Here is a 57,671-nt window from a genome sequence, read left to right on the forward strand (position 1 = left end):
CATTTCTCGTGTGTATTGACGGCTGGCGTTGACCAGCATCTGCGTATACGCCGTTTGCGCCTCGCCGCTCACCAGCGCATCCACGGTCAGCGTTTCCAAAATTTTGCCGTACTGCATCACCGCCACCTTCTGGCAGAGATGGGCGATCACGCCCAGATCGTGGGTGACCATCAGATAGGTGAGATTCGACTCCACCTGTAGCTCAGCCAGCAGATTGAGGATTTCCGCCTGTACCGACACATCCAGCGCCGAGGTCGGTTCATCGAGCAGCAGCACCTGCGGCTCGAGGATCAGCGCACGGGCAATCGCCACGCGCTGCCGCTGGCCGCCGGAAAGCTGGTGCGGATAGCGGTTACGGAACGCCCGATTTAGCCCCACGCGGTCCAGCAGCGTGTTGATCCGCCGGTCACGGTCGTTAATACCGTGGATTTGCAGCGGCTCTTCCAGAATGTCGCCAATGGTATGACGCGGGTGCAGCGAACCGTAAGGATCCTGAAATACCATCTGCACCTGGCGGCAACGCTCGCGACTGAGGGTGTTCCCCAGCCGCTGGCCGCCGATTGCTAGCTCACCTTGCCAATGGTTAAATAGCCCAGCGAGGCATTTCAGCACCGTCGTTTTCCCGGAACCGGACTCCCCTACCAGGCCGTAAATCTCGCCCGGCTGAACGTGGAAATTCACGTCATACAACACCTGGTTACGCTTGTCGCCTTCGCCAAATACCAGGTTCAGGTTTTTCACTTCAATCATCGGGCGCTCCTTATTCCGTCAGCCAGCTAGCCTGACGCTGCAGCACCGGCAGAACCGGGCGGCGATGTTGCATATCCGGCAGAGCGCTAATCAGCCCCTGCGTATACGAGTGCTGCGCATGGTCAAGATCACCGGCAGCGATGGACTCCACCACCCGTCCGGCGTACATCACCAGCACGCGGTCACAGAAGCTGCGCACGAGGTTGATGTCGTGGCTGATAAAAATCAGCCCCAGACCGCGGGATTTGACCAAATCATCGAGCAGTCCCAGCACCTGCAAACGTACCGAAACGTCCAGCGCCGAGGTCGGCTCATCGGCAATCACCAATTCCGGGTCGGTAATCAGCATCATGGCAATCATGATGCGCTGTCCCTGCCCGCCGGAAATTTCATGCGGATAGAGCTGATAAACCCGCTCCGGGTCGCGAATACGCACCACGTCCAGCATCTCCAGCGCTTTGGCTTTCGCCTCCGATTTGTGCCCCGGATGATGCGTCAGCCAGGCTTCCGCAATTTGGTCCCCCACGCGCACTACCGGATTTAGCGAATATTTCGGGTCCTGCATAATCATCGAAATCCGCTTGCCGCGAATGGCGCGCATCTGCGCCTCGCTGGCGTTCAGCAGGTCGATATCGCCAAACTGCATCAGGCTGGCGCCGATACGCGCCTTTTTCGGGTGCAGGTGCAGCAGCGCCCGTCCGACGGTGGATTTCCCGGAGCCGGATTCGCCGACAATCGCCAGCTTTTCCCGCCCCAACTGGAAGGAGACGCCGCGGACCGCATGGGTCACCGCGTCCCCGTTGACGAAGTCGACGCTCAGATCGCGCACGTCGAGCAGCGGTGCAGCGTTATTCGCTGCGAGGATCGAGGATGTCACGTAGGCCATCTCCTAAAAAGTTGAACACTAAGCTGTTGATAAGAATCGCCAGCCCCGGAATGGTCACCACCCACCAGCACTCCATCATGTAGGTACGGCCGCTGGAGATCATCGCCCCCCACTCTGGTTCAGGTGGCTGAGCGCCGAGACCGAGGAAGCCCAGACCGGCAGCGGTCAGGATGATCCCCGCCATATTCATGGTGATACGGATGATCACCGAAGGCAGACACAGCGGCACAATATGCCGCCACAGTACGCGCGCCGGTGATGCTCCTTGCAGACGAACGGCAGAGATAAAGTCCGCCTGCCGTAGAGAGAGCGTTTCGGCACGCGCCAGACGGGCAATCGGCGGCCAGGCGGTCAGCGTTATGGCGATAACCACATGCTCAAGCCCTGGGCCTAAGGCAGCGACAAACGCCAGCGCCAACACCAGGCTTGGGAAGGAGATAAAGATATCGGTGACGCGCATCAGCACCATATCGACCTTGCCACCAAAGTAACCGGCACAGACGCCGAGCAGCAGCCCCAGCGGCCCCACGGTGACCGACACCAGCAGCACGATGTACAGCGTAATGCGCGAGCCGTAGACCAGGCGACTAAAGATATCGCGGCCAAACTCATCGGTGCCGAACCAATGCTGGGCATTCGGCGCGGTCAGCGCGTTATTTAAGTCCTGCACCAGCGGTTTGTACGGGGCAATCCACGGCGCGAAAATCGCCACAATCACCAGCAGGAAGATAATCCCGCCGCCGATTGCGGTCAGCGGATTCCGCGCCATCTTGCCGATAAAACCGCCGGCACGGGTGAAAGCACGCAGCAGGCGCTGGCGGCCTTCACCGCCCCCGCTGGCCAGCGATGTATCCAGAGAAACCGTCATGATTTTGTCCTCGGATCGAAGAATTGATACAGCATGTCGGACAGGAGATTAAGCATGACGAAGATCACCCCAACCAACAGCACGCAGCCCATCACCGCATTCATATCGCCCAGCAGCAGACTGCCGGTGAGATAGGAGCCAAAGCCCGGCCACGAGAAGACGGTTTCAATCAGTACCGCCCCTTCCAGCAGCGAGCCGTAGGCCAGCGCCACCACCGTCAGCAGCTGCACCAGAATGTTACGGAAGGCGTGATTCCAGATAACCTGGCGTTCGGTGAGCCCTTTCACTCGCGCCGTGATAATGAACTCCTGCGACAGCTGCGCCAGCATAAAGCTGCGGGTCATACGGCTGATGTAGGCCAGCGAGTGGAAGCCCAGCAGCGCGGCGGGCAAAATCAGGTGGTTAATAGCGTTCCAGAACACCTCACTGTTGCCGGCCAGCAGCGCATCCACGGTCATCAGCCCGGTACGGCGCGGCACAATACCGTCTAGCCCGAGATCCACCCGTCCTGCGCCGCCTACCCAGCCAAGCCAGGCATAGAACACCAGCAGCCCCATCATCCCGACCCAGAAAATCGGCGTCGAGTAACCGGCGAGGCTGATAATGCGTACCACGTAATCGGAGAGACTGTTGCGCCGCGCCGCCGCCAGCACGCCCAGCGGAATACCGAGGCCCGCACCGACGATAATTGCCATCGTCGCCAGCTCCATGGTGGCCGGGAAGACGCGGATAATATCGTCCGTCACCGGTTTGCCGGTCAGCAGCGCGTTGCCCAAATCTCCGTGCAGCAAATTGACAAAGTAGATGCCAAATTGCTGCATCAGCGACTGGTCAAAGCCCAACTGGTGATACACCTGCTGATAGGTACTTTGGTCAGCGTCCGGCCCAACAATCGCCAGCACCGGGTCAATGGGCATCACGCGGCCAATAAAGAAGGTCAGCAGCAGCAGGCCAAACAGCGTTATCGCTACCTGGATCAATCGTTTTGAGAAGCGCCGGGTACGAGAGCCGGGCGCGAGAATTGCCGTACTCATCCTTTCTCTCCTTCGCTAACTTTGTAGACTTCACGCAGGAACGTCGACGCCGATGGATGCGGTTTGTAATCCTTCACTTCATTACGCACCACCACCGAGTCCACCATCTGTGAAACGGGGATCATCGCCGGGATCAACAGATCGAATCGGGTCTGTACCGCCTGGTAGTCGGCAATCTGTTTTTGCGGATCGCGTTCCAGTAGCGCATGGTCGATCATCTCGTTGAGCTGTTTATCGTAGAAACCGGTGCGCCAGCCCTGGAAGTTGGTCAATCGCGCTTCATCGCTGTTGTCCGGGTTATAGACCAGCGCACGCAGGCTAGAATGAGGATGGGGTTCCATACCGCTACCGCCGCGCCGAACCAGCATGTCGAACTTACGTTCGCGCATCGCGCCGTAAATCTGGTTACCGGTGCCGGTAATGATTTTGGCGTTGATCCCGGCCTGCATCAGCGTGGACTGCACGGCGATGGCAATATTGAGGAACGGCTGATCGGACAGCACCCGCAGGGTGGTATCAAAGCCGTCAGGGTACCCGGCCTCTGCCAGCAGTTTTTTCGCCCGCGCCAGATCGAAGGTGTAGCCCGGATCCGCCAGCGTCGATGGCATCCCCGCTTTGATTGGCCGCTGATGCAGCACGCCGTAGCCCGGCATCAATGCTTTATTGATCCCCTGATAATCAATCAGATAGCGCACCGCTTCGCGCACTTTTGGATTGGCGAAGTGCGGCTCCTTCATGCTCATCGAGACGTAGTACATGGTGCCGCGCTGCACGGCATCGACGGTCAGCGCCGGGTCTTTGCGCAGGGCGTTGATATCGGAAACCGCCATATTATTGGCAATATCCAGGTCGCCCTTCTCAATCATCAACCGCAGAGTCTGCGATTCCTGGAAGTGACGCAGCACCACGCGGCTCATCTTCGGTTCGCCGCGCCAGTACTCCGGGTTGCGTTTCATGCGCAGCACATCTTTAGCCTGCCAGGTTTCCAGCATAAACGGCCCGGAACCGGCTTCATGAGTAGTCAGCCAGCGATTGCCCCAGTCGTTGTCTTGTTCGTGGCTCTGCACCGTTTTGCTGTCGAGCACCCCGAGATTGCCCAGCGCACCCAGCGAGTAAATCACCAGCTGCGGGTCATTATCTTTTGGCAGGACAATTTGTACGGTGTAGTCGTCCAGCGCAGTCACCTGCTTATCGACGTTCTTCTTGCTAAAACCGTAGGACTTCCACACCGACGCCTGCGCCAGGTTGAGGTGCAGAATGCGCCGCATCGACCACACCACGTCGGCGGCAGTCAGCGGATTGCCGGAGTGAAACTTCACGTTGTCCTGCAGATGGAAAGTCAGCGTTTTGCCATCCGGGCTGATATCCCAGGATTTAGCCAGCGCCGGTTTGACGTTGGTGAGCTGCTCGGGATCGAGCTCCACCAGCGAGTCGTAGAGGTTGACCACAATCCCTACCACTTCGTTACCGGTCATCGCGGCCGGATCGAGAGTGAGAAGGTTGTTCATGTTCATGCCGATAATGAGCTGATCGGGCGGCGTTTTGGCCATCGCCGCCCCGCTCCCCATCGTCATGGCGAGCGCGAGCAAACACGCTCCCAGTAAGGAGGATTTTTTCATCTATCTGTCGCCTGTAGGGTACGACAGGCGACGAATCCATTCGTGCCTATCTTTTATTTGTTATGTGTCAGTCGTGGCTGACGGTGTTGGCTTCGATATAGTCAAAATTGATGTCTTCGCCCAATCCTGGACGTTGTGACAAATGCACAAACCCGTCGGCATCCATCGGGTCGATGATGCTGTTCAGGTAGGCGGCAGGCTGGTCGTAGTCGAGGAACGGATGCAGCAGGCCGCGCTCGTACCAGCGACAGTTGCGAATCGCCCCTACCGCCGCCAGGCTTGCTGCACCGTTGCCATGGACTTCGCAATCCATGCCGAACGACTCCGCCAGCGCGGCCACTTTCATGGTTGGCCCAATGCCACCCACGCCGTTGGCGCCCGCACGTAGAATGTCGCAAGCCCCCGCTTTTACCCAGTCCGCGCGGCTGTGATGTTTACCGCCAAAGCTTTCCGGGCCAATAATCGGAATCGACAGATTCTCAGCCAGCCACGCGTAGGACGACATGCTGTCTTCTTCCATCGGCTCTTCAAACCAGGCAAAGTTGAGTTTTTCCAGCTCTTTACCAATCCACAGCGCTTCGGTACGGCTGTACCAGTGGTAGCCGTCGATCATCAGGTCGATATCCGGACCGACCGCTTCGCGCACCGCGGCGCAAGCTTTGATATCCATTTTCGGGTTTGGCGCGAAAGAGACCGGTGGCATCCAGGTGTGCAGCTTGATGGCTTTGTAACCGCGCGCCACCAGAGTTTCGCTGAATGCGGCGTACTCTTCCGGCGTGGATAGACCGCCGGGTAAATCGTCGCCGCACATGGTGCTGCCGTAGGCCGGAACTTTGTCGCGGTAGCCGCCCAGCAGCTTGTAGACCGGCATGTTGAGCTTACGACCGGCGAGATCCCACAGCGCTTGCTCAACAAAAGAGAGCGCGCGTTCGGTAAGCTGATGTGCGCTGCCGCGCTGCCAATGCACCAGATCCTGCCAGATACGCTCGCGGTTAAACGGGTCCTGCCCCACCAGCACTTTGCGGAAGAAGGTATTGACCACAAACGGACGCACGATTTCCGGCGGCGCAAAGGAGTAACCTTTGCTGCCATCGTCTGCGGTAATGGTCAGCATCGCCATTTTCGCCATGCTTTCAGGCCCAGGATGCGAGTGCCCGGCGCTGTCGGAGACCCGGCGCGTAGGATGCTGGAAGACGGTGACGTTTACAGATTCAATTTTCATTATGTGTCCTTAGTACAACATTCGAAATGGCGCTTCTCGCACCACAATCCTGTGTCCAACACCGATTTGATAAACCGGTTTCAGGTAATTGAAAAGGCGTTTCATCACTAATCTAAGCACAAAATAGCAGCGCTTCCACGGACAATTTCCGCTAACGCGGGACTGTTTCTTGTGCAAACGCACAGGGGGGCGTGATGTTTTTCACAAAAGAGGCAGGGAATGTGAGAAGGATCAACTGAGATAAATTATCGAGTGCACAAGCGTGAACAAGGTAATACCCGGTAAGCATTGCGCCACCGGGTATTTAACAGGAAATCAGGCGATGGAAACCTTGGTATCGAGATAAACATCCTGCACGGCGTTGATGAGTTGAACGCCGTCAGCCATCGATTTTTTGAACGCCTTGCGGCCAAGGATAAGCCCCATCCCACCCGCGCGTTTATTGATAACCGCAGTGCGTACTGCGTCCGCCAGATCGGTTTCACCACCGGCCGCGCCGCCGGAGTTAATCAGCCCCGCACGCCCCATGTAGCAGTTCGCCAGCTGGTAGCGCACCAGGTCAATCGGGTTATCGGTGGTCAGTTTGCTGTAGACGCGATCGTCGGTATAGCCGAAGTTCACCGCTTTATAGCCGCCGTTATTTTCCGCCATTTTCTGCTTCACGATATCGGCGCCAATGGTGGCGGCCAGATGGTTGGCCTGACCGGTCAGGTCAGCGGAAACATGGTAATCAACGCCGTCTTTCTTAAACGCCGGGTTACGCAGATAGGCCCACAGCACGGTCACTAGCCCCAGCTCATGCGCCCGCTCAAAAGCGGCAGAAATCTCTTCAATCTGGCGGCGAGACTCTTCGGAGCCAAAGTAGATGGTCGCCCCAACCGCCACCGCGCCCATGTTGAACGCCTGCTCGACGCTGGCGTACAGCGTCTGGTCAAAGGTGTTGGGGTAGCTCAGGGTTTCGTTGTGATTAAGCTTCACGAGGAATGGAATGCGGTGCGCGTAGCGGCGTGATACCGAGGCCAGTACGCCATAGGTGGAGGCTACGCAGTTACAGCCAGCTTCAATTGCCAGCTCAACAATATTCTTCGGATCAAAATAGAGCGGATTGGCGGCAAACGAGGCCCCGGCCGAGTGCTCGACACCCTGATCCACCGGCAGAATAGACAAATAGCCGGTACCGGCTAAACGCCCGTGGTTATAGAGCGTCTGCATGTTTCGCAGCACGGCAGGCGGACGGTTGTTATCGACCATCACCCGGTCGACGTAATCGTGTCCGGGTAAATAGAGTTGATCGGCTGGAATGGTCATACAACGATGCTGTAAAAGGCTGTCGGCGTCTTTGCCAAGCAACTGCGCAATATCAGTCATAGCGATGCTCCCGTAAGCGCCGACGTTGCGTCGGCTTGAATGTCCCGCCCGAATTTTAGGGCAGCAATAAGTCTGGTCGCGTCTGTGCGTTTTTTCCATGATGAAGTGACTTTTAAGTGCAATCTGCTGGCACGATTCATGGACAGCAAAGTGTTAAGGCGGTCAAAGTTTCACCCTAAAGGTATTTAAAAGGTATTACATAATGGTATTGTCGTGGCGTACCTTACCTGTCATGAAGGATTTAAAGATGAAAACTACAGTAAAGCTGTCGTTCATGATGTTCATTGAATGGTTTATCTGGGGCGCATGGTTTGTGCCGTTATGGCTTTGGCTGAGTAAAAGCGGATTTACCGCCGGTGAAATTGGCTGGTCATATGCCTGTACGGCGATTGCGGCAATCCTTTCGCCGATTCTGGTTGGCTCGCTAACCGATCGCTTTTTCTCGGCACAAAAAGTTCTGGCTATATTGATGTTCGCTGGCGCTATTTTGATCTATTTTGCTGCCCAGCAAACAACCTTCAGTGGCTTCTTCCCGCTGCTGCTGGCCTACTCACTCACCTATATGCCCACCATCGCATTAACCAACAGTATCGCTTTCGCCAACATAGGGGATGTAGAGCGCGATTTTCCTCGTATTCGCGTGATGGGCACCATTGGCTGGATAGCTTCTGGCCTGGTGTGCGGATTCCTGCCCCAGATGATGGGATACAGCGATATCTCCCCGACCAATATACCGCTGCTGATCACCGCCGGCAGCTCCCTGCTGCTGGGTGTCTTTGCGCTCATGCTGCCCGATACACCGCCGAAAAGTACCGGCAAGATGGACTTCAAAGTCATGCTGGGGCTCGATGCGCTGGTGTTGCTGCGAGACAAAAACTTCCTCGTCTTCTTCATTTGCTCTTTCCTGTTCGCCATGCCGCTGGCGTTCTATTACATCTTTGCCAACGGCTACCTGAGCGAAGTGGGTATGCATAATGCGACGGGTTGGATGACGCTTGGTCAGTTCTCTGAAATCTTCTTTATGCTGGCCCTGCCGTTCTTCACTAAGCGTTTTGGTATTAAAAAGGTACTATTACTTGGTCTTATCACCGCCGCAATTCGCTATGGCTTTTTTGTCTACGGTGGTGCAGAACAATACTTCACCTACGCCCTGCTATTCCTGGGGATTTTGCTTCACGGCGTGAGCTACGATTTTTACTACGTTACCGCCTATATCTACGTTGATAAAAAAGCCCCGGTACATATGCGTACCGCCGCACAGGGGCTCATCACGCTCTGCTGTCAGGGCTTTGGCAGCCTGCTGGGCTATCGCCTTGGCGGGGTAATGATGGAAAAAATGTTTGCCTATAAAGAGCCGGTGAATGGGCTGACCTTCAACTGGGCGGGGATGTGGGGCTTCGGCGCCATTATGATAGCCATCATCGCCGTGCTGTTTATGATTTTCTTTCGCGAGTCGGATAAAGAGATCGCCGCCATTAAGGTGCATAGCGACTCTCGCGATACTGCATTGACACAAGAGGACATGAAATGAAAGCAGAACGTATTCTCGGCGCGCTTTACGGCCAGGCATTAGGGGATGCGATGGGCATGCCATCAGAACTGTGGCCGCGTAGCCGCGTGAAAGCGCATTTTGGCTGGATTGACCAATTTCTGCCGGGCCCCGCAGAAAATAACGCCGCCTGCTACTTTAACCGCGCAGAATTTACCGACGATACCTCAATGGCGCTGTGCCTTGCCGATGCCATTGTGGAATGTCACGGGCAGATAAACCCAGACATTATCGGACGCAATATTCTGGCCTGGGCAGAAGGGTTCGATGCCTTCAATAAAAATGTGCTCGGACCAACCTCCAAAATTGCGCTGAACGCCATTCGTGATGGTAAACCGGTGGCAGATCTCGAGAATAATGGCGTCACCAACGGTGCTGCGATGCGCGTCTCGCCGTTAGGGTGTTTGTTACCCGCGACAAATCTCGATAGCTTTATTGATGAAGTCGCCCTCGCCTCCAGCCCAACGCACAAATCAGACCTCGCCGTTGCAGGTGCCGTAGTGATTGCCTGGGCGATTTCACGCGCCATCGAAGGCCATAGCTGGACAGCCATTGTTGATTCACTGCCAGCCGTTGCTCGTCAGGCGCAGGAAAAGCGTATTACCACGTTTAGTGCATCACTAGCCGCACGACTGGAGCTGGCGCTCTGCGTGGTTCGCAACGCCCACGGTGTCGAATCTGCCAGCGAGCAGCTCTACCAGCTGATTGGTGCGGGGACCAGCACCATCGAATCCGTACCCTGCGCCATTGCGATGGTTGAACTGGCTCAGGGCGACCCGAACCGTTGCGCCGTTTTGTGTGCCAATCTGGGTGGCGATACCGATACGATTGGCGCGATGGCAACTGCCATTTGCGGCGCATTGGGAGGTATTTCTGCCATCAACCCATCGTTAAAACAGCAGCTTGATGACGTCAATCACCTCGATTTCAAACGATATGCCACCGCTCTTGCCCGTTACAGAGAGCAACGGGAGGTATCATGAGCCTACTTCCACTGCTACCAACGCTGGGCAACCAGCGTCGTATTACCGTAGTTGGTGCGGCGGTCATTGATGTTATTGCCGACGCCTACGCCCTGCCGTGGCGCGGTTGCGACATTGAACTGCAACAGCAGAGCGTCAATATTGGTGGTTGTGCGCTGAATATCGCCGTGGCCCTTAAACGGCTGGGGGTACAGGCCGATAACGCTCTGCCAATTGGCCAGGGCGTGTGGGCGGATATCATTCGCAACAATCTCGCTAAAGAGGGCTTAGCCAGCAAAATAGACGGCGTGACCGGAGATAACGGCTGGTGTCTGGCGCTGGTAGAGCCGGATGGCGAGCGCACATTTATGTCCTTTAGCGGCGTGGAAAATCAGTGGAACGCCGACTGGCTGGCGCGGCTTACCGTGGCACCCGGCAGCCTGGTGTCACTTTCCGGCTATCAGTTATCGTCACCCTGCGGCGAACTGCTGGTGAACTGGCTGGAAGGGCTGCCGGATGTCACGCCATTCATCGACTTTGGCCCTCGTATCGCAGATATCCCCGCGCGACTGATGGACCGGATCATGGTCTGCAAGCCGATCGTTTCGCTTAATCGCCAGGAGGCGGAGATTGCCGCTGAGAGATTCAATCTCAGCGCGAAAACGCAGGCGTTAGGCCACGCCTGGATAGAGAAATTCAACGCGCCGCTGATTGTGCGTCACGATAAAGATGGCGCGTGGTATTTCAGCCAGCAGGAACAGGGGTTGGCCGCGCCGTTTCCCACCAACGTTGTCGATACCATCGGGGCCGGAGACAGCCACGCCGGGGGCACGCTCGCTGGATTAGCGTCCGGCTGGACGCTGGGTGAATCCGTGCTGCTGGGTAATGCCGTCGCATCGTGGGTTGTCGGTCATCGTGGCGGCGACTGTAGCCCGACACGCGAAGAATTACTCCTCACACACAAAGACATATAAATCACTGCGGCAGTGGCTGATGCTGTACTCAATCGGCCGCTGCTGTTGGTCAAGCGCCACCTGTTTAATCACCAACACCGGTATTTTTTCATCCATCTTAATGTGCGACTGAAATTCGGTATCCGGCATCCGCGCGCTGACGCGGGAGCGCGTTCTCTGAGGGAAAATATGCCGACTGCGGAAATAGTCATAAAGGGACACGCCAATTGCGTCCGCGTCATCAATTAAGTGTGCTGGCACCCAGGACTCTTCAATGGAGACCGCTTCATCATCCACATAGCGAATGCGCTTAAGCAAAAAGACGTCACTACGCGGCTCAACCACTAACTGCGTTGCGACGTCATCCGGACAGGCAACAATCCGTTTGTTCACCCATAAGGTATTCGGCTTTTTGCCGCGCAGCACCACCTGCTGGGAAAAACCGCGCGCCTCTTTCAATGAATATTCAAAAATATTATTGATTTGCGTTCCATAACCACGAGCACGCGTGACCACACCCTCGTCTTCCAGCGTCTGCATCGCTTTACGCACGGTAATGCGGGACACTCCCGTCAGCTGGCTCAAATCACGCTCGCCGGGCAGAATATTGCCATGCTCCAGCACACCGCTGCGCACCGCATTCTTCACCGTTTCGGCAAATTTAAGATACAGCGGCGTGTTATCCGCCGCTGCGATACGCTCATTAAGTTGCGTGATTAGCCGGGTATGCGCTTGTTCCATTTATCATTTCCTGGCAATAAGTCCTGAGCCAGTATAGGTGGCGAACGGCGCGAAAACTACCACCACTCGTGGAAATGGTGTACCGGACCAATACCTTCGCCTACCTCTAGCGAGTCGGCCTGCGCCAGAGCCTGCGACAGCCAGGCTTTGGCCACCGGCACCGTCTCTTGCCAGCTATTATGCCGTGGCCTTAACGCCGCCAGCGCCGCCGACAGCGTGCAGCCGGTGCCGTGGGTGTTCTTAGTTGCCACTCGCTGCGCGGTGAAGCGCATCTCGCCCTCAGCGGTAAACAGCCAGTCCGGGCTTTGCGCGTCGTCCAGATGACCGCCTTTCATCAGCACCGCGTCACAGCCCATTGCCCGCAGCGCGCGCCCCTGTTCGAGCATTTCGCGTTCGTTGCGCGCATGCGGCGCATCCAACAATGCCGCCGCTTCCGGCAGGTTTGGCGTAATCAGCGACACCTGTGGCAGCAGGCGCTGCCGCAGGGTTTCCACCGCCGAGGAAGACAGAAGCGGGTCGCCGCTTTTTGCCAGCATGACCGTATCCAGCACCACATTTTGAATGCGATAGCGCGCCAGTCGCTCGGCTACCGCCTCAACGATATCGGTCTCCGCCAGCATGCCGATTTTGGTGGTATCGATGCGCACATCGCTGAATACCGAGTCGAGCTGGGCGGCAACAAAATCGGGCTCAATACGGTAGACCGACTGCACGCCGCGCGTATTCTGTGCCACCAGCGCGGTGACTACCGAACAGCCGTATGCGCCCAGCGCGGAGAAGGTTTTCAGATCCGCCTGAATGCCCGCGCCGCCGCTGGGATCGGTTCCGGCAATGGTCAATGCATTAATCCGTTTCATACGGCTGTCTCCTCATTTATGGCATACAGCGCATCAAGGAACGCGGGAACAAAGCTCCCCGGCCCACGGCCGTTCGCCGCCTGTTGTCCGGCGTATTTCATCAGCGCGCAGGCGCCAGCAACGTTTTCCAGCCGGTCGCCCGGCAAGGCGCAGCATGCCGCAACCACCGCCGACAGCGCGCAACCTGTGCCGACAACTCGCGTCATTAGCGGATCGCCGCCCTGGGCTGCCAGCGTGCGCTGACCATCGGTGATGTAATCAACTTCCCCCGTCACGACCACAATCGCCCCGCTTTCTCGCGCCAGAGACTGTGCGACGGGAAGCGCGGCGGCGGCGGTATCGGTGGTATCCACACCGCGTCCGCCGGAACTCAGCCCTGCCAGGGCCATGATTTCCGAAGCGTTGCCGCGAATGGCCGCCGGATGCAAAAGCAATAGCTCGCGGCAAAAATCGCTGCGCAGACTCAACGCCCCGACCGCTACTGGATCGAGCGCCCACGGCGTAGCGCTACGATTGGCGCTTTCAACGGCTGCCCGCATCGCCTGCGCGCGCGGCTGGGTTAAGGTTCCCACGTTTACCAACAGCGAGCTGGCAATGGCGGAAAACTGCGCGGCCTCACCGGCATCAATCACCATAGCGGGCGATGCGCCCAGCGCTAACAGCACGTTGGCAGTAAAGGTCTGCACGACGTCATTGGTCATACAGTGGACAAGGGGGGCGTGTTGATGAAGAAGGTGTGCAACGCGGATTCGTTGCGCGGGACTAAGCAGGTCGGCTTGCATGGTTTGCTCCTGCCATAACGCGAAGAAGCAATGACCAGTCGGTCTCTGACTTCCCTACGCTGGCATTATCCAGATCAGGTGGTACGGGTATTTCTCAGCCCATCATTGATGGGGCACCCCGAGTCATTCAAATCAAAATCAATTGATTACGATTAACCTTCCGTTAATCGTAATGAGGATAATGCCAGCAGCAAGCCCGGCAGACAAGCGCTAAAGGCTACCGGTGCCGCTGATAAACCATCGATTACCGCTTGCCATTTTTGGCTAAATACATAGCTTTGTCGGCATATTCGACAAGCTGGCGCTCGTCGCTACCGTGTTGCGGATAAAGTGCGATCCCGATGCTGGGCATGATGGTCAAACGGTGGCCATCAAGAATAAATGGCGCATTGAAGGCATCGGCAATCTTTTCCGCCACCAGGGCCGAAAATTGGGGTAGTAACGTCCCCTGAATCAAAATCACAAACTCATCGCCACCGACACGGGCAACGGTATCCGATTCGCGCACACAAGATTTGAGACGCAAGGCGGTCTCTTGCAGCAGCAGATCCCCAATACCATGACCCAGCGTATCGTTGACCTGTTTAAATTTGTCGAGATCAATGTACAGCAAGGATAATTGACCGTGCTCGCCGCGAGCGGTCGAAAGCGCGGATTTCAGGCGGTCGTGCAATAAGCTACGGTTTGGCAGATCGGTGAGTTGATCGTACTGCGCCATATGCTGCAACCGAGCCTGCATCTGCTGACGCTCAATGACCGTCGCGATTTGTGTCGACACAAATTGCAGTAGCTCCTGATCCCGCTCGTTGTAGCACACCCCGCCCGGGTAGCTTTTGACCATCAGGACACCAATCGTGCCTTTATGCGACTTAAGCGGAACGCCCAGCCAGCATAGCGGATTCATACCAAAGGAGATGTGCAGTTCTTCCAGGCGAGCAGCCGTGGTCTCTGGCGTGAGCAGCAGCGGTTGGCCGGTATGAATCACCTCGGCATACAACGTTCCGGGGATCAAGGTGAAAGGATCGGGTGTCTCCAGAAACTCATCCACGTGATAGGGGAAGCTCAGTTGAGCCGTTTCATCGTCGTAGAGCGTGACCGAAAAGTTATCGGCGGGCAGCAGCGTGCCGACAATCTCATGAATACGCTGGAATAGCTTGAGTAAATCCTCAGCGGTATGCGCAGCTTCGGAAATGGAATAAAGCGCGGACTGTAATGATTCGGATCGTTTACGCTCGGTGACATCGCGAGCCACGCCGATACGCAACTGATCGGCCTCTGACCAACGTGCAGACCACATGATATTCACCACGTGCCCATGCTTATGAACGTAACGGTTCTCAAAATGAAACTGAGGATTACCCGACATGACGGCCACCACCGAGTTTCGGGTTATTTCCCGATCTTCCGGTAGCATCATGTCAAACATGTTTTTGCCAATCATTTCTTTCGGCGTATAGCCAAAAATACGTTCGCATGACGCACTCGCAAAAACGATATTGGCATGAGCATCAACGGCAAAAACAGCATCCAGCATGAGATCGATAAAACTGCTCAACGGCGCGTGAGAATTCGATTCCATAGAGAAATTAATGGCCTGAATATAAGAATAAGTACAACTATGTTTACGATAGTTATCTGTCGCCCATTAGCGCTACTACGCCCTGCACTCATGGTTAAAGATAGTACAGGTTCAGGCCACTATACAATGAAAAGAGTCATTTAGAGGAGGCGATAAATGAAGAAATATCGAAGGCCACTATCCGCGAAGAGCCGGATAACAGCCATCTCCGACAAACACCGCGCCATCGCTAATCAACCGAAAATTATTTCAAGAGCAAGTCTATTGTTCATTCCTGACCAAAAGAATACGGCTGGCAATGTCAATCCCCCTATTTTAGTACCGCACACTTTTGAGACCGAAATAGAAAACACGATCAATCATCAGGCCCCCAAATGAAGACCTGATAATTATCATGGCTAATGTTTTCCTTTATTGAGCTGGGTAAACTTGTTTACCTTCAAACATCGTCCACACAACTTTGGCATCCCGCAGTTTCTCAATGCTGACGTTTTCCAGATTACGATCAAATACCGCAAAGTCTGCGCTTTTTCCGGCTTCAATCGAACCAATCTCTTTGTCCCGCCCAATGACTTTGGCCGCATTCAAGGTGTACGCCTGCAGCATGGCTTCGCGATGCATTTTCTCGCTGGCCGGCGGCAACTCCCCCATTTCACCCATTCGCGTTACCGCCGTATAAATTGCCAGCAAGGGGTTTGGGCTGGAGACGGGCCAATCGCTGGCCCCGGCAATCAGCGCATGATGGCGGTATAAATCGCCCGCCGGGTACAGGTGTTTGAGCAATGGGGCCGGTACTTTGCCGTCAATCAACGTTGTAGACGCCACGTCTTTCCCAGCCCACAACAGTTGCATGGATGCCGCAACATTCAGTTGCTGGAATCGGGGTAGACTTTGCGGGCCCACCACTTCCAGATGAGTGATGCTGTGCATGACGCCACTCTCGCCATTTTGCTGACGAGCGCAGGCTATGCCATCGAGCGCTTCCGATACGGCACGGTCGCCAATAGCATGAAAGTGCGCAATCAAATGTTCCGCATCCGCTTTAGCAATCAGTTGGCAATATTGTCTTTTATCCAGCGTGTTATCACCGCTGTAACCCGGTCGATTAAGATAAGCTTCGCTCAATTTCGCCGTCTGCGCCGGATACTCAATCACCCCATCCTGGAAAATCTTGATCCCGCCGAGTCGCACATCCGGCGTGTGGGAGAATTTATCCCGCAGAGCAACCACATCGTCAATCGCCGCTGGCGTAGAGTGGATATTCACCAGTGCCAGTGCGGTCACATGGCCATTAAGTTTGCCCTTTTCGGCGAGAGTCGTGTAAGCCGGCAATAATCCTTCATCGTGACGCCCGGGATGCGCATTAAACACCGGTGCCAACGGACGGACATTGCTGATGGGATCCATCCACGCAGTGATACCAAAGCGATTCATCTCCTGGGTCCCAGCGAGGATGCCCTGTGCGATTTTATTATCATCCACAGGGGGAATCGCGTTGAGTACATAATCCCACGCGCCTTCAGCGACAAAACCGTTAATTTTACCACTCGCCGTTAATCCGACTCCTGCTTTAATACCCGGTTCGGCGGTGCCCAGCATATCATCCGTTAAATTTGCTTTTCGGAGCATAGCCTGATTGGCCCAACCGGTATGCGCATCAGAGCCAGCTAATACAACCGGGATATCTTTATATTCATCGGCATTAAATACTGCGGACAGCAAAGAAATATTATTCCAGTAATCCAGGTTGAGATTACTGTAAAACTGCACGCCATTGAGATCTCTTTGGCTATTATTTTTATTGTCAGCAACAAATTTCTCAATCGCGGTGATATCTTTCATGCCATCCGGGAAAGCCAGCGTCACCGTCTGGAATCCGGCATAGGCCACGTGAGCATGGCTATCAATGAGGCCGGGTAGTAGATACTTCCCCTTCAGATCCAGGTGCGTCGCATCCTGTCCCACCTGAGCCAGTACATCATGATAGTTACCGACAGCGATGATTTTACTCCCCTTAATGGCAATAGATTGCGGGTGGGGATTACCGGGATCGGCGCTGTAAATTTCTCCGCCATAAATAAGCGTGGTAGTTTCCTGCTGCGCTAAAACAGATAAAGAGGTAGCAGCCAGTGCGCACACCAGAAAAAGCCTAGAGAATTTCATTATTAACTCCGTTGCGTTGCGAATAAACTCATTTATTATTTTGTTTAAGCATTATTCTTCCGGTGTTGTCTGCAAAGGAATACAGATATCAAAGACATAATAATTTCGTGAGACATCAGTTTCATTATAATAATACTCATAACAAGGCTTATCACTTTTAATAAACCCACGGGCGGCTATCCATGAAAATGCCCAATCCCATGCTTGCTCCAGCTGCTCTTCAAATACCGCAAATTTGCACACACCGTAGGTTCCTCCCAACAATGTCTGTACCGCGATACCCCTTCCGGTCTTTTCAGTGCTGCCAATTTCAACGGCGACATCCGTCCGGCAACGTGATGCGGAGGTGATTTCCGGGGCGTCCCAGTAAACACAAAGTGTCCCTGCGGGCTGCGACGGCGTTAGCGCCGGCAACGAGGCCAACAGATCCCCATGTGTTTGCTGGCAAGTCTCTTTGCCATAAGGGCCAAATCTTCGCATATAGGCAACCCGACGAGCAGGAAGCTGGGTTATTTGTGCAGCCAGCAGACCGATGCCGGGGTCAGCGAAATGAGAATAAGGGCTTTTTACCGCGGCGACGTTTCCTGGCTTGCTATTTGTTGCCAGAATGTGACGGCGGCGAAATTCTCCCGGTGATTCCGCAAAATGTGCACGAAACGCTTTGGCGAAGTTTTGCGAACTGGAAAAACCAATCCGCAGTGCCAGTCCGGTGATATCTTCCTGCGGGAACGCCAGCAACCATGCTGCGGCCCTTTCCATCCGCAGTCGTCGGGTAAACGCGGCAACCGTTTCACCAACCTGCGTCCGAAAAAGTCGGTGAAAGTGAAAGCTTGAAAGCGCGACGGAATCCGCAACGTCTTTCAACGTTGGATTCAGATGGAGATTCTGGCTGATGTAGTCCATCGCCTTAAAGATAGGCTTGCAGTGAGCCTGTAGCATGGTCTGTTCTCTGTTACGCTGGAAGATCTCGGTCATCATTATCTGTCTTAAATTAAGATATCAGAATTTAATCATCGCCATGAGTTAATCAAACCAATATTTAAACATTAATTAACAATAGTAATTTAAGAAAAATCTGTCCCTTGGGTTAATTCTTTCATTTGAAAGATAAAATAACTCCCTCTCGGGTGATCAAATAACAGACAGAGGAAATAAAAAATCGAATAAAATCATTAAAATCCACCAGAATAAAGACCAGAAGAACTTTCAAATAAAATTAATTCTCATTCAATAGAAACCATAAAAATACAGATAAGTAATTGTTTAATAAGTAAAATAACAATAGTCACCATTTTAAAAACACCCTCTTTAGCTTTCGATTCCATGCATGATCTAAATCAAGATCTGCATAGTCGACTTGCCTGATAGTTGCTTCGCGTTATAAAAAAAGCACACAGGTTAAGTTTGCCGCACTGATAGATAACCAATGTTCAAACTCATTATTGCTGATGCGATTGTCCCAATTGCATTGGTTGCCAGCGCTGTTTTTATCGTTGTCGTATCTAATAATATGATATCGATAACTTCCAGCGACAGTGACCTGTAATAGCACCAGGGAAAATAAATTAATTTCTTTTTCCCACAAAAATAGTAATGAGAATGCGTCAACGATAATTCTGGACATATTTAGTAATAAAGAAGGTTAATGATGAAAGTAAAATTGATGGTGTTAGCGGGGCTGGTGAGTACCGTATTTCTTGCTGGCTGCAGTTCCCCAGCACAACGAATGGCAGCATGTGAAGCACAAGGTGTTTCAAAAGACACATGCTATTTATCTGAGCAGAACCGACAGCAGGGTATAAATAATGCCGCTCTTTCGGCCGCCTATGCTAACGCCGCTAATGCCACCGCCGAGCAGCACGCCCAGGCGGCGCACGTAGCCGATCCTATGCGTGAAGCGACCCTCTCCTCTAACGTCCTGAAAGCCACCCTCTCTAATGGCTTTTTCACCGCCACCGTTAACGGTAAAAAAGCGACGGTGAAACGCATTAATGCGAATTTCTATGAAATTCACGGTGCAGGCTACACTATCTCCGTCAGTATGAATGCGGAAGGTATCGAAAGCGCGTCGTGGAATAAAGCCCATAGCCGCGATAACGGTATGCTGACCGTTACCCAGAAATAATCTGATTTATAGAGGGGGCATTGCGCCCCCTTTTTACGTACACCCGCCAGCTATAAAAAATACCGTTGCGATAACGCCATAAATTCCGCGTAATCACCGCACTGGCTTAAAGCATCAATGACATCATCGTCCAGAATATTGGTCAGATAGTCGTAAATCAGCATGCTATCCACGAATGCGTCCTCGCTGACCGCCAGCATAAAGACCAGCTTCACGGTTTTTCCCGCATCCCACTCGATACCGTCGGGGAATACCGCCACCGTCACCATCGTACTTAGCGCCACCAGCCCTAGCGGATGGGGAATAGCGATCTTGTCATCCAGCAGCGTCGATGCCCGATTTTCACGCTCCAGCACCGAATCCAGATAGTGCTCGTCCACGCGCCCCTGCCGCGCAAGCTGCGCGCACAGAAATGGCAGTAACGACGCTTTACTGTGCGTCTGGCTCGCGAAAATAAAGAAATGGTCCGCAGAGAAATAGTTCACCATAGCTTCCGGTGGCGGTGTTTGCGGGTTCAGGAAGTACTTCATATTTTCCAGCTGCCAGCGTTCCGGGAGCGGCGGCAGGTGAATCACCTTACGATTTTTCTCCTCCACCGCCACCAGGCTAATGACAATTCTCTCATCAACGTTTTCCAGGGCTTTGTATTGTTCTACCGATACGCTGCGCGTAATGGTCAGATGCGGGTACATGCGGGTAATTTTTTGGCACACCAGGCGGGTGGAAGCCGTCCCCTGCTCGCTCACGATCAGTGCGCTCAGCCGATTATCAGTATTTTCGAGTTGCGTTTCCTCAAGAATGGCCCCGATATGCATCACCAGGTAGCCAATCTCATCGTCGCTGATCGTGCCGGAAAAAAAATGCTCCAGCTCGCTAAACGCGGCGAGAGTCATCTCATACATCAGCGGATAATGACGCTTAATCTGTTCAATCAGCGGGTTGATAATCGTAATGCCATTATTCACCCGAATGCGCATCGCTTTAATATGGTTGAGCAGGCTAGCGCGTGATGGTTCATCGTAAAACACGTCGCAAAACCACGACGCGCTGACGTAGCTGAGGAAATGATTCATCACCGCCTGTTCGGCGGCACAGGGGTCAGGCGGTGGCGCAGCATCGTTAGGATGAGAGCAAAACGCCGCGAGGTTCATCGCCAGATAGTCCACTTCGCTTTGCGGTATCGCGGCACTCTCCGAAGAGAGTAGCTGGGAAATTTCACCGGCGACCTGCTTTAAGCGTGGATCGCAGGCGTCAAATTGATAGTCCAACAGCCAGTTGCCGCGCTGCATTCTCTGCACGCTAATCCCGCAGATAAGCGCCAGAAAGCGCAGATTTACATCGCTAACCGTCAGCCCATGTTCAACAATGTAGCGGCTCAACGCTTGCTTAATTTCAGCAATCTCAACCGGCGTATCAAACAGCGCGTAGTCATCCTTCTCAGCCTCTCTGGCACGCAGTAAAATATCGTACATGCAGCGTCGTAAGGCGATTTCGCTGCCCTGCAGCCGAAAGCGGTCGTTTTTTTCGCTGTGAATCACAATCCCATAGAGATCAAAGTGGCGCCTGAGCAGCGCAATATCGTGGCGCAGCGTGTAGATACTGATAAACCACGTCGATTCCAGCGTCTCAAGTTCCACCTCGCCATCCTGGCGCAGCAGTGCCGTCAGCAATGCGCGACGGCGTTCAGCGGTGGAGCGCGTTTCTATCCACGGTTTTTGGGACTGTTCAAGCAAATGATGATGGCTTTCAGGATTATCCACCTGAATAAAAAAGCCTTTCTTGCGATCGTAGATAAGACTGTTCCCGGCGTCGGCAAGAATATCGCTTAGCGCTTTAAGGTCGCTACGGATGGTTCTGGTAGAGACATTCATCGCTTTTGCCAGTGACACCTGGGTGGCCGTGCCCTGAGCAATATGGATAAAGATATCTCTGACGCGCTTATTGGTGAACAGTCTCATCTTTCTCTCTTCAGGTCATGTCAACGTACAGGGTCTGTAGATCATTTGGCTTGAGCACCGTTCTTTCCGCAGCCGGAGTTTTTTCATCCAGCAGCACGCAGCGAGCCTTATCCAGCGCGGGGATCGTCACAACGGTCTCCAGGTTCGGGTTATAGAAACGGTAAATCAGCCCCTCCCCATTCTCGGCACATTTGACCACGCTCAGCTGCGCATCCTGCGGCGTATCAGGCAGCGACTGCAAGCTGTAATGGGCTGGATAAATCCGCGCCTCATCGCGCAAACAAAACCGCAGGCGACCATTCAGGAAATCACTGTCCTGATATACCGGGAACGACGTCAGGTACGCTTTTGAGATTTTCGCGTGCTGGGCGTCATCAAACCTGCCGTTGTCAATATGCCAGCCGAAGCTAAAGGAGAGCGTCCCCAGCAACTGCGCATCCGGGGTGGCAACTACCGTCTCGCCTGAGGCCCTTCCAGGACGATAGAGCAAATCCGCTTTACCCATGTAGCCAAACGAGCGGAACAAGGTCACGGCGAGGGTATCGAAGTTATCGCCAACAATTTCGTACTCACGGACCCCGTTGCTGTGCAGGGTAAAACCGTGGCTGTCATCATGCAGATTGACGTAGCTTTGCATCGGCTCCATGGCAATCGGCTTCTCGTGCCAGTTCTCGGCTTCCCATACCCGCAGCGCATTGCTGAGCTGTACCGGCCGAGTCACCACGCCAAACAGCTGATCCGCATAGGAGACATTGGCCAAAATATCGGTAGCAAAATGCACGCACAGGCGATGGCTAAGCACTTGATTATCGACCTCGACCGTAAAGCGAATCAGTGCGTCCTGCTGGAGCGTCACCGTAACCGCCACCGGCATCAGACCATCGGTTATTTCCTGCGCTCGCGCGGCTAAATCGCCCGGTACCTTGAGGGCATAATTCAGATTGAGCGTTTGCTTTAACGCATTGATCTCCCTCGCGTGCGACATCAGGCAATGCTCTGAAGTCACCCACAGATCCTTGCGCGGCGGCGAATAATTATAGGAATCGCCGTCATCGCCGTTTTCCACCAGCAACATCTGCCGTTCATAGCGCTTTCCGCTCGGTTTATGGGTAATGGTAAGTAAGCCATTTTTTTCAACATCAATACGATAGAACGCATTTTCAATAGACGACAGGTTGTCGCGGCGCGTCTCGCTTTCGCCATTGGCGCTGAAATCCAGATGCCAGCTGGTGTAGCCCAACGCGGGTAAAGCGCTGCTGTTGACCGTGACTTTGCTACGATAGACCCGCTGTGGTTTAACGTAGGATTTACCCGGATTAAGCCGAATAGTCTGGTTCAGCACATAGTCCGTCAGATCCGTTTGCTCTTCAATCACATAAGGGATGGCGTGGCCCGCCGCATCCCGCAGGATAAACGGCAAGCCGGGCAGCCAGGCTTCGAAGGTTATCTGCGGCGTCGCCGCGTGGGTGAGCGGGTTGAATACCGTCAAACGGTAATCGTGTTCGCATGGCGTGCGGATGGCAATTTGCCGGGTGTGCAGCTCCAGCAGGTTTATCGCCAGATCTCGCGCCTGCTTATAGCGAGCCGCGATATCCCGGTTGGTGTCATCGCTATTACAGCCGCCGATGCTGTCGTGCGCCGCATTGAAAAACATCAGCTTCCAGATATCAGCGATAATTCTTGCCGGGTAGTCATGCCCCAGACTGCGACTGATGGCCAGAATCGGCTCAAGCGTATTGACCAACAGCGCCTCAATCTCATTGTTAAGCAGCTTTAAATCGGCCCGGCAGGAGAAAATCGTCTTATGTACCCGCGAGTGTTTTCCTTCGGTCAATTCACCTTGCAGCACCCGCACATCGCCTGCCGTTTCTTGCTCTAATGCGCTGACAAAATCGAACGGGCTAGCAATCTGATAGTGACGAGCACTATCGCAGGCGTTAAACCGGGCAACTAATTCCGGCAGATTTTCACGGACTGGTGCCTGGTCGAAACCGTGTGGATACAGCAGATTCTTGCGGGCGCTGCGGGCTTCAATCGGCGCCATTTTTTCGTTTAAAAAAGCCGTCATGGTTTCCGCTGTTTCATCCAACAGGCCGCCATAATGGTAGCCCCACGGCATCTGTACGGCGAAAACCTTATCGCCGTTATCCCCTTGCCAACAAAACTCCGTCTCATGCAGGGTGTTATCGGCAATGCCACGCCAGAACAACGCGTGGTGAATGCCAAACTGGGTATAAATCTGCGGCATATTACCGCCCTGACCAAAACAGTCCGGAACATAGCCAAGCGCCATTGCGCCCCCGGCATCATGGGCTATTTTCATGCCATACCACAGGTTGCGCACCACCGATTCCTGGTGAATAACCAATTGGTCTGTTTGCGTGTACCATGGCCCGGTCAGCAAACGTCCGGCAGCAATTAACGCATACAGCCGCTCTTTATCTTCCGGCGCCCACTGCAAATAACTTTCAATTAATGCACTTTGCGCATCCAACAGATAGCAGGAAAAATCATCGTCATTCTCCAGCACGCGAATAACATTCTTCACGTGATTAAAGAGATAAATACGCGAACGCGATGAAGTAAAATACCACTCCTGATCCCAGTGAGTATGGCTATAAATATGGACCACTTTCTCTTTCATCCCACAACTCCCCCACGCAAAGTGCATCTATTTAGTCGAATTTAATTTCAATCTCTTCGTCGGACGTTGGCGTCGTGGATTTATCCCGCGGTTCTTCATCGTTGAAGTCCACCAGGATATTCGCGCCGAGCGCGATAATCGCAGTGCCAACCAGTGCGCCGAGGAAATAAGCCCACGGATGTCCTACGGTAAAACCACCATAGAGCCCGCCCAGCGGCGGCATAATGGGATAAGCTTTAAACAGCGCCACCGTCACCGCGCCCAATGCGCCAGCCACGACATTCACCGGAATAAGGCGTGCCGGGTTTCGCAGGGTAAATGGAATAGCACCTTCAGAAATACCCAGGATGCCCATAATCACCGCGCCGTTACCGGCCTCTTTGAGCGTCTGGTTAAAATTGTTGGGTCGTAAAAAGCGAGCGGCGGCGTAGCCTAACGGCGGAATAATAATGGCCACATTGACCAGAATCGCGGGCAGGTAAACGCCATTAAGAAACAGGACATTCGCCGTCCCCCATGCCGCCTTGTTGACCGGGCCGCCCAGATCAAAACAGATCATCCCGCCCAATACCGCCGCCAGCAATACCGTGCTGGTGCCGTCTTCGGTCATCCGCTTTACCCAGGCCATCAACTCGGTATTGATCCAGCTCAGCACATCACCGAGCAGCAGCAGCATTATCAGTACCTGCAACCCCACGGTAATAAACGGCAGAATAATCAGCGGTACCGAGCTGGAGGCCGAACCGGTAATGCGAATTTTATTCGCCACCCACTCCGAGGAATAACCGGCTAGCAGGCCACCCACCACCGCACCAAGGAAACCCGAACCGGTGAGCGAGGCAATCAGCCCGGAGGTAAACCCCGCGGCGAGCCCTTTTTTCCCTGCAACTGAATAAGCGACGTACGCGCCGAGCACGTAGTTCATTAAACCAATAATCTTGAAGCCAGCATCCTGAGTCATGAACAGCCAGTTCATCAGACCGCTGCTTTTGGCAAAGGCATCCAGGTTGGGTTCGCCGACGGCAAGACCAATAATTTTAGCCACGGCGACCATCAGGGAACCGGCAATAATCACCGGTAAAGCATAAGAAATCCCGGTCATTACATGGTTTTTCAGGTCTATCATTATCTTTTTCATGACATCACCCATGTTATTTATTGCGACGAGACTCAACCGCTGCCACGCATTTGGTAATTACATCCGCTGCGTGGCTGACGCATTGTCCAATCTTGACCCGGATAATGGTTTTCCCGGCAAAACGTTCCTCTTCCTCAATGGTGCGATCGGCAGCGATCAGCACAAAATCAGCCTCGGCAATATCCTGCACGGAAATACGATCCATGATGCCCATGGCTCCCTGCTGTTCAATTTTGACCTGATGCCCAAGCCGTTTGCCCTCTTTTTCCAGCATTTTCGCCGCCATCGGCGTATGGGCCAGGCCAGCAATACAAGATGTCACCCCGACAATATTCATATCTGCTCCTCAATCTCGATGCGTGATTGCATAAATTGAAATAACTCATCTTCATCGTTCGCGGCGAACAGCCGATCTCTGAATTCGTCATCAACGATTTGGCTTGCGAGGCTATTAATAATTTGTAAATGCAATAATTTGGCGCCGGCCTCAGGCACCAATAGACCAAAAATAATCTGTACCGGCTGATCGTCGAGACTCTCCCAGTCAATCGGCTGCTGCAGGCGAATAAAGATAATCCCCGCGTGAGAAACATTGGCCGTTTTAGCGTGTGGAATGGCTATTTGATTTTCGAAGCCAGTAGAGTATTGATTCTCTCGTTCCCAGAGATCCGCTTCAATTTTCTGCGCGTTTTCGGCCCAGCCCTGTTTTACCGCATGGCTGGCTAGAAAACGAAAAACGGATTGTTTATCGCTGAAGCTTTGGTTGAGAAAAATATTTTCCCGAGCAATGAGCATGGCAGTCTCCCTTATCCCCAGCGGCTAGCTGGGATAACACCGTAATTAGGTTGAGCTGATACTAAGCCTTATTACGCCGACAAACAGACAGCCCATTTCCGCTCACAGGAGGAAACGTCTTCTATAACGTCGATAAAAAAGCGAGCGAGTTCATAAAAGGACGAAGTTTTGTGATGACTTTCATACTTATTTGGCCGAACAGCCGAAGGAAAAAAGATGAAATTTGTTAAGGCCGCCACATTTGCGTTGGCCCTGGCGGTTCAAACATAGGGGTGAATAGTGAAAGAGGTAAAAGCTAATAGCGGCGATGCATCGTTGGCCCGAGCCTCGCCGGAAAAACTTACGCCACCTCGCCCTCACGTAGCTGCTTTTGTAGCAGCGCGAAGCACGCTTCAATCATCGGCGGCAACGACTGCGGGCCGCGCATCAGCGCCACGGTTCGGGTCAGCGCGGGCTGTTGCAGTTGAGCAACCCGTAACGCAGGGTCCTGCAAATGGGTGGTGTAAAGCTGCGGCAAAATACCCACCGCCAGCTTTGAGCGCACCAGCCCGTACAGCGTTTCAATGTAATCCACCTGATAGCGGGTATTGAGCGTCAGCCGCTGGCTTTCGACCAGCGCGCCGACCAGACGCTGGATATTGCCTTTCGAGAACATGGCGATATCGCGCCCTGCCAGCAGCTTCCACGGCAGATGCGGCTGCCCACCCAGCGGATCGTCAACGTGGAGCACCGCCACCAGCGGGTCTTCACGCAGCGGGAAAAGCTGGAGTTCTTCCGGCAGAGAACTGTCAATTGCCCCAACGCCAAAATCAATCTGGCCGCTTTGCAGGTCGCGGGCCAGAGCATCGTTAGTCCGGTCGTGAAACTCGACCCGCAGACGCGGAAACGCCTGCGCCAGCGCGTCAGGCAACAGCGGAAACAGCAGCGAGCTCACCGACGGAATCAGCCCAATACGCACCGTGCCGTCACCGCCCGCTTCCACGATCTGCTCGATGTCCTCAAACGCCATCTGCGCCACGCTGAGCACGCGCTGGGCATGAGGGAGAATCGCCGCACCCAGCTCGGTGAGCGTCACCGCGGAGGCGGTACGGTTGACCAGCTTGCCGCCGATCACCGTTTCAATTTGGCGCAGCGCGCTGCTGAGCGCCGGTTGGCTAATCGCCAACCGATTGGCGGTATCGGTAAAGTGACGCAGCTGCGCCAGCGTGACAAAATACTGCAACTGTTTTAGCGAGAGCGCGGGCAGCCGCTGCCAGGGTTCGGTCATGTTGAGCTTCACTCGAGACGATCACCCAGGATAAGCCGAAGTTATCAGGTGATAAATTTTTTCATCTGGGCAACCGTTTGCTCTGCCCCTAAAGTAGCGCTCATTATCCCTGCGCCGGAGTTGTTATGTCCAGCAATGCTGAAAACCGCCGCCGCGCCGTCCAGGCCGCCCGCGGTGAAGTTCCGTTCGATCTTCTGCTTACCGATGCCCAAATCGTTGATATGGCCACCGGCGAAATCCGTGACGCCGATGTCGGCATTGTTGGCGATATGATTGCCAGCGTGCATCCGCGCGGCAGCCGCCACGATACGCTTGAACACCATTCGCTGCCGGGCGTGTTCCTCTCCCCGGGCCTGATGGATACTCACGTTCACCTCGAAAGCTCGCACCTGCCGCCGGAACGCTATGCCGAAATCGTACTGGCACAGGGCACCACCGCTGTATTCTGGGATCCGCACGAACTCGCTAACGTACTCGGCGTCGCTGGCGTGCGTTACGCCGTCGAAGCCAGCCGTCATCTGCCTTTACAGGTGATGGTGGCGGCACCTTCTAGCGTGCCGTCAACGCCGGGGCTGGAGATGTCCGGCGCTGATTTTGCCGGAGCGGAAATGGAAACCATGCTCGGCTGGCCGGAAGTGCGCGGCGTGGCGGAAGTGATGGACATGCATGGCGTGCTGCACGGTAGCTGCCGTATGCAGGAAATCGTGCAGGCCGGGCTCAACAGCGGCAAGCTGATTGAGGGCCACGCGCGCGGCCTGAGCGGTGCCGATTTACAAGCCTACCTCGCCGCCGGCGTCACCTCCGATCACGAACTGACGTCCGCCGACGATGCGCTGGAAAAACTACGCGCCGGGTTAACCTTAGAGATCCGAGGTTCGCACCCTTACCTGCTGCCGGATATCGTCAAGGCGCTGAAAACGCTGCCGCACCTCTCCTCACAAATCACCGTCTGTACCGACGACGTGCCGCCGGACATGCTGCTGGAGAAAGGCGGCATTATCGCCCTGCTGAATCTGTTGATTGAACACGGGCTGAACGCCACCGACGTGCTGCGCTTCGCCACGCTCAACGCCGCTATCCGTCTGCAGCGTAACGACCTGGGGCTGATTGCCGCCGGGCGTCGCGCAGATCTGGTGGTCTTTGACTCGCTGGATAAGCTTGAGGCGCGCGCCGTGTATGTCGCCGGTAAGCAAATTGCCCGTGACGGCAAGCTGCTGACGCCAATTGCGGCTGCCGACGGCGTGACGCCGCCGCGCGATACCCTGCGCTTAGCGCCACTCAGCGCCGAGGATTTTGCGCTGCGGGTCGGCGATATCGACCACGGCGTCGCCCGTTTGCGTCACATTCGCGGCGCGCGCTTTACCCAATGGGGCGAAGTGGATGTCGAAATCCGCGACGGTAAAGTACAAATTCCGGCGGGCTTTAGCCTGATTTGGGTCAAGCACCGTCACGGTCGCCATGAAGCGACTCCGCAGATTGCACTGTTAGAAGGCTGGGGTGAACTGCGCGGCGCAATTGCCACCAGCTACTCGCACGATTCGCACAATCTGGTGGTGCTGGGGCGCAATGCCGATGACATGGCGCTGGCGGCCAATCAGCTTATCGCCTCCGGCGGCGGCATGGCGCTGGCGCAGAATCAGCAGATCCTTGCCCACGTGGCGATGCCGATTGCCGGCATGCTCTCTGACCAGCCGGCCGCAGAGCTGGCCGCCGCGTTCCGCAAGCTGCGCGATTTGAGCGCCGAAGTGGCCGACTGGGAGCCGCCGTACCGCGTATTTAAAGCGATTGAAGGAACCTGCCTTGCCTGTAACGCCGGGCCGCATTTAACCGATTTAGGGCTGACCGACGGCACCACGCGACAGATTGTCGATCCGGTCATTTCGTCACAACACACTACACAACAATAATCATGGGAGCGCCACGCAATGGCCGATAACACCCTTCAATCATCCACCTCCGGGAGCTGGCTGGAACGCCGTTTTGCACTCTATTCGCGCGGCAGTTCACTACGAACCGAATGTCTGGCGGGCGTCACCGGTTTTCTCGCCGCCGCCTATCTGTTAGTTGTCATTCCAGGCCTGCTGGCCGTGGGCGGCATGGATAAAGGCGCGGCCACCACCGGCACCATTCTGGTGTTTGTCGGCGGTACGCTGCTGATGGCGTTCTACGCCAACCTGCCGTTTATCGTCGGCCCGGGTATCGGCGGTTCGGTGCTGGTCGGCGTGACGCTTGCCGGAAGCGAAAATATTGGCTGGCCGATTGGGCTGGGCATCGCCTGCTGGTCGGGTATTCTGTTCTTCCTGCTGACCAAATTCGGTCTGCGCGAAGTGGTGACGCGTTCCGTTCCCCAGTCGATAAAGCTCGGACTAACGGCCTCCATTGGCCTGTTCGTGGCGGTACTCGGTTTTCGTAATGCCGGTCTGGTGCTGGCGAATGCCAAAACCAACTCGTTGATGTTAGGCGACTTCCTCGCACCGGGCGCGCTGGTGGCGCTCTGCGGGTTATTCCTCGCCATTGCGCTGCAGGCGCGCCGCATTCCAGGGGCGATTTTGTGGGCGATACTGTTCGCCACGCTGGTCGGTATTCCGGCGGGCGTGACCCGTCTGCCAAGCCACTTTATTGATACTCCGCATTCGCTAACGCCGGTGCTGGGGCAGATTGATATGCTGGGTGCCCTGAATATCGCCTTCCTGCCGTTCCTGTTCGTCTTCTTCGCCTCGGAGTTTTTCTCAACGATGGGCACCACCCTCGCGGTGGGCGGCGAAGCGGGTCTGCTGGATGAAGAAGGCAATATGCCGCACATTAACCGTCCGTTTATGGTCGACTCGATTGCGGCTGCTATCGGCCCATGGCTGGGTATCCCGGCGGCCACCGCGCTGATTGAATCCTCTGCGGCGGCGGAAGCGGGCGGCAAAACCGGCCTGACGGCGCTGGCAGCAGCGGTGATGTTCCTGCTGATGCTACTGTTCACCCCGGTCGCGCTGATGATCCCCAAAGAAGCCACGGCGCCGGCGTTGATTCTGATTGGCCTGAATATGTTCAGCGGGCTGCGTAAGGTTGATTTAGCCAACTTCACCGACGGTTTGCCGGTTCTGATGATGGTGATGATTACCCTGATTGCCAACAGCTTTGGTACCGGGATTGCCGGCGGCCTGCTGTTCTATATCGTGATTAAAACCATTGCCGGGAAGTGGCGCGAAATCCCCATTGGCCTGTGGATCCTTGCGATTCCGCTGGTCTATTACTTCGCCACGCTGGTAAGACACTAGCCGAACCCGCTTACGGGCTGGCTAGCTGATTGACCATGAATAAGCTGTCTCACGTCTCTCTGGCGGGTAAACCGTCCAGCGTGGTGTGAGGCAGTTTTTTTTCGCCCTGATCCTGCAAATAACTGTTTTATGTTCAAGGCGAGATTGTAATGATTTTAAAATTCTGGATGTTTTCGCCTATCAGCAGATAATATATTTTCAGGCTGTAATTAATGATAGGAAATACCATGTCAGAACGTTCGGAAGTTAAACTAAGACCCCTTGAGCGCGAAGACTTACGCTTTGTACATCAACTTGATAATAATGCCAGCGTGATGCGCTATTGGTTTGAAGAGCCCTACGAAGCGTTTGTTGAGCTGAGCGACCTTTATGATAAGCACATCCACGATCAGAGCGAGCGCCGTTTTGTTGTGACCTTTAATGGCAACAATGCGGGGCTGGTAGAACTGGTTGAAATAAACCATATCCATCGCCGCGCCGAGTTTCAGATTATCATCTCGCCGGAATTTCAGGGTAAAGGCCTGGCAAGCCGCGCCGCGAAGATGGCCATGGATTACGGTTTTACCGTTCTGAATCTCTATAAGCTGTATCTTATCGTTGATAAGGAGAACGCCAAGGCGGTTCATATTTATCGTAAGCTTGGCTTTATTCAGGAAGGGGAATTAATCCATGAGTTTTTCGTTAACGGCGAATACCGTAACACGATAAGAATGTGTATTTTCCAGCAGCAATATCTGGAGCATAACAAAACGACGGGCGGGATATTGAAACCGACGGCGCAATAATTTCGGCTCCGGCGTATTCGCTTCGATGCCTGAAGAGATATTGCCCTGCCGGTTGGCTCTGGCCGGGCAATATGACGCCGGTGTTATTCGCTCACGCAGCGTGCCTTCACCTCTTCATACAACAGGCGCACCGCGGCTGAAAGCTGCTTACGGTGCGGGCAAATCATATTCAGCGGCACCTTATCGCCTTTATAATCTGGCAACAGCACCTGTAGCCGCCCTTCCCGCAGATCGTCGCTGACATCAAGCGCCGACTTAAAGGCAATCCCTTCTCCGGCAATCGCCAATCGACGAATAACCTCTGCGTCATCGCTGGTAATACTGCCAGACACCTGCACCTGATGTTCCACACCGTCCCGGCTTAGCGACCAGCGGTCAAATACGCTGCCGCGCAGCACGTAGGTCAGCGCGTTGCATTTTTCGAGATCGACCAGCGTTTTTGGTTCGCCGTGGCGGGCTATCCACGCCGGAGAAGCCACCAGCACGCGGCGGTTTTCCGGGGCAACGGGCAGTGATACAAACGACGCGTCGTCGTTGTCACCGTAGCGAAATGCCACATCTACCGGGTCTTTAAAGACATCGGTGCGGTGATCGGAGAACAAAATACGCAGCCGCAGCGCCGGGTGGCGTTCGCGAAAACGGCGAAAAACATCGAGCAGCAAATTACGCCCGAGGTCCGACGGCACGGCAATTTGCAGGGTGCCGCGCACTTCATCATCCGGGGTATGGATTTGTTGCAGACCGTTTTGCAGCGTATCGAGCATTTGTACGGCAAACGGCAGCCAGGTCTCCCCTTCGACCGTCAGGCGCAGACTGCGGGTCGAGCGGGCAAACAGGCGAATATTCAGCGCCGTCTCCAACCGTTTAATCGCCGAGCTCACCTGCGCCGGGGGAATACTGGCCTCGCGGGCCGCTTCGCTAAAACTGCTAAGGGCGGCGGCGCGAACGAACAGGGATAAATCTTCCAGCCTGAACATGGGGGTTCCTCAAAGACGGGGCAGAATAATCCTCAAAATTGAGGCAACCGCCGTTTGCTTACATTTTTTAAGAAAGCAGCGCTTGCCATTGAGCCTGCGCATCAGGAATCATACGGGGCGATAATTTTATATCCAGGATAATAATGGGGATAGTATGCGTAAAACAAAAATGATGCTTCTGGGCGTACTGTTGGCAACGGCGAGCGCTGCCTGGGCAGCGCCAGCAACCGGAATTGCGAAATATGAGCTAAAGGAATTTATTGCCGATTTCACGCAATTCAAGATTGGTGATAACGCCCCGGCGATGTACCTGACGCCAGAGTACAATATCAAACAGTGGCAGCTGCGTAATCTGCCGGCACCGGATGCCGGTACACACTGGACGTACATGGGCGGCAACTATGTACTGATTGGTGATGCCGACGGTAAAATCAGCAAAATCTACGACGGTGAAATTTTCTACCATCGTTAACGAATAAAGGCCCGCAGGACTCAACGTCCTGCGGGCCTCTTCTTTATCAGCCGTTATACCGCGCGGAAGGCAATCTCGCTCGGAATGACTTCACCCTGCCAGTACAGCTGCGCCGCTACGCGACCCGCCAGCTGACGATAAATCTCGGTAAACTCGCTGTCCGGACGCGCCACCACCGTTGGAGTGCCGTTATCCAGATCTTCACGCAGATTGATGTGCAGCGGCATCTGACCCAGCAGCTGGGTGTGATATTTCTCCGCCAGCTTCTCCGCGCCACCGGTGCCAAAGATAGGCTCATGGTGACCGCAGTTGCTGCAGATGTGCATGCTCATGTTTTCCACAATACCCAGCACCGGCACTTCCACTTTCTCGAACATCACGATACCTTTTTTGGCATCGATCAGCGCAATATCCTGCGGCGTGGTCACGACCACCGCCCCTGTCACAGGGATGTTCTGCGCCAGCGTCAGCTGAATGTCACCGGTGCCTGGCGGCATGTCCAGCACGAGATAATCGAGATCCGGCCACAGCGTCTCTTGCAGCATCTGCATCAGCGCCTTGCTGGCCATTGGGCCACGCCAGACCATCGCATTATCGTCGGTCACCAGATAACCAATGGAGTTGGTGGCAACGCCGTGCGCCATAATCGGCGCCATGTGGGTACCATCCGGCGAGGTTGGACGCTGGTTTTCAGCGCCCAGCATATTCGGGATTGACGGGCCGTAGATATCGGCATCGAGGATGCCCACTTTGGCGCCTTCCGCAGCCAGCGCCAGCGCCAGGTTGACGGCGGTAGAGGATTTACCCACCCCACCTTTACCGGAGCTCACTGCGATAATGTTTTTAACGCCGTTGATGCCCGGCTGATTTTTCACGCGCTTCAGCGTGGCGATGCTGTGCGACAGTTTCCAGTCGATAGCTTTCGCCCCGGTCACTCGCAGTAGCTCTGCGCTGGTTTGCTCTTTTAATTCTTCAAAGGCGCTGTGCCAGACAAACGGCATCTGCAATTCGATGTGCACGGTGTCGTCAAGCCAGGCGACGTGGTGCAGCGCTTTTAGCGTGGTGAGATTGTGCTTCAGGGTTGGGTGCTGGAAATTCGCCAGCGTGCCGGCCACCATCGCACGTAAACGCTCAGGGGATTTGGCCTGGGATTGTGAGTTCATCCCGACTCCTTTGTTGTTTGATACTCTTAGGATTTCAAGTTGCAGGAAAGCAGCAAGCCAACGCACCGGCAAATTGAAAGACGATGAGTATATATGCTTTCAGTACACCTAAGTCTACCACAGCTAACAGGCATCCATATATGGCGCACCCACTACCCTTTTGGTAATATCAAAAGCCCTTTTTGCAACAGAAGAAGTAATACCCACTATGACTCAAGTCGCGAAGAAAATTCTGGTAACGTGCGCACTGCCGTACGCAAACGGCTCCATCCACCTCGGCCATATGCTGGAGCACATCCAGGCTGATGTCTGGGTCCGTTACCAGCGAATGCGCGGCCACCAGGTCAACTTCATCTGCGCGGATGACGCCCACGGCACCCCTATCATGCTGAAAGCACAGCAGTTAGGTGTTACGCCGGAGCAGATGATTGCCGAAATGAGTCAGGAGCATCAGACTGATTTTTCGGGCTTTAACATTAGCTATGACAACTACCACTCGACGCACAGCGACGAGAACCGCGAGCTGTCTGAGCTTATCTATGGCCGCCTGAAAGAAAACGGTTTTATCAAAAATCGTACAATTTCTCAGCTGTACGATCCGGAAAAAGGCATGTTCCTGCCGGACCGTTTCGTTAAAGGCACCTGCCCGAAATGTAAATCCCCGGATCAGTACGGCGATAACTGCGAAGTTTGCGGCGCAACTTACAGCCCAACCGAGCTAATCGAGCCAAAATCCGTGGTTTCCGGCGCGACGCCGGTGATGCGTGAGTCCGAGCACTTCTTCTTTGATCTGCCGTCCTTTAGCGAAATGCTGCAGGCGTGGACCCGCAGCGGTGCGCTGCAGGAGCAGGTGGCGAACAAAATGCAGGAGTGGTTTGAATCCGGCCTGCAGCAGTGGGACATCTCCCGCGATGCGCCATACTTCGGTTTCGAAATCCCGAATGCACCGGGCAAATATTTCTACGTCTGGCTGGATGCGCCAATCGGCTACATGGGTTCGTTCAAAAACCTGTGCGACAAGCGCGGCGATACCACCAGCTTTGATGAATACTGGAAGAAAGACTCCACCGCCGAGCTGTATCACTTTATCGGTAAAGATATCGTCTACTTCCACAGCCTGTTCTGGCCTGCGATGCTGGAAGGCAGCAACTTCCGTAAACCGACCAACCTGTTCGTGCACGGCTACGTGACGGTGAACGGGGCGAAGATGTCCAAGTCTCGCGGTACCTTCATTAAAGCCAGCACCTGGCTGAAGCACTTCGATTCCGACAGCCTGCGCTACTACTACACCGCTAAGCTCTCTTCCCGCATTGACGATATCGACCTGAACCTGGAAGATTTCGTCCAGCGCGTAAACGCTGATATCGTCAACAAAGTGGTGAACCTGGCGTCGCGTAACGCGGGCTTTATTGCCAAACGTTTTGACGGCGTGCTCTCTTCTGAGCTGGCCGATCCTGAGCTGTACAAAACCTTCACCGACGCGGCAGCAAGCATTGGCGAAGCGTGGGATAGCCGCGAATTTGGTAAAGCCATCCGTGAAATCATGGCGCTGGCCGACGTGGCAAACCGCTACGTTGATGAGCAGGCACCTTGGGTGGTAGCGAAACAGGAAGGCCGCGACGCCGACCTGCAGGCTATCTGCACCATGGGTCTGAACATGTTCCGCGTGCTGATGACCTGGCTGAAGCCGGTACTGCCGGAGCTGACGGCGCGTACCGAAGCATTCCTCAATACCGAGCTGAGCTGGGATGCTATCAACCAGCCGCTGGTTGGCCACAAAATCAACACTTTCAAAGCGCTGTATAACCGCATCGAGATGAAGCAGGTTGAAGCGCTGGTAGAAGCGTCGAAGGAAGAAGTGAAAGCGTTAAACAGCGCGCCGGTGACCGGCCCGCTGGCGGACGATCCGATTCAGGAAACCATCACTTTTGATGATTTCGCTAAAATCGATCTGCGCGTGGCGCTGATTGAAAACGCGGAATTCGTGGAAGGCTCCGACAAGCTGCTGCGCCTGACGCTGGATCTGGGCGGTGAGAAACGTAACGTCTTCTCCGGCATCCGTTCCGCTTACCCGGACCCGCAGCCGCTGATTGGCCGTCTGACCGTGATGGTGGCAAACCTGGCGCCACGTAAAATGCGCTTTGGCATCTCTGAAGGGATGGTGATGGCCGCAGGCCCTGGCGGTAAGGATATCTTCCTGTTAAGCCCTGACGACGGCGCACAGCCGGGTCAGCAGGTGAAATAAACCGCATAAACAAACGCTGCTTCGGCAGCGTTTTTTATTAGCCGAACGCAGGAATACCGCGCACCTTCATGTCTGATGGCGCTACGCTTATCAGACCTACACGCAATTATCCCCCTGCCCGTCCAGGCGAAGCGCCACCGGGAATACCGCGCACTTTCATGTCTGGCGCTGCGCTTATCAGACCTACTCTATTTTTACGGCTGTCGGCAGCGCTTTCCCTTTATGGATTCTGAAAACCAACGCCCGCCGAATAATCCGCCTTTTCCTCTCCAGCTTCATCATCAATACTGCCGCAGCCTGTTTTAAGGCGCCTATTTTTGAGATGAAAAGGAAGTCATATGCACGTCACGCAGAAATTATTCATATCTATCGTCGTCTGTGGTTTGCTGGCAAGCGTGGTCGGCTGCGACAAAAAAGAAGCTCCCCAGCCTCTCCCCACTACGCAAGAGCAGCAAAGGTCGTTCAGCCAAAAAATCGGCGAGTTAGAAATTGATATCACCTATTACTTTAAAGCCAACATCATTCTTCGCCAAACGACCGTTGATACGTTTCCCTACAGCATTCTGGCGGCAAATAATAAAGCGCAGGCCCAGGCCGTCATGGATAAAATTGCTGAAGGATACAAGACAGTTGCCGGATTGACACAGCGGGTGGAATACCCGGAAGACCGCGTACGGGAAAGCCTGACCATCGATCTGACCAGAGCCAATATTAACGAACTGTGTAGGCTGCCAAACATAACGCCGGGGATGATAGTCACCGACTGTTCAGCTCCCTATTTCACCCAGGCGAGTGTTGAAAACTTTATGCAGGAACAGGGATTTGAAGAGATTAAATAATCAGTCCCGGGCAAGCTCGATTGTTTGCCCGGAAGTGTAAGGTTACTTAGCCTTCGCCGCGTGCTCGCGAACGGCCAGACCACGCAGGAAGTAGCGCAGGAACTGATCGCCACATTCTCGGAAGTTTTTATGCTCAGGGGCGCGCATCATGGCGGTGATTTCCGGCATCGAAATGCGGAACTGCTGCTGGGTCATGATAGCCAGAATGTCGTCGGTTTTCAGCGCAAAAGCAATACGCAGCTTTTTCAGCATGATGTTGTTGTTGATACGGCGATCCACCGCCAGCGCAGGAGCTGACTCATCGCGACCGCGCTTTTCATAAATCAGGCCGTTCAGGAAGCACGACAGCAGAATATCCGGGCAGCGAACAAAGCCCTCTTCATCCTCTTTGCGCAGCCACGGAACCAGCTGTTCTGCCGTGACTTCAGCTTCACCCAGCGCGAAAATACGCACCAGATCGTTGTTGTTGATTTTCAGGATGTAGCGGACGCTGCGTAAAATATCGTTACTGACCATAGTGCCTTCGGTGGTAATGAAAAATGCGGTGGGTAAATTCATACTCTAAGCGATTCGAGTTGCAGCCAACGCCGCGGCAACTTGAAGCGCGACGAGTATACACGAATTACAGCCCCAACGCCTCCTTCAGGGTCTTTAAATAGCGGCGGCTCACCGGAACGGTCAGCCCATTTCTTAGCAGCAGCTCCGCCTGGCCGTTATCCTCAAGGCGAATCTCTTTCAGGTGCGCCATATTCACCAGATGCTGGCGATGGCAACGAATCAACGGCGTCCGGCTTTCCAGCGTGCGCAGCGTCAGTTCGGTAAAACCCTCTTTACCCTCGCCGCTGGTCACGTACACGCCGCTCAGGCGGCTGCTAACAAAGGCCACATCATCCATCTGTAGTAAATAGATGCGGCTATGCCCGGTACAGGGAATAAACTTCAGCGCCTGCTGGTTTTCCCCCAGCACTGACACATCTTGCACCGCCCGCTCCTGACGCAACCGCATCAGCGTTTTCTCTAAGCGTTTCTCTTCAATGGGCTTGAGCAGGTAGTCAAACGCGTGCTCTTCAAACGCCTTCACCGCGTACTCGTCGAACGCGGTCAGGAACACAATATAGGGGCGATGCTCCGGGTCGAGCATACCAACCATCTCCAGCCCGCTGATGCGCGGCATCTGGATGTCGAGAAACAGCACGTCCGGACGCAGCTTATGAACCGCACCAATGGCTTCCACCGCATTGGCGCACTCCCCGACAATGTCGATATCGTCCTGGGTTTGCAGCAACACGCGCAGGTTTTCCCGCGCCAGGGGTTCATCATCGACAATCAGCACTTTTATCATGCGTTCTCCTCCAGAGGTAACCGCAAGGTGACACGGGTGAAACGGTCAGCTTCGCAGGTAACGGCAATCCCACATTCATCGCCAAAGCGCATTTTCAGGCGCTTATCGACCAGGCTCATCCCCAAACCGCTGGCCTGGGCGTTGGGCTGATACAGCCCGGCGTTATCTTCAATATCCAGCACCAGATGCTGCCCCTGACGGCTGGCACGTAGGGTGATTTCCCCCACCTCAAGCAGCTGGGAAGTGCCGTGTTTAATGGCATTCTCAACAATTGGCTGGAGCGTAAAGGCCGGAAGCTGTTGCCCCGAAAGCGCATCGGGGATATCCATATGCACCACCAGGCGCGACTGAAAACGTGCCTTTTCGATTTGCAAATAGGCATTTACGTGTTCGATCTCATCGGCCAGGGTGACAATCTCCGACGGCCGTTTGAGGTTCTTACGAAAGAACGTCGACAGATACTGCACCAGTTGGCTGGCCTGTTCGCTATCACGGCGAATCACCGCTTTCAGGGTATTGAGAGCGTTAAACAGAAAATGGGGGTTCACCTGGGCATGCAGCAGCTTAATCTCCGACTGGGTCAGCAGCGCTTTCTGCCGCTCATACTGCCCGGCAAGAATTTGCGCCGACAGCAACTGGGCAATCCCTTCGCCCAGCGTACGGTTAATCGAACTAAACAGGCGATTTTTGGCTTCATACAGCTTAATAGTGCCGATAACCTTTTGGTTTTCCCCGCGCAGCGGGATAACCAGCGTCGAGCCCAGCTTACAGTTGGGATGAATTGAACAGCGATACGGCATTTCATTCCCGTCCGCGTACACCACCTCGCCGGTTTCAATGGTTTTTTGCGTATAGCGCGATGAGATAGGCTTGCCGGGAAGATGGTGGTCTTCACCAATGCCGGTAAAGGCGAGCAGCTTTTCCCGGTCAGTTATTGCCACCGCGCCGATATCCAGCTCCTGAATCAGTACCTGCGCCACCTTCATGCTGTTCTCTTCATTAAAGCCTTTACGCAAGATGCCCTCGGTTGAGGCCGCCACCTTCAGCGCCGTGGCCGAGAAAGCCGAAGTATATTTTTCAAACATCGCGCGCTTATCTAACAGGATGCGCATAAACAGCGCCGCGCCCACGGTATTAGTGACCATCATCGGCGCCGCGATACTCTGCACCAGATGCAGCGCGTCTTCGAACGGACGGGCAATCAGCAAAATTATCAGCATCTGCACCAGCTCGGCGACCAGGGTAATCGCCCCCGCCGTCCACGGGCTAAAGACTTTACCCGGGCGGCCACGGCGAATCAGAATGCTGTGCACCAGCCCGCCAAGCAGACCTTCCACCATGGTAGAGATCATGCAGCTCAGCGCGGTCATTCCGCCCATCGAATAGCGATGCAGACCGCCGGTGAAACCAACCAAACCGCCGACTACCGGGCCGCCCAGCAGCCCGCCCATCACCGCGCCAATGGCGCGGGTATTGGCGATTGAGTCTTCAATATGCAGGCCGAAATAGGTGCCGAGAATACAGAAAATCGAGAAGGTGACGTAGCACAGCAGCTTGTGCGGCAGGCGCACGGTGACCTGCATCAGGGGGATAAACAGCCGCGTTTTGCTCATCAGCCAGGCGATAACCAGGAAGACGCACATCTGCTGAAGCAGCAGCAACACCAGATTAAACTCGTACATACCCAATCACCACAAGAGAAATAAAACTGCGTAACATACACATAGTTGGCATAACTTTCTTTGAAACCTGGCAAAAAAAGTGCAAAAAATGCTACCGATCACATTTTATCCATTCGATGAAGAAATGGAATGGATAAAAAATCATCACAGCAGGCCATCGCCGCAAACCCGGTCTAAAGTTAAATGGGGGAACTTATGCCGGAGGAACGATGGCGCTTTACACGATTGGCGAAGTGGCACAGCTTTGTGATATCAATCCGGTCACGCTCCGCGCCTGGCAACGGCGGTACGCGCTACTCAAACCGCAGCGCACCGACGGCGGCCACCGGTTGTTTAACGATGCGGATATCGACCGCATCCGCGAAATCCAGCGCTGGATTGAAACCGGCGTGCAGGTCAGTAAAGTGAAAAACCTGCTCTGCGAGCAGCCGGACGGCTGGCGGGAGCAGCAGGAGATCGCACTGCGCGATCTGCGCAACGGCAATCTCAACCACCTGCGTCAGTGGGTGAAAGAACTGCGTCGCACCGACAGCGCGCGAACCCTCGTCGATAACCTTTTCACCCCACTACGCCTGCGTCTGCAAAGCGCGCAGCTACCGCTGCATACGCTGTTAGGTCTCCTCGATGGCGTGTTAATTAACGATATTGCACTGAGTCTTTCCGCGGCCCGCCGTAAGTCAGGGCCGCAGGCGCTGGTCGTCGGCTGGAACGTCACCGACCTGACCCGTTTATGGCTGGAAGGCTGGGTCGCCTGTGAACAGGGCTGGCGAGTAGACGTCCTCGCCCATTCTCTTAGCCATGTACAGCCGGAGCTATTTCCCGGCCAGACGCTGCTGGTGTGGTGCGGTGCCGCGCCGAATACCATGCAGTTGCATCAGCTCGCGCGCTGGCAAGAAGATGGTGCCGCCTTCGCGCTTCCCGCAAATTAATCGTTCATTAACAGCCCGGCTTCGCGGTATAATCTTTTGGTTAACAAAAGGAGTACACCATGAAGTCAGCTAAACTCGCAGCGATTGTGCTTTTCGCCTTTATGGCTATTAGCGGCATCGGTGGCGTTATGCTCGCCGGCTATTCATTTATTGTCCGCGGCGGTGTCGGCTGAGCCGTTGGCTTAGTCGCTCAAAAGCGCGGTCGACGATAATCGCCGCCAGCGCCACCAGGATTGCCCCCTGCACCACATAGGCCGTATTAAATCCGCTCAGGCCGATGATTATCGGCGTGCCCAGCGTATTTGCGCCCACCGTTGAGGCGATGGTTGCCGTCCCAATATTGACAATCACCGACGTACGCACCCCGGTCATGATAATCGGTGCCGCCAGCGGTAGCTCTACTTTCCACAGTCTTTGCCAGCCGGTCATCCCCATGCCTTCCGCCACGCTAATTGCCGCAGCGGGAACTGCCACCAGCCCGGCCAGCGTTCCCTGTAGTACCGGAAGAATCCCGTAAAGAATCAGCGCAATGATCGCCGGTTTTTCGCCAAACCCCATCACCGGCACCGCCATGGCTAATACTGCTACCGGTGGAAAAGTCTGCCCCATCGCCGCCAGCGTTTCGACCAGTGGACGAAATTCTCGCCCGGCAGGACGGGTGACAATGACTCCGGCACTTATACCAATGGCAATCGCGATAAGGCTTGAGATACCAACCAGTTCAGCATGTGCCAGGGTGAGTGCGAAAAAGCCCGCCTGTTGGTACAGCGGACGCGGCTGCTCGGGAAACAAGGCGTGAAACAGCGGCTCGCTGTGCGGCAGGCCTATCAGCAACGCGGCAAACAGCACCAGCAGCCATAACAGCGGATCACGAAGCACGCGCATCGCTTGGCTCCTCGCGCAACAAGTCGGCAAAATGCAGGGTGCCGAATACAATTCCGGCGCTATCCGCAACCGGCAGAATCGTCCGCCGCTGGGCCATAAATCCCGACAGCGCGTCACGCAGCGATAATGTAGCGACCAGCGGTTCGCCCTCGGCATGTTCACCGGGCCGGGCGTAATCGGCCACCTGACGCAGCGACAGCAAACGCACACCGAGTTCACTACGACCAAAGAAGTTACGGGCAAATTCACTGCCCGGTGCGCTGAGCATTTCCAGCGGTGTGCCCTGCTGCACCACTTCACCGCCGTCCATCAAAATCAGGTTGTCCGCCAGCCGCAGCGCTTCGTCGATATCATGAGTCACCAGCACAATAGTGCGTCCCAATAGCTGATGGATTCGACGCATTTCCTGCTGGAGCGCGCCGCGCGTTACCGGGTCCAGTGCGCCAAAAGGTTCGTCCATCAACAGCACTTCCGGGTCGCCCGCTAGCGCGCGCGCCACGCCGACACGCTGCTGCTGACCGCCGGAAAGCTGGTGCGGGTAACGTGCACGTAGCGAAGGCTCCAGCCCCAACATCGCCATCAGTTGATCTATACGCGCGTTAACCTTCGCCTGCGGCCACTTTAGCAGCTGCGGCACGGTGGCGATGTTCTGCGCCACCGTCCAATGAGGAAACAGGCCAATCGATTGAATGGCGTAACCCATGCGCCGACGCAGCGCCAACAGCGGCTGTTCGCGGATATCCTGACCGGCGAAGCGAATCATGCCGCTATCCGGTTCGACCAGGCGGTTGATCATTTTCAGCGTGGTGGACTTTCCGGAGCCGGAAGTGCCAATCAGCACCGAAAAAGCGCCCTCTTCCAGCCGCAGCGAGAGGTTTTTCACCGCCGGATGGGCGGCGAACGATTTATTCACCTGCATAAATTCAATCACCGGCTTCTCCTTTAATCAGGGTAATCACGAGGCTGAACAGCGCATCCGTCACCACCGCCAGTGCAATCACCGGGATCACGCCGAGCAGCACCAGATCGAGCGCGCTGCTCAGAAGCCCCTGGAATACCAGCGCACCAAACCCGCCCGCGCCAATCAGCGCGGCAACCACCGCCATACCGACCGTCTGTACCACCACCACCCGCAGGCTGCGCAGCAGTACCGGTAGCGCCAGCGGGAGTTGGACGCGGAAAAAGGTCTGGCTGCGGCTCATGCCCATGGCCGTCGCGCTCTCCAGCACCTGCGGCGAAACTTGCTGCATTCCGGCCACTACGCCGCGCACCAGCGGCAACAGTGCATAAAGCACCAGCGCAATCAGCGCCGGGGTCAGGCCGGTACCCGCCACACCAAGGTTTGCCAGCCACGGGAAATGCTGTACCAGCCCAGCAAGCGGTGCAATCAAGACGCCAAATAACGCCACCGACGGGATGGTCTGAATAACATTGAGTAGCGTAAACACGCCGGACTGGCGTCCCGGATGACGCCAGCACCACAGCCCCAGCGGAATACCCAGCGCTAATCCCGGCAGCAATGTGCCCCATAGCAGCGTCAGGTGCTGATGCAGCGCATCATCAAAAGTTTCCTGACGATTAGCGTACTCTTTTAACAACGACAGTCCGTCAAGCGCCCCGCTCCACAGCAGCCAGCACGGCAACAGCCACAGCTGGACGTTAAGCAGCCAGCGCCAGAGAGCGTGAGAGGTGAGACGGCGAATCGCGTCGCTACAGATAAGCAGCATCAGCAGCAGCGAGAGCCACAGCCCGCTGCCGGGCGAGGTGCGCGCCAGCGGGGTGCTGGTTTCCGCCAGCCGATGCGCCGCCTCGCCGCCAAGCCACAGCAGCAGGGTGAAGCCAGACTGTGCCAGTAGCAAGATAAGCAGACTTACGGCTCGACCGGGTAAATAGCAAAGTGCGATAAACAGCACGGGGATTGGCAGCAGCGCCAGCGGCGGGAAGGACCAAACCTGCCACAGCCACAGGCCATCGCCCGAGACCAGACGATTCGGGGCAAAATTGACGAACGGCAGCGCGGCGGCGGCCAGCAACATCAGCGCCAGCAACACCACCACGCGGTTATGGCAATAAGGCATGCGATTAACCGATTACTTCGCCCACCCTTTTTGCTTCAGATAGTCTGCGGCCACGCTTTTGGCATCTAACCCTTCGACTGCAATTTTCGCGTTCAGGGTTTGCAGGGTTTTCTCATCGAGGCTGGCAAAGACCGGCTTCAGCCACTGGTCGAGCTGCGGATAGGCTTTCAGCACCGCTTCACGCACCACCGGCGTTGGCGCATAAATTGGCTGGACGCCTTTCGGGTCGCTCAGGGTTTGTAGCCCTAACGCCGCCACCGGGCCATCGGTGCCGTAGGCCATCGCCGCGTTCACACCAGAGGTTTGCTGGGCGGCGGCTTTGATTGTCACCGCCGTATCACCACCCGCCAGCGACAGCAGCTGATCCTGGCTTAATTTAAAATCGTAGGCTTTTTCAAACGCCGGTAGCGCATCGGCGCGTTCGATGAATTCGGCAGAAGCCGCCAGCTTAAAGGTGCCGCCGTCTTTCAGATAGCGGCTCAGATCGGCAAGCGAAGTCAGCTTATCCTTTTCCGCCACGTCCTTGCGAACGGCGATGGTCCAGGTGTTGTTGGCGGGCGCAGGGGTCAGCCAGACGAGCTTATTTTTCTCCGCGTCCAGTTTTTTCACTTTTTCATACCCGGCCTGGGCGTTTTTCCACGCTGGGTCGTTTTCATCTTTGAAGAAAAACGCGCCATTGCCGGTGTATTCCGGGTAGATATCCAGCTCGCCGGAGGTAATCGCACCGCGAACCACCGGTGTGGTGCCCAACTGCACTTTATTGACGGTTTTGACGCCGTGGCTTTCCAGCACCTGCAGAATAATATTGCCGAGCAGCGCTCCTTCGGTATCAATTTTCGAACCCACCTTCACCGGCTCGGCGGCCTGCAATGGCAGGCTTACCGCCGCCAGCAGCACCAGCGGACCGCTCCATCCCCGTAAAATCGTCATACGCATTCCTCTTTTTTTACGCTCACTAAATACGGCGCTTGAGAAAAAAGCGTAGACGATTTTTAGCCAATTAGCTGTTTTCTGGCATTTTTAACGGCAGAGTCAGCAAGCTCGCAGCAAAATAAAGCAGCGCAATAACCCACAGCGTGCCTTCCACGCCCAGCGGGTTAACGCACAGCGTGACGATAAGCGGACCGACAAAATTGCTCAGCCCGGAGCCCAGATTCAGGCACGAGATTGCCGCCCCTTTATTTTCCGGCAGCAGCGAAGGGATTAGCGCGCTCAGCGGGCCAAACGCCCCCAGGCCGATGGCGTAAATCGCCAGCGCGATAATCAGCGCCGTACTGCTATGACCAAACAGCACCGGCGCATAGCATACCGCCAGCGCTGAAAAGCCGCACAGCGTACCGGCAAACCACACCACCGTATTGCGCCAGCCGATGGTATCGCCCAGCCAGCCGAAGAAGTAGTTGGCAAAGATATTGACCACGTTGACCAGCCCCCAGATGGTCAGCCACTCCTCAATGCTAAAACCGAAGCGCGGCAGATACACCGGCATCAGGATGACCAGCGAGAACTTGCCGATATCATTGATGGTTTTGACCACCACCGCGAGACGCATTTTCGGCTCACGTACCAGCACGATAATGCCTTCTGCCAGCGCCTGACCTACCGCCACATCGCGCTGCCACTGGGGTTTATCGCGATTAAGTATCAGCGCACAGCCACAGCCTGCCAGCACAAAGATAAAGCCGGAGAGTAAGGTCGTGGTTTCCCCCATCCGCGGGATCATAAAACTGGAAAACCACGGCCCGACGATAGTCATGCCCACCCCAAAGGCAATCCAGAACCAGGAGACGGCACGCCCGAGAATGCGCGTTTCACAGCGCTGGTTTATCCATACCAAAAACGAGTAGGCAAACAGCGGATAGGCCATCCCGCGGACAGCATAGCTCACCATCATCATCGGGTAATTGCCGTCCGGTAAGGCGACAAAAATAAACGGTACCGAGCCAATAAAATAGAGTAGGGTCGCCAGCCACATCAGCCGACGCACGCCCAGCACGCCCGCGCCAATACCAGAAAACCAGGAGATGGCGGCGACGCACAGGCCAAACACCGATGACAGCAGGCTGATGTGCACGGCGTCGAGGCCGCGCTGTTGAAGGAGTGACGCCAGCCAGCTCTGCTCGATGGTCGCCCCGGTAATAAACAGGAACACGCCGATAAAGCCCCACGCCAGCTCACGCGGCAGGCCTAAGCGCGCCCAAATCCCCTGTTGAATATATAAAGTCCTGTCGGTCATGTCCGTTATCCAAAAAAAGTCCCGGGGTCGCATGGCTTACCCGGGAGAACACTGTGTTATTCATCTGCCCGGCAACGCGATGCGCTACCGGGTAAAACCTAGGCGTTTTTTAGCTGAACCTGATGCTGTTTGGCTTTCAGCAGACTGCGGTTAACGTGGCCGACGGTGTTGTCGCCCCAGCACTGTTCGTATGGCATACCGGTCAGGCTTTCGATAATTTCTTTGGTTTCTGCGGTCACGGTCGCTTTACTGCCCCCCTGTTTCAGGCGCGCCACTTCTTCGTTTAACACCGCATGAGTGCGGCTGTTCACTTTGAACTGGAAGGCCGACCAGATACCCCACAGAGTCAGTACCACCGGCAGAATAATCATGATCGCGAGGATCATATTGATAGCCGATTCAGGTTGGCTGGTATGGCCGGTGACAAAGCCAGACATTTGCAGCGCGACGCCGACCAGGAAGATAGACAGCGCCTGGGAGGCTTTGCGCAGCAGGCTCATAAAGCCGGCGAAGATCCCTTCACGACGGCTGCAGGTCAGGATTTCATCCACGTCCGCCACAAAGGTGTAGTTATTCCATGGAATGGAGTAAATACCGCCGCGAGCCAGACCAGCGACACCTGCCGCCAGATACAGCATCGCCATGCTGGTGGACCCGTACAGATAGGTCACCGCAAACAGCACGAACGCCACCAGCGCCATTAGCGCCTGAGTCGCAAACGCCCGGGATGGGGAGTAGCGCAGAGTCAGCCATGTGGCGACGCCGACGCCAAAGAACTGCAGGCCGTTTATGACGCTCAGCAGGTTACTGGCGACTACCGACGAGGTTGCCAGCGCAAACACCACAAAATAGGTAAAGACAGAGTTGAAGATATCCTGGGCAACCGAGCCACCCAGATACATGCCAAGGTGCGAGCGGAAGGTTTTGATTTTCAGCGTCGACACAAAATCGTAGTAAATATCGAACAGGCGTTTACCCAGAGGCTGCTTCTCTTCATGCACAATGCTGCGCTCGTTTTGCTCAATCTCTTCAAGCGAACGTTCCCAGGTGCCGAAGTAAACGAAGAACAGCACTATCATAAAGGCGACGGTGAAAATCGCCCCGGCGTAGAAGAAGGAGATGGCCGAGTCTGAACCAAAGTAGGCCAGCAGGCGTCCCGGCAAAAACGCGGCGGTAAAGCCGGCGAACTGGGCAATATACATGCGGGCGCTGGTGAGCTTCGAGCGTTTGGTGAAATCAGAGGTCATCTCCGCCGACAGGGTGTCGTACGGGATCATAATCATCGAGTAGACGATTTCGAACAGGATATAGGCCAGCAGATAGGTCCAGTAGCTAAAGCCCTGCACCCACAGCAGGCTGTAGACCGCCACCAGCGGAATACTCAGCAGCAGGAAGAAACGGCGACGACCAAACCGACGGCCAAGGCGCGTTTTATGGAAGTTATCAGAAATGTAGCCCATCAGCGGGCACATGATCACATCGACGATACGCGCCACGGCAAACAGCGACCCCGCTTCAATCGGCGTCAGGCCGCAGAAGGTGGTCAGGAAGAACAGCAGCCAGGCGCTCACCAGAGTAAACGCACCCGAGCCAATCACGTCGGCCATGCCGAAGCAGATGTAGTTGTGGAGTTTTATCTCCCGCACTTTTTTTATCATTTTCCATCCCCTTGAACAGTACACAACGACGCGGTCTGTTGCCGCGTCGTCATCAGATAGACTCAGGCGTCGGCGTTTTCCTGCACGATGGTGTTGCTATTCCACCCCTGCGGCAGCGGCTGTGGGCGACGAATGCGCAGATCGTTTAGCGTCAGTCCCCGTACGCCGTTGGCGTATAGCGCGGGTAATCCGCCAGGATAAACCTCCACGCCCCAGGCGCGGCCAGTTTGCAGATTGACGCGGTAGGCGTTATCCAGCCCCATTCCGGTTGGACTTGCCGGATTACACGGTGGGCGAATGTCATAGCAGCCCTGCTCGTCCGATGGGCCAGCCAGTTGCTGTAATGAGAGCGAGTTGAAGGTCACGTGGCGAATATCGCCCGGCGTTTCGCTATGCAGGTTGATTGCCCCTTCACCCACGCCGGAAAGCTGGCTGAAGGTAATGTCTTCTACCCTGCCCGGCTGAATTTGCGGGTCGCGGTGACGGACCGAGATAAACACCGGGTCGGCTTTGCCCCAGTGGCACGGATGGCCGTGGCGGCAGTCGAACAGAATGTTGCTGAAAATCATCTGGCTGAACTGGCCGCCGTCGCGGGAGACCAGTCCAATGCCGCGATTGGACTCAAAAATCGAGCAGTTGTGCACCGCGATATGGCTGATATCGGCGAAGGTTTCGGTGCCGACTTTGATGGCGCAGCTTTTGGAGCGAATCAGGCAGTTACTAACCACCACATGCCGCGTGGCCTGCTGTAAACCTTCCGGCTTACGTGTGGTTTTGATGCAGATACCATCGTCGGCAGCGCTGAAATAGCTGTCGCTGATATGCACGTGCTGGCAACTGTCGATATCCAGCGCGTCGGTATTGGACAGCGCCAGATCGTTGTCTATGGTGAGATTCTGGATAAACACCTGGTTGCAGCTCACCAGATGCGCCGTCCACATCGGCGAATCACTGATGGTGATATCGCGAATACGCACCTGCTGGCAGCCTTCCAGCACCAGCATACGTGGGCGCATGGTTTTCGGCTGACGATAGCCCTGGTCATCGGCGCTGGCGGAAAACCAGGCGCTAGCCCCCCCCACCAGGCTGCCTTCACCGCTCAGGGTGATGTGATGCGCATCGCGCGCATAGATGAGCGCCATCCGCGAGAGTTCGGCGACGGTTTGCGTCAATGTCTGCGGGTAATCTTCTGCATTCGGGCTGGCCAGCAAACGCGCTCCCGCTTCCAGATGCAGGGTAAAATTCGATGGCAGTATCAGCGTGCCGGTCATCCAGTCACCCGACGGCACCACCAGCGTGCCGCCGCCCGCGCGGTCAATTTCATCAATCAACTGTTGAAGCTGGGCGGTCAGCGGCGTTTTGCCACTACGGTCGAGGGAAGTGTTATGCAGTGAAATTTTCATATCGCTACCTGCTGATGTTGAGATAGCTGCATTTAACGCGGGTTTTCGTCTTCTCTCGCCGGACAGATGTGGGCTTTTTTACGTATTAGTGAAAGGCATCACGCCTGTTCTCACGCTGCGGGGCCGCATTTGAACTGGCGCACAAAACGGTGACAGGCGCGGGATATAAGTCGTGAGATTAATCACGTTACGTACGGTTTTGCGGATAAAAAATAGGCTATTTAACGCAGATTCTGCGTCACAGAGAGATAAATCGCGATGGGGTTCACAAAGTAGCGCAAGAATTGGAATTGGGGGATTGCCTCCCCCTCACCCTAGCCCTCTCCCCAACGGGGAGAGGGAACCGAAAGCGCCTCGGTGTTGAAGCGGGTTTCAAATGGGGAAATAGGCACATTGCGCTCCCTCTCCTCAGCGGACAAAGGGGACCGAAAGTGCCTCGGTGTTGAAGCGGGTTTCAAATGGGGGAATAGGCACATTGCGCTCCCTCTCCCTTTTTAAGGGAGAGGGTTGGGGTGAGGGTTCAACGCGATACGGTGATATCCCTCTCCCCATGGGGAGAGGGAATAACTCAGTGCGGTTTGAAACTACTGCAGCTCGAATTCACCCTGCTTCACACGCGCGGAATCGACGCCGATAAAGACGTTGAATTTGCCCGGCTCTGCGGCGTACTTCATCTGCTGGTTCCAGAACTTCAGCTGGCTTTCATCAATCGGGAAGCTGACCGTCTGGGTTTCACCTGGTTTCAGAGTCACTTTCTCAAAACCTTTCAGTTGTTTCACCGGACGGCTCATCGAGGCACTCACGTCCTGCAGGTACATCTGAATGACCGTTGCGCCTTCGCGTTTGCCGGTGTTAGTTACCTGCACGCTGGCGGTGACGCTGCCGCTTGCCTTCATGCTCGGCGCGGACATTTTCACATCAGACACGGTGAACGTGGTGTAGCTCAGGCCATAGCCAAACGGATACAGCGGACCGTTAGCCTCGTCAAAGTAGCGCGAGGTGTATTTGTTCGGCTTATCGGCATTGTATGGACGCCCGGTGTTGAGATGGCTGTAGTACTGCGGAATCTGCCCCACGGAGCGTGGGAAGGACATCGGCAGTTTACCGGACGGGTTATAGTCGCCAAACAGCACGTCGGCGATAGCGTTGCCGCCTTCGGTACCGGCGAACCAGGTTTCCAGAATAGCGTCAGCCTGCTGATCCTCTTTCACCAGCGTCAGCGGGCGACCGTTCATCAGCACCAGTACCAGCGGTTTGCCGGTGGCTTTCAGCGCCGCAATCAGATCCTGCTGGCTTTGCGGGATGGAGAGTTCGGTACGGCTGGAGGCTTCGTGAGCCATACCCTGCGCCTCGCCCACTACGGCGACCACGACGTCAGATTGTTTAGCTGCGGTGACCGCTTCATCAATCATCGCCTGCGGCGAGCGCGGATCGATTTTCACCGCTTCTTCGTACAGGTTGAGGAAGTCCACGATGCCTTTGTCATTGGTGGCGTTAGCACCTTTGGCGTAAACCACTTTGCCCTGACCGGCCATCACGTTTTTAATACCGCTCAGCACGGTCACAGACTGTCCGGCAACGCCTGCCGCAGACCAACTGCCCATCACGTCACGCTGGCTATCCGCCAGTGGACCGACAACGGCGATGGTCGCCTCTTTCTTCAGCGGCAGCGTTTCCAGACGGTTTTTCAGCAGCACCAGGCTTTGACGCGCCACTTCACGCGCTTCGGCGCGGTGCAGGCGGCTTTCCGCATTGGTGTCCTGCGGATCAGAATCTTTCGGCCCTAAGTGGCTGTACGGATCGTTAAACAGCCCCATGTCGTACTTCACGTTCAGGACGTGACGCGTCGCATCGTCCAGCTCCGCCATGGTTATCTTGCCGGATTTCACCAGCCCCGGCAGGTATTTGCTGTAATACTCGTCGCTCATGCTCATATCAATGCCGGACTTCAGCGCCACGCGCACCGCATCTTCCGGGTCAGACGCTACGCCGTGCTTGATAAGTTCTTTAATCGCCCCGTGATCGGAGACGGTAATGCCTTTAAAGCCCCACTGGTTACGCAGCACATCTTTTAGCAACCACGCGTCGGCGGTGGCTGGCGTACCGTTGAGCGAGTTCAGGCCAATCATCACCGCACCGCTGCCCGCATCCAGCCCGGCTTTGTATGGAGGCATATAGTCGTTGAACAGGCGCTGCGGGCTCATATCGACGGTGTTGTATTCTTTACCGCCCTCGACCGCACCGTAGGCGGCGAAGTGCTTGACGCTGGTCATCACCGAGTAACGGTCTGCCGGGCTTTTGCCCTGCATCGCGCTCACCATGGTTTCACCCATGATGGAGGTTAAATAGGTATCTTCACCGAATCCTTCCGAGGCGCGGCCCCAGCGCGGATCGCGCGAGACATCAACCATCGGCGCCCAGGTCATATTCAGGCCATCGTCAGCCGCTTCATAGGCCGACACGCGGCCAACGGTTTTCACCGCATCGAGGTTAAACGTCGAGGCTAGCCCGAGGCTAATCGGGAAGACGGTGCGCTGACCGTGAACCACATCGTAGGCGAAGAACAGAGGGATTTTCAGGCGGCTTAGCGACATCACCTGATCTTGCATAGCGCGAATGTCCTTGCGGGTGACGGTGTTAAAAATCGCCCCCACCTGGCCGTCTTTGATCATCTCACGAATGGCTTCTTTCGGGTTATCCGGGCCAACGCTAATCAGTCGTAGCTGGCCGATTTTTTCATCGACGGTCATCTTTTTCAGCAGGCCGGTTACGAAGGCATCGCGCGCCTGTGGCGTCAGCGGATGATTGCCGAACAAATCCTCAGCCAGAGCCGGTTGCAGCGCCAGGCTCACGGCGACGCTTACAGATAATAGCCATTTCATATTCTTGTAGTCTCTTTGAGTACGTGCCGATTGGAGCGGCGAGAGTCGATGAAAAAACGCAGTTTGCCATAAACTTAAATGACCACGGTACAGAAAGCTAAGCTTTATTCTCTGATTTTTAGAAACATTCACTCACCAAATGATCATACAAAGCGCTATTCTTAGAAACGAAAAAAATTCGTCCCACCACAAGGAGTGGAGAATGTCTTCTCAAACTACAATCGATAATAACGCATTGATTAACGAACTCTCCCGCCTGGTTGGTCACGCTCACCTGCTGACCGACCCCGCTAAAACCGCCCGCTATCGCAAAGGCTTTCGTTCTGGTCACGGGGACGCACTCGCCGTAGTGTTCCCCGGCACGCTGCTGGAACTGTGGCGCGTCCTCAGCGCCTGCGTGGCGGCGGACAAAATCATCCTGATGCAGGCTGCCAATACCGGTCTGACCGAAGGCTCGACGCCAAGCGGCAATGATTATGACCGCGAGATCGTCATCATCAGCACCCTGCGCCTTGATAAACTGCACCTGCTGGATAAAGGCGAGCAGGTTCTGGCCTGGCCGGGCACCACTCTCTATTCGCTGGAAAAAGCGCTGAAACCGTTCGGTCGCGAGCCGCACTCGGTGATTGGTTCTTCGTGCATCGGCGCGTCGGTTATCGGCGGCATCTGCAACAACTCCGGCGGTTCACTGGTCCAGCGCGGCCCAGCCTACACCGAAATGTCGCTGTTTGCGCGCATTGATGAGCAGGGAAAACTGACGCTGGTTAACCATTTGGGGATCGATCTTGGCGACACGCCGGAGCAGATCTTAAGCAAGCTCGACGATGAGCGTGTGAAGGATAGCGACGTACAGCACGACGGTCGCCATGCGCATGACCACGACTACGTGAACCGCGTGCGTGATGTCAATGCAGACACCCCGGCGCGCTACAATGCCGACCCGGATCGTCTGTTCGAGTCCTCCGGCTGTGCCGGCAAGCTGGCGGTCTTCGCCGTGCGTCTTGATACCTTCCCGGCGGAAAAACGCCAGCAGGTGTTCTACATTGGTAGCAACCAGCCAGAGGTGCTGACCGAAATCCGTCGCCACATTCTCGCCGAGTTCAATAATCTGCCGGTCGCGGGCGAGTACATGCACCGTGATATCTACGATATTGCCGAGCAGTACGGCAAAGATACCTTCCTGATGATCGACAAGCTCGGCACCGATAAAATGCCGTTCTTCTTCACGATGAAAGGGCGCACCGACGCAATGCTGGAAAAAGTGTCGCTGTTCAAACCGCACTTCACCGACCGCTTTATGCAGAAGCTCGGCCACGCTTTCCCGGCGCACCTGCCGGAACGCATGAAAACCTGGCGTGATAAATACGAGCACCATCTGCTGCTGAAGATGTCCGGCGACGGTATTGATGAAGCGCAAAGCTGGCTGACCGAGTACTTTAAACAAGCGGAAGGCGATTTCTTCGCCTGTACGCCGGAAGAAGGCAGCAAAGCGTTCCTGCACCGTTTCGCGGCTGCCGGTGCGGCAATCCGTTATCAGGCGGTACATGCTGATGAAGTGGAAGATATTCTGGCGCTGGATATCGCACTGCGCCGGAATGATACCGAGTGGTTTGAACACCTACCGCCGGAAATCGACAGCAAGCTGGTGCATAAGCTCTACTACGGCCACTTTATGTGCCACGTTTTCCACCAGGATTACATCGTCAAAAAAGGCGTCGATCCGCATGAGCTCAAAGAGCAAATGCTGGAGCTGCTCCGCGCGCGCGGCGCACAGTACCCGGCGGAACATAACGTGGGGCATCTGTATGAAGCGGATGATAATCTCAAACGTCATTACCGCGAAAACGATCCGACCAACAGTATGAATCCGGGTATCGGTAAAACCAGTAAACTGAAATACTGGGGTGAGAAAACTGACGCATAATGTCGTCACCCGGGCTTTTCCGGGGGCGCTTTTGCGGGCCCCCGGCGTATGCCAAACGCGTTTGTCACAACAAGGAATTCGATGATGTCCACGCTTGATGTCGCCAGCAACGCCGATATTGAAGTCCGCGATGCCAGGGCCGACGATGTTCAGGCCATTGCGGCGCTGTACGCCTGGCACGTCCTCAATGGGCGCGCCTCATTTGAAGAAGTGCCCCCTTCGATTGACGAAATGGGCCAGCGGATGAGCAAAATCCAGCAGCAGGGCTTGCCCTGGCTGGTAGCGCTCTATCGCGGCGAGATTGTCGGCTACTGTTATGCCAGCCCCTATCGCCCTCGCCCGGCCTATCGCTACACGCTTGAAGAGTCTATCTACGTTGACACCAGTATGACGGCGCACGGTATCGGCAGTCGTCTGTTAACGGCGCTGATTGCAATCTGCGAACAAGGCTCGTGGCGACAGATGCTGGCGGTGATTGGCGATGGGAATAACAATACCGGCTCGTTACGCCTGCATAAGAAACATGGATTTGAGGTTGTGGGGCAACTGCGTAGCGTGGGCTACAAGCTGGGAGACTGGCGGGATACGGTGATTATGCAGCGCCCACTCAACGATGGTGACTGGACGCTGCCGGAATAATATGGCGTATACCGAGGATTAATCTTCCTGGGTGGTCTGCCCGCTACGCTGGGCTTTGGCGATATCGCCTTCCACCTGGGCTTCTTTTTGCTTTTTATAGCTCAAAGCCGCCGCCGGAACCGGCATCACTTTCCCGGTTTCGACCCACGTACGCAGACGGCTGGCATCGGCAAAGTGGGTATATTTGCCAAACGCATCCATCACCACCATCGCTACCGGACGGTTGTTCATCACGGTGCGCATCACCAGACAGTGGCCCGCGGCGTTGGTGAAGCCGGTTTTGGTCAGCTGAATACTCCAGTTATCGCGGTACACCAGATGGTTAGTGTTGCGGAACGGCAGCGTGTAGGCCGGATGGGCGAAAGTCGCGGTATCTTCCTTGGTGGTGCTCAATTGGCCAATCAGCGGATACTGTTTGGTGGCAATCAACAGGCGAGTCAGGTCGCGCGCGGTCGATACGTTATGAATCGACAGCCCCGTCGGCTCGACGTAACGGGTACGGGTCATGCCCAGCGCTTTGGCTTTCGCATTCATGGCGCGAACAAACGCGTCATAACCACCCGGATAGTGATGCGCGAGGCTTGCCGCCGCACGGTTTTCGGAAGACATCAGCGCCAGCAGCAGCATATTTTTGCGGCTGATCTGGCTATTGAGGCGTACGCGAGAGTAAATCCCTTTCATTTCCGGCGTATGGCTAATATCGACCGTCAGCATCTCATCCAGCGGTAAATGTGCATCCAGCACCACCATCGCCGTCATCAGCTTGGTTATCGAGGCCATCGGACGCACGAGATCCGGCTGGTTTGCATAAATGACTTTATTGGTATTCAGATCAACAATCATTGCGCTACCGGAAGCAATATCCGGCTGCGAGGCCACGGCGGAAACGGCCGTTTTTGCACTCGCCTGAGGCGCAAAAGGCACAGCCAGCACTAAAGCAAGGCTGAGCAGGGAAACTCGAAATTTCTGCATGGTGAGTATTCTGGCGGTTATTTATGCACATTATGATAGACAACCGCTTCGTACCAAACGGTGACGAAGCGGAATGGCTCATCATAGCGCGGAGTGCGCGGAATCTTCCAGCAAAGAATAGTGAATAAATGCTGCATTGCTGGCGTGATTAAATTCACGCCAGCAATGAGTTAAGACCTCAGAACAGACGGTAGCCGTAGCCCCACAGCACCACGGTCAGCGCCAGCAGCACTTCCAGAACCAACACGCCAATCGCCAGCGTCGAACTGGCAAAGCTCAGCCCTTCTTCCCGGTTGATATTCAGGAAGGTCGGAATGCCGACATACAGCAGATAACCGGTGTAAAACAGCGCTACCGTTCCCACCAGCGCGCACAGCCATACCAGCGGGTACAGCGCGACGAGACCGCTCAGGAAGATAGGCGTTGCCACATAGCCAGCAAACACCATGCAGCGTTTGAGCGACGGTCTGTTTGGATAATGACGCGCCATCCACCAGATGACCCGCCCCATCACGGCGACACCCGCCAGCATCAGCGCATAGAACAGCACGGCCATCCCCAACCCCGTCATGACCGATAGCCTGACGATGTTGCCATCGCCAAAGTTCCAGCCAAGCTGGGTGGTGCCAATGAAAGCGCAAATGACCGGAATGGCCGCCATGATCAGTACGTGATGCACAAAATGGTGAGAAACAGTTTCGTTCTCGCTACGGATAATATGCATTTCTTTGTCAGGGTGGGAGAAAAGTCCCCATACATGGTTCATAACGCCTCCTCTGCACGGCTTCGTACCACGTTGCTGTAAGTATAATTCACGTCAATGGATTATTTTATGTACAACGCGAAAAATAGACGCAGCCGCAGCCTGCACGTCAGGGTGTATCATTAAGGGAAAGACGTTGTAAGGAGTACGTGTTTGCATGGATATCAATAACCTGATTTCCCACTATGGTTACGCCGCGCTGATTATTGGCAGCATGGCAGAAGGTGAAACAATTACGCTGCTCGGCGGCGTGGCGGCACATCAGGGTCTATTGAAATTTCCGCTGGTGGTTATTTCGGTGGCGTTAGGCGGCATGATTGGCGATCAGCTGCTTTACCTTCTGGGGCGGCGGTTTGGCGGTCGGTTACTTAAGCGTTTCTCGCGCCATCAGGCGCGGATTCGCAAAGCGCAGCGCTTAATCAAGAGTCACCCCTATCTGTTCGTTATCGGTACGCGCTTTATGTACGGTTTCCGGGTAATCGGCCCGCTGCTTATCGGCGCAAGCGGCCTGCCGCCGAAAATTTTTCTGCCGCTGAATATTGTCGGGGCAATTATCTGGGCGCTGCTGTTTACCACGCTCGGCTATCTTGGCGGCGAAGCGATCGGCCCATGGCTCCATCATCTGGATAAGCACCTTAAGCATCTGATATGGCTGGTACTGGCTATCGTTCTGGTGATAGCGCTACGCTGGTGGTTAAAACGGCGGGAAGCGAGAAAACCGCAGGAATAGCCCATATCGGCGGCGGTATGTTAACGCGTGGCGGAGATAACCTCCCGTTGGGCAATACGGGAGGTTAATATTCATGGCGTGTTTATTTCTCGGTAATGTGGTAGCCGCCGCCCAGCGCGGAAGTCAGCTGAATGCTGGCGTCAACCCACTGGCCGTGCAGGCGGATTGCGCCAATCCGCTCCTGCAGCGCGGGTAGTTTCGCCACGCTGACTTTTGCACCGGAGATAATCCCCGCATTCTTGCGCTGCTGCGCCAGATTGACCACCCGCTGCACATCTTTCTCAACCTGCGCCTGCTGCTGGTTTTTTGCCATCAGCGTTTCAACCTGGCTTGCGGTTTTCGCCACCTGGTTGACCGCATCGACCACCGCTTTATTGTATTTGGCGATGGAAAGGTTGCTCTGCGCGCTGGCAATATCCAGATTGGCGTTAAGACGGCCGCTGTCAAAGATAGGCAGCGTTAAGCCTGCAGTCACGCCCATCTGCTGCGCCGAGTGGCGGAACAGATCGCTTAAGTGCAGCGCGTCCTGTTGCAGGAA

Annotated in this window: 51 protein-coding genes and 1 riboswitch (2 of these 52 only partly in view); of the genes, 16 read left to right on the forward strand and 35 right to left on the reverse strand. The window is 55.2% G+C overall.

Translation table 11 applies throughout. From position 1 onward, the window contains the following. The 7 genes from ABOC97_RS08710 to fbaB all read right to left on the reverse strand — a co-directional run. Positions 1–750 carry the 5' portion of an ABC transporter ATP-binding protein gene (locus ABOC97_RS08710; RefSeq protein ID WP_349596380.1) on the reverse strand. It extends 24 nt beyond the left edge of the window, so only the first 750 of its 774 coding nucleotides appear in the window; its start codon is at positions 748–750; its stop codon lies off the left edge, out of view. 10 nt (positions 751–760) lie between these two features. Continuing rightward, complete coding sequence (locus ABOC97_RS08715) at positions 761–1,627, reverse strand: ABC transporter ATP-binding protein (protein WP_349596383.1); 867 nt, start codon at positions 1,625–1,627, stop codon at positions 761–763. Further along, the gene (locus ABOC97_RS08720; RefSeq protein ID WP_349596385.1) at positions 1,599–2,504 is read right to left on the reverse strand and encodes an ABC transporter permease; all 906 of its coding nucleotides are present in this window, start codon (positions 2,502–2,504) and stop codon (positions 1,599–1,601) included. Before ABOC97_RS08720 ends, ABOC97_RS08715 begins: the two co-directional genes overlap by 29 nt. After that, entirely contained in the window at positions 2,501–3,538 is a 1,038-nt protein-coding gene (locus tag ABOC97_RS08725) for an ABC transporter permease (RefSeq protein ID WP_234502074.1), read from the reverse strand. The genes ABOC97_RS08720 and ABOC97_RS08725 overlap by 4 nt, the downstream gene beginning before the upstream one ends. Continuing rightward, positions 3,535–5,157, reverse strand: coding sequence for an ABC transporter substrate-binding protein (locus ABOC97_RS08730; protein ID WP_349596388.1), 1,623 nt, complete (start codon positions 5,155–5,157; stop codon positions 3,535–3,537). Before ABOC97_RS08730 ends, ABOC97_RS08725 begins: the two co-directional genes overlap by 4 nt. A 67-nt stretch (positions 5,158–5,224) precedes the next feature. Next, complete coding sequence (locus ABOC97_RS08735; RefSeq protein ID WP_052285211.1) at positions 5,225–6,379, reverse strand: mandelate racemase family protein; 1,155 nt, start codon at positions 6,377–6,379, stop codon at positions 5,225–5,227. Between the two features lie 315 nt (positions 6,380–6,694). Next, complete coding sequence (fbaB, locus tag ABOC97_RS08740) at positions 6,695–7,747, reverse strand: class I fructose-bisphosphate aldolase (protein WP_234502072.1); 1,053 nt, start codon at positions 7,745–7,747, stop codon at positions 6,695–6,697. 247 nt (positions 7,748–7,994) lie between these two features. Between fbaB and ABOC97_RS08745 the strand changes: the two genes are divergently transcribed. From ABOC97_RS08745 to ABOC97_RS08755, 3 genes are read left to right on the forward strand one after another with little or no spacing between them, the layout of a single operon-like run. Further along, on the forward strand, positions 7,995–9,278 hold the full coding sequence (locus ABOC97_RS08745) for a nucleoside permease (RefSeq protein ID WP_349596391.1): 1,284 nt from the start codon (positions 7,995–7,997) through the stop codon (positions 9,276–9,278). Continuing rightward, positions 9,275–10,279 carry an ADP-ribosylglycohydrolase family protein gene (locus tag ABOC97_RS08750; protein ID WP_349596394.1) on the forward strand — a complete coding sequence of 335 codons (1,005 nt, stop codon included), beginning with the start codon at positions 9,275–9,277 and terminating at the stop codon, positions 10,277–10,279. The genes ABOC97_RS08745 and ABOC97_RS08750 overlap by 4 nt, the downstream gene beginning before the upstream one ends. Then, the gene (locus ABOC97_RS08755) at positions 10,276–11,232 is read left to right on the forward strand and encodes a PfkB family carbohydrate kinase (protein ID WP_349596397.1); all 957 of its coding nucleotides are present in this window, start codon (positions 10,276–10,278) and stop codon (positions 11,230–11,232) included. The genes ABOC97_RS08750 and ABOC97_RS08755 overlap by 4 nt, the downstream gene beginning before the upstream one ends. Here ABOC97_RS08755 and ABOC97_RS08760 read toward each other — a convergent pair. From ABOC97_RS08760 to ABOC97_RS08775, 4 genes are all read right to left on the reverse strand, one after another. Next, on the reverse strand, positions 11,206–11,952 hold the full coding sequence (locus ABOC97_RS08760; RefSeq protein WP_234502068.1) for a GntR family transcriptional regulator: 747 nt from the start codon (positions 11,950–11,952) through the stop codon (positions 11,206–11,208). The two genes, ABOC97_RS08755 and ABOC97_RS08760, sit on opposite strands and share 27 nt — an antisense overlap. Positions 11,953–12,008: 56 nt before the next feature. Continuing rightward, a complete protein-coding gene (gene thiD, locus ABOC97_RS08765; protein WP_349596398.1) occupies positions 12,009–12,809 on the reverse strand; it encodes a bifunctional hydroxymethylpyrimidine kinase/phosphomethylpyrimidine kinase in 801 nt (266 codons plus the stop codon). Beyond that, positions 12,806–13,591, reverse strand: coding sequence for a hydroxyethylthiazole kinase (thiM, locus tag ABOC97_RS08770; protein WP_349596401.1), 786 nt, complete (start codon positions 13,589–13,591; stop codon positions 12,806–12,808). Before thiM ends, thiD begins: the two co-directional genes overlap by 4 nt. A gap of 34 nt (positions 13,592–13,625) precedes the next feature. Then, positions 13,626–13,722, reverse strand: a riboswitch (TPP riboswitch). A gap of 113 nt (positions 13,723–13,835) precedes the next feature. Next, on the reverse strand, positions 13,836–15,170 hold the full coding sequence (locus tag ABOC97_RS08775) for a sensor domain-containing protein (RefSeq protein WP_349596404.1): 1,335 nt from the start codon (positions 15,168–15,170) through the stop codon (positions 13,836–13,838). 156 nt (positions 15,171–15,326) lie between these two features. Between ABOC97_RS08775 and ABOC97_RS08780 the strand changes: the two genes are divergently transcribed. Further along, positions 15,327–15,548, forward strand: coding sequence for a hypothetical protein (locus ABOC97_RS08780; RefSeq protein WP_349596407.1), 222 nt, complete (start codon positions 15,327–15,329; stop codon positions 15,546–15,548). A 33-nt stretch (positions 15,549–15,581) separates the two neighbouring features. Here the strand turns inward: ABOC97_RS08780 and ABOC97_RS08785 are convergent, their stop codons facing one another. Further along, the gene (locus ABOC97_RS08785) at positions 15,582–17,333 is read right to left on the reverse strand and encodes an amidohydrolase (protein WP_349596410.1); all 1,752 of its coding nucleotides are present in this window, start codon (positions 17,331–17,333) and stop codon (positions 15,582–15,584) included. A gap of 51 nt (positions 17,334–17,384) precedes the next feature. Beyond that, positions 17,385–18,236: an AraC family transcriptional regulator gene (locus ABOC97_RS08790; protein ID WP_349596412.1), complete on the reverse strand. Its 852-nt coding sequence runs from the start codon at positions 18,234–18,236 to the stop codon at positions 17,385–17,387. Between the two features lie 742 nt (positions 18,237–18,978). Between ABOC97_RS08790 and ABOC97_RS08795 the strand changes: the two genes are divergently transcribed. Next, positions 18,979–19,458 carry a hypothetical protein gene (locus tag ABOC97_RS08795; protein WP_349596415.1) on the forward strand — a complete coding sequence of 160 codons (480 nt, stop codon included), beginning with the start codon at positions 18,979–18,981 and terminating at the stop codon, positions 19,456–19,458. 50 nt (positions 19,459–19,508) lie between these two features. Here the strand turns inward: ABOC97_RS08795 and ABOC97_RS08800 are convergent, their stop codons facing one another. The 6 genes from ABOC97_RS08800 to ABOC97_RS08825 form a co-directional block, all read right to left on the reverse strand. Beyond that, complete coding sequence (locus ABOC97_RS08800) at positions 19,509–21,416, reverse strand: BglG family transcription antiterminator (RefSeq protein WP_349596417.1); 1,908 nt, start codon at positions 21,414–21,416, stop codon at positions 19,509–19,511. A 10-nt stretch (positions 21,417–21,426) separates the two neighbouring features. Further along, the gene (gene mngB / locus ABOC97_RS08805; protein ID WP_349596420.1) at positions 21,427–24,060 is read right to left on the reverse strand and encodes a mannosylglycerate hydrolase; all 2,634 of its coding nucleotides are present in this window, start codon (positions 24,058–24,060) and stop codon (positions 21,427–21,429) included. 31 nt (positions 24,061–24,091) lie between these two features. Then, positions 24,092–25,198 carry a PTS fructose transporter subunit IIC gene (locus ABOC97_RS08810; protein ID WP_349596423.1) on the reverse strand — a complete coding sequence of 369 codons (1,107 nt, stop codon included), beginning with the start codon at positions 25,196–25,198 and terminating at the stop codon, positions 24,092–24,094. Positions 25,199–25,211: 13 nt separating this feature from the next. Beyond that, the gene (locus ABOC97_RS08815) at positions 25,212–25,535 is read right to left on the reverse strand and encodes a PTS fructose transporter subunit IIB (protein WP_349596426.1); all 324 of its coding nucleotides are present in this window, start codon (positions 25,533–25,535) and stop codon (positions 25,212–25,214) included. Further along, complete coding sequence (locus tag ABOC97_RS08820) at positions 25,532–25,993, reverse strand: PTS sugar transporter subunit IIA (RefSeq protein WP_349596429.1); 462 nt, start codon at positions 25,991–25,993, stop codon at positions 25,532–25,534. Before ABOC97_RS08820 ends, ABOC97_RS08815 begins: the two co-directional genes overlap by 4 nt. A 340-nt stretch (positions 25,994–26,333) precedes the next feature. Then, complete coding sequence (locus ABOC97_RS08825) at positions 26,334–27,260, reverse strand: LysR family transcriptional regulator (protein ID WP_349596432.1); 927 nt, start codon at positions 27,258–27,260, stop codon at positions 26,334–26,336. Positions 27,261–27,385: 125 nt separating this feature from the next. Between ABOC97_RS08825 and ABOC97_RS08830 the strand changes: the two genes are divergently transcribed. The 3 genes from ABOC97_RS08830 to speG all read left to right on the forward strand — a co-directional run bounded on the left by ABOC97_RS08830 (position 27,386) and on the right by speG (position 31,314). After that, a complete protein-coding gene (locus ABOC97_RS08830; RefSeq protein WP_349596435.1) occupies positions 27,386–29,167 on the forward strand; it encodes an adenine deaminase in 1,782 nt (593 codons plus the stop codon). 18 nt (positions 29,168–29,185) lie between these two features. Beyond that, complete coding sequence (locus ABOC97_RS08835) at positions 29,186–30,529, forward strand: NCS2 family permease (protein ID WP_349596437.1); 1,344 nt, start codon at positions 29,186–29,188, stop codon at positions 30,527–30,529. 227 nt (positions 30,530–30,756) lie between these two features. Beyond that, the gene (gene speG / locus ABOC97_RS08840) at positions 30,757–31,314 is read left to right on the forward strand and encodes a spermidine N1-acetyltransferase (protein ID WP_234504059.1); all 558 of its coding nucleotides are present in this window, start codon (positions 30,757–30,759) and stop codon (positions 31,312–31,314) included. Between the two features lie 83 nt (positions 31,315–31,397). Here the strand turns inward: speG and ABOC97_RS08845 are convergent, their stop codons facing one another. Next, the gene (locus tag ABOC97_RS08845) at positions 31,398–32,291 is read right to left on the reverse strand and encodes a LysR family transcriptional regulator (RefSeq protein WP_349596441.1); all 894 of its coding nucleotides are present in this window, start codon (positions 32,289–32,291) and stop codon (positions 31,398–31,400) included. A gap of 154 nt (positions 32,292–32,445) precedes the next feature. Between ABOC97_RS08845 and ABOC97_RS08850 the strand changes: the two genes are divergently transcribed. Then, positions 32,446–32,763, forward strand: a complete 318-nt coding sequence (locus tag ABOC97_RS08850) for an RcnB family protein (RefSeq protein ID WP_234504065.1) — start codon at positions 32,446–32,448, stop codon at positions 32,761–32,763. A gap of 53 nt (positions 32,764–32,816) precedes the next feature. Here the strand turns inward: ABOC97_RS08850 and apbC are convergent, their stop codons facing one another. Further along, entirely contained in the window at positions 32,817–33,926 is a 1,110-nt protein-coding gene (gene apbC, locus ABOC97_RS08855) for an iron-sulfur cluster carrier protein ApbC (RefSeq protein WP_349596445.1), read from the reverse strand. A gap of 208 nt (positions 33,927–34,134) precedes the next feature. Here apbC and metG point away from each other — a divergent pair, with 208 nt between their 5' ends. Together metG and ABOC97_RS08865 are read left to right on the forward strand one after the other, a co-directional pair. Next, positions 34,135–36,171 carry a methionine--tRNA ligase gene (gene metG / locus ABOC97_RS08860; protein WP_349596447.1) on the forward strand — a complete coding sequence of 679 codons (2,037 nt, stop codon included), beginning with the start codon at positions 34,135–34,137 and terminating at the stop codon, positions 36,169–36,171. A gap of 338 nt (positions 36,172–36,509) precedes the next feature. Next, a complete protein-coding gene (locus ABOC97_RS08865; protein WP_349596450.1) occupies positions 36,510–37,010 on the forward strand; it encodes a DUF1307 domain-containing protein in 501 nt (166 codons plus the stop codon). A gap of 42 nt (positions 37,011–37,052) precedes the next feature. Here ABOC97_RS08865 and ABOC97_RS08870 read toward each other — a convergent pair whose 3' ends face one another. The 3 genes from ABOC97_RS08870 to ABOC97_RS08880 all read right to left on the reverse strand — a co-directional run bounded on the left by ABOC97_RS08870 (position 37,053) and on the right by ABOC97_RS08880 (position 40,034). After that, positions 37,053–37,526, reverse strand: a complete 474-nt coding sequence (locus ABOC97_RS08870; RefSeq protein ID WP_234504251.1) for a YehS family protein — start codon at positions 37,524–37,526, stop codon at positions 37,053–37,055. A gap of 106 nt (positions 37,527–37,632) precedes the next feature. After that, a complete protein-coding gene (btsR, locus tag ABOC97_RS08875) occupies positions 37,633–38,352 on the reverse strand; it encodes a two-component system response regulator BtsR (RefSeq protein WP_234504073.1) in 720 nt (239 codons plus the stop codon). Beyond that, complete coding sequence (locus tag ABOC97_RS08880) at positions 38,349–40,034, reverse strand: sensor histidine kinase (RefSeq protein ID WP_349596454.1); 1,686 nt, start codon at positions 40,032–40,034, stop codon at positions 38,349–38,351. The genes btsR and ABOC97_RS08880 overlap by 4 nt, the downstream gene beginning before the upstream one ends. 209 nt (positions 40,035–40,243) lie before the next feature. Here ABOC97_RS08880 and ABOC97_RS08885 point away from each other — a divergent pair, with 209 nt between their 5' ends. Continuing rightward, the gene (locus ABOC97_RS08885; protein WP_349596457.1) at positions 40,244–40,963 is read left to right on the forward strand and encodes a MerR family transcriptional regulator; all 720 of its coding nucleotides are present in this window, start codon (positions 40,244–40,246) and stop codon (positions 40,961–40,963) included. A gap of 59 nt (positions 40,964–41,022) precedes the next feature. After that, positions 41,023–41,136 carry a protein YohO gene (locus tag ABOC97_RS08890; protein ID WP_072129168.1) on the forward strand — a complete coding sequence of 38 codons (114 nt, stop codon included), beginning with the start codon at positions 41,023–41,025 and terminating at the stop codon, positions 41,134–41,136. Here the strand turns inward: ABOC97_RS08890 and ABOC97_RS08895 are convergent. From ABOC97_RS08895 to bglX, 8 genes are all read right to left on the reverse strand, one after another. Beyond that, positions 41,111–41,848 (reverse strand): ABC transporter permease, encoded by a 738-nt coding sequence (locus ABOC97_RS08895; protein ID WP_349596461.1) that lies wholly within the window; start codon positions 41,846–41,848, stop codon positions 41,111–41,113. The genes ABOC97_RS08890 and ABOC97_RS08895 overlap by 26 nt on opposite strands. Beyond that, on the reverse strand, positions 41,832–42,779 hold the full coding sequence (locus ABOC97_RS08900) for an ABC transporter ATP-binding protein (protein ID WP_349596464.1): 948 nt from the start codon (positions 42,777–42,779) through the stop codon (positions 41,832–41,834). Before ABOC97_RS08900 ends, ABOC97_RS08895 begins: the two co-directional genes overlap by 17 nt. After that, on the reverse strand, positions 42,772–43,926 hold the full coding sequence (locus tag ABOC97_RS08905; RefSeq protein ID WP_349596467.1) for an ABC transporter permease: 1,155 nt from the start codon (positions 43,924–43,926) through the stop codon (positions 42,772–42,774). Before ABOC97_RS08905 ends, ABOC97_RS08900 begins: the two co-directional genes overlap by 8 nt. A gap of 12 nt (positions 43,927–43,938) precedes the next feature. Beyond that, positions 43,939–44,856 carry a glycine betaine ABC transporter substrate-binding protein OsmF gene (gene osmF / locus ABOC97_RS08910; RefSeq protein ID WP_349596469.1) on the reverse strand — a complete coding sequence of 306 codons (918 nt, stop codon included), beginning with the start codon at positions 44,854–44,856 and terminating at the stop codon, positions 43,939–43,941. Between the two features lie 70 nt (positions 44,857–44,926). Continuing rightward, positions 44,927–46,162, reverse strand: a complete 1,236-nt coding sequence (locus ABOC97_RS08915; RefSeq protein ID WP_349596471.1) for an MFS transporter — start codon at positions 46,160–46,162, stop codon at positions 44,927–44,929. Between the two features lie 98 nt (positions 46,163–46,260). Beyond that, entirely contained in the window at positions 46,261–47,820 is a 1,560-nt protein-coding gene (locus tag ABOC97_RS08920; RefSeq protein WP_349596473.1) for an MFS transporter, read from the reverse strand. 62 nt (positions 47,821–47,882) lie between these two features. After that, positions 47,883–49,223, reverse strand: a complete 1,341-nt coding sequence (locus ABOC97_RS08925) for a glycoside hydrolase family 28 protein (RefSeq protein WP_349596475.1) — start codon at positions 49,221–49,223, stop codon at positions 47,883–47,885. Positions 49,224–49,807: 584 nt separating this feature from the next. Next, positions 49,808–52,105, reverse strand: a complete 2,298-nt coding sequence (gene bglX, locus ABOC97_RS08930; protein WP_349596478.1) for a beta-glucosidase BglX — start codon at positions 52,103–52,105, stop codon at positions 49,808–49,810. 202 nt (positions 52,106–52,307) lie between these two features. On the opposite strand from bglX, the gene dld reads away from it, so the two are divergent. Next, entirely contained in the window at positions 52,308–54,029 is a 1,722-nt protein-coding gene (gene dld / locus ABOC97_RS08935) for a D-lactate dehydrogenase (protein WP_349596481.1), read from the forward strand. An 84-nt stretch (positions 54,030–54,113) separates the two neighbouring features. Continuing rightward, positions 54,114–54,668: a GNAT family N-acetyltransferase gene (locus ABOC97_RS08940; RefSeq protein ID WP_349596544.1), complete on the forward strand. Its 555-nt coding sequence runs from the start codon at positions 54,114–54,116 to the stop codon at positions 54,666–54,668. Positions 54,669–54,686: 18 nt separating this feature from the next. On the opposite strand, the gene pbpG is transcribed toward ABOC97_RS08940, so the two are convergent. Together pbpG and ABOC97_RS08950 are read right to left on the reverse strand one after the other, a co-directional pair. Then, a complete protein-coding gene (gene pbpG / locus ABOC97_RS08945; protein WP_234504090.1) occupies positions 54,687–55,640 on the reverse strand; it encodes a D-alanyl-D-alanine endopeptidase in 954 nt (317 codons plus the stop codon). A gap of 178 nt (positions 55,641–55,818) precedes the next feature. After that, positions 55,819–56,406, reverse strand: a complete 588-nt coding sequence (locus ABOC97_RS08950) for a Yip1 family protein (protein ID WP_349596485.1) — start codon at positions 56,404–56,406, stop codon at positions 55,819–55,821. Between the two features lie 154 nt (positions 56,407–56,560). Here ABOC97_RS08950 and ABOC97_RS08955 point away from each other — a divergent pair, with 154 nt between their 5' ends. Further along, a complete protein-coding gene (locus ABOC97_RS08955) occupies positions 56,561–57,133 on the forward strand; it encodes a DedA family protein (protein ID WP_349596488.1) in 573 nt (190 codons plus the stop codon). A gap of 82 nt (positions 57,134–57,215) precedes the next feature. Here ABOC97_RS08955 and mdtQ read toward each other — a convergent pair whose 3' ends face one another. Next, on the reverse strand, positions 57,216–57,671 hold the final stretch of the coding sequence (gene mdtQ / locus ABOC97_RS08960) for a multidrug resistance outer membrane protein MdtQ (protein ID WP_349596490.1). The gene runs 984 nt beyond the window's last position; 456 of the gene's 1,440 nt are visible here — the last part of the coding sequence; its start codon lies off the right edge, out of view; the stop codon is at positions 57,216–57,218.

This window comes from Kluyvera huaxiensis, from assembly GCF_040149365.1.
GTDB classification, from domain to species: domain Bacteria; phylum Pseudomonadota; class Gammaproteobacteria; order Enterobacterales; family Enterobacteriaceae; genus Kluyvera; species Kluyvera intermedia_A.

Excerpts from the sequence above, each read along its gene's own strand:
- ABOC97_RS08720 (WP_349596385.1), bottom strand. The coding sequence starts at position 2,504 with ATGACGGTTTCTCTGGATACATCGCTGGCCAGCGGGGGCGGTGAAGGC.
- ABOC97_RS08725 (WP_234502074.1), bottom strand. The coding sequence starts at position 3,538 with ATGAGTACGGCAATTCTCGCGCCCGGCTCTCGTACCCGGCGCTTCTCA.
- ABOC97_RS08730 (WP_349596388.1), bottom strand. The coding sequence starts at position 5,157 with ATGAAAAAATCCTCCTTACTGGGAGCGTGTTTGCTCGCGCTCGCCATG.
- ABOC97_RS08735 (WP_052285211.1), bottom strand. The coding sequence starts at position 6,379 with ATGAAAATTGAATCTGTAAACGTCACCGTCTTCCAGCATCCTACGCGC.
- fbaB (WP_234502072.1), bottom strand. The coding sequence starts at position 7,747 with ATGACTGATATTGCGCAGTTGCTTGGCAAAGACGCCGACAGCCTTTTA.
- ABOC97_RS08745 (WP_349596391.1), top strand. The coding sequence starts at position 7,995 with ATGAAAACTACAGTAAAGCTGTCGTTCATGATGTTCATTGAATGGTTT.
- ABOC97_RS08750 (WP_349596394.1), top strand. The coding sequence starts at position 9,275 with ATGAAAGCAGAACGTATTCTCGGCGCGCTTTACGGCCAGGCATTAGGG.
- ABOC97_RS08755 (WP_349596397.1), top strand. The coding sequence starts at position 10,276 with ATGAGCCTACTTCCACTGCTACCAACGCTGGGCAACCAGCGTCGTATT.
- ABOC97_RS08760 (WP_234502068.1), bottom strand. The coding sequence starts at position 11,952 with ATGGAACAAGCGCATACCCGGCTAATCACGCAACTTAATGAGCGTATC.
- thiD (WP_349596398.1), bottom strand. The coding sequence starts at position 12,809 with ATGAAACGGATTAATGCATTGACCATTGCCGGAACCGATCCCAGCGGC.
- thiM (WP_349596401.1), bottom strand. The coding sequence starts at position 13,591 with ATGCAAGCCGACCTGCTTAGTCCCGCGCAACGAATCCGCGTTGCACAC.
- ABOC97_RS08775 (WP_349596404.1), bottom strand. The coding sequence starts at position 15,170 with ATGGAATCGAATTCTCACGCGCCGTTGAGCAGTTTTATCGATCTCATG.
- ABOC97_RS08780 (WP_349596407.1), top strand. The coding sequence starts at position 15,327 with ATGAAGAAATATCGAAGGCCACTATCCGCGAAGAGCCGGATAACAGCC.
- ABOC97_RS08785 (WP_349596410.1), bottom strand. The coding sequence starts at position 17,333 with ATGAAATTCTCTAGGCTTTTTCTGGTGTGCGCACTGGCTGCTACCTCT.
- ABOC97_RS08790 (WP_349596412.1), bottom strand. The coding sequence starts at position 18,236 with ATGGACTACATCAGCCAGAATCTCCATCTGAATCCAACGTTGAAAGAC.
- ABOC97_RS08795 (WP_349596415.1), top strand. The coding sequence starts at position 18,979 with ATGATGAAAGTAAAATTGATGGTGTTAGCGGGGCTGGTGAGTACCGTA.
- ABOC97_RS08800 (WP_349596417.1), bottom strand. The coding sequence starts at position 21,416 with ATGAGACTGTTCACCAATAAGCGCGTCAGAGATATCTTTATCCATATT.
- mngB (WP_349596420.1), bottom strand. The coding sequence starts at position 24,060 with ATGAAAGAGAAAGTGGTCCATATTTATAGCCATACTCACTGGGATCAG.
- ABOC97_RS08810 (WP_349596423.1), bottom strand. The coding sequence starts at position 25,198 with ATGAAAAAGATAATGATAGACCTGAAAAACCATGTAATGACCGGGATT.
- ABOC97_RS08815 (WP_349596426.1), bottom strand. The coding sequence starts at position 25,535 with ATGAATATTGTCGGGGTGACATCTTGTATTGCTGGCCTGGCCCATACG.
- ABOC97_RS08820 (WP_349596429.1), bottom strand. The coding sequence starts at position 25,993 with ATGCTCATTGCTCGGGAAAATATTTTTCTCAACCAAAGCTTCAGCGAT.
- ABOC97_RS08825 (WP_349596432.1), bottom strand. The coding sequence starts at position 27,260 with ATGACCGAACCCTGGCAGCGGCTGCCCGCGCTCTCGCTAAAACAGTTG.
- ABOC97_RS08830 (WP_349596435.1), top strand. The coding sequence starts at position 27,386 with ATGTCCAGCAATGCTGAAAACCGCCGCCGCGCCGTCCAGGCCGCCCGC.
- ABOC97_RS08835 (WP_349596437.1), top strand. The coding sequence starts at position 29,186 with ATGGCCGATAACACCCTTCAATCATCCACCTCCGGGAGCTGGCTGGAA.
- speG (WP_234504059.1), top strand. The coding sequence starts at position 30,757 with ATGTCAGAACGTTCGGAAGTTAAACTAAGACCCCTTGAGCGCGAAGAC.
- ABOC97_RS08845 (WP_349596441.1), bottom strand. The coding sequence starts at position 32,291 with ATGTTCAGGCTGGAAGATTTATCCCTGTTCGTTCGCGCCGCCGCCCTT.
- ABOC97_RS08850 (WP_234504065.1), top strand. The coding sequence starts at position 32,446 with ATGCGTAAAACAAAAATGATGCTTCTGGGCGTACTGTTGGCAACGGCG.
- apbC (WP_349596445.1), bottom strand. The coding sequence starts at position 33,926 with ATGAACTCACAATCCCAGGCCAAATCCCCTGAGCGTTTACGTGCGATG.
- metG (WP_349596447.1), top strand. The coding sequence starts at position 34,135 with ATGACTCAAGTCGCGAAGAAAATTCTGGTAACGTGCGCACTGCCGTAC.
- ABOC97_RS08865 (WP_349596450.1), top strand. The coding sequence starts at position 36,510 with ATGCACGTCACGCAGAAATTATTCATATCTATCGTCGTCTGTGGTTTG.
- ABOC97_RS08870 (WP_234504251.1), bottom strand. The coding sequence starts at position 37,526 with ATGGTCAGTAACGATATTTTACGCAGCGTCCGCTACATCCTGAAAATC.
- btsR (WP_234504073.1), bottom strand. The coding sequence starts at position 38,352 with ATGATAAAAGTGCTGATTGTCGATGATGAACCCCTGGCGCGGGAAAAC.
- ABOC97_RS08880 (WP_349596454.1), bottom strand. The coding sequence starts at position 40,034 with ATGTACGAGTTTAATCTGGTGTTGCTGCTGCTTCAGCAGATGTGCGTC.
- ABOC97_RS08885 (WP_349596457.1), top strand. The coding sequence starts at position 40,244 with ATGGCGCTTTACACGATTGGCGAAGTGGCACAGCTTTGTGATATCAAT.
- ABOC97_RS08890 (WP_072129168.1), top strand. The coding sequence starts at position 41,023 with ATGAAGTCAGCTAAACTCGCAGCGATTGTGCTTTTCGCCTTTATGGCT.
- ABOC97_RS08895 (WP_349596461.1), bottom strand. The coding sequence starts at position 41,848 with ATGCGCGTGCTTCGTGATCCGCTGTTATGGCTGCTGGTGCTGTTTGCC.
- ABOC97_RS08905 (WP_349596467.1), bottom strand. The coding sequence starts at position 43,926 with ATGCCTTATTGCCATAACCGCGTGGTGGTGTTGCTGGCGCTGATGTTG.
- osmF (WP_349596469.1), bottom strand. The coding sequence starts at position 44,856 with ATGACGATTTTACGGGGATGGAGCGGTCCGCTGGTGCTGCTGGCGGCG.
- ABOC97_RS08915 (WP_349596471.1), bottom strand. The coding sequence starts at position 46,162 with ATGACCGACAGGACTTTATATATTCAACAGGGGATTTGGGCGCGCTTA.
- ABOC97_RS08920 (WP_349596473.1), bottom strand. The coding sequence starts at position 47,820 with ATGATAAAAAAAGTGCGGGAGATAAAACTCCACAACTACATCTGCTTC.
- ABOC97_RS08925 (WP_349596475.1), bottom strand. The coding sequence starts at position 49,223 with ATGAAAATTTCACTGCATAACACTTCCCTCGACCGTAGTGGCAAAACG.
- bglX (WP_349596478.1), bottom strand. The coding sequence starts at position 52,105 with ATGAAATGGCTATTATCTGTAAGCGTCGCCGTGAGCCTGGCGCTGCAA.
- dld (WP_349596481.1), top strand. The coding sequence starts at position 52,308 with ATGTCTTCTCAAACTACAATCGATAATAACGCATTGATTAACGAACTC.
- ABOC97_RS08940 (WP_349596544.1), top strand. The coding sequence starts at position 54,114 with ATGTCCACGCTTGATGTCGCCAGCAACGCCGATATTGAAGTCCGCGAT.
- pbpG (WP_234504090.1), bottom strand. The coding sequence starts at position 55,640 with ATGCAGAAATTTCGAGTTTCCCTGCTCAGCCTTGCTTTAGTGCTGGCT.
- ABOC97_RS08950 (WP_349596485.1), bottom strand. The coding sequence starts at position 56,406 with ATGAACCATGTATGGGGACTTTTCTCCCACCCTGACAAAGAAATGCAT.
- ABOC97_RS08955 (WP_349596488.1), top strand. The coding sequence starts at position 56,561 with ATGGATATCAATAACCTGATTTCCCACTATGGTTACGCCGCGCTGATT.